Here is a 56,973-nt window from a genome sequence, read left to right as displayed (position 1 = left end):
CCAGCGCGGAACGTCGGTTGATGCGAAGCAGAACGGCTCGTCTCAAACGAGACCTTGGTCGAGCATCGCGTCGGCAACCTTGACGAAGCCCGCAATGTTGGCGCCGTTGACGTAGTTGCCGGGCGTGCCGTACTCCTCGGCGGTTTCACGGCACTGCTGGTGAATCGCCTTCATGATCTGCTTCAACCGGTGGTCGACTTCTTCGCGTGCCCACGAAAGCCGCAGCGCATCTTGAGACATCTCGAGTCCGGACACCGCAACGCCGCCGGCGTTTGCTGCTTTGCCGGGACCAAACAAGATTCCGGCCTCCACGAATTGGCGAACTGCGTCCGGAACCGTCGGCATGTTGGCGCCTTCGCACACAACACTTACGCCATTGCTCAGCAGATCGGCGGCGTCCTTGGCGCGTATCTCGTTCTGCGTTGCGCTCGGGAACGCGCAGTCGGCGGGAACGCTCCACAGGGGGTTGTGATCCGCCGTGGGGTCGGCGGCCGTGAACGTCGCGCCCTCGAAGTGCTCCGCGTATTCCTCGATCCGCCCGCGCCGCACGTTCTTGAGATCCATCACCCACTGCAGTTTGTCGATGTTGATCCCCGCAGGGTCGAAGATGAACCCGCCGGAATCCGACAGGGTTACAGGTTTAGCGCCCATGGCAATCAGCTTCTCGACGGTGAACTGAGCGACGTTGCCCGCGCCCGACACGAGGCACACCTTTCCCTCCAGCGCATCGTGGCGGGAGGTGAGCATCTCGTGCGCGAAGTACACCGAGCCGTACCCGGTGGCTTCCGGGCGGATCAACGAGCCGCCCCACTCCATCCCCTTGCCGGTGAGCACGCCGCTGAACTCATTGCGAATCCGCTTGTACTGACCAAACAAGTATCCGATCTCGCGCGACCCAACACCGATGTCGCCGGCAGGCACATCGGTGTTGGGTCCAATGTGGCGATACAGCTCCGTCATGAACGACTGGCAGAAGCGCATGACTTCCGAATCGCTCTTGCCCTTCGGGTCAAAGTCGGCGCCTCCTTTGCCTCCCCCCATCGGCAAGGTCGTGAGCGCGTTCTTAAAGACCTGTTCGAACGCAAGGAACTTCAATAGGCCTAGGTAGACGGTCGGATGGAACCGGAGCCCGCCCTTGTAGGGACCGATCGCGCTGCTCATCTCAACCCGGAAGCCGCGATTGACGTGAATCTCGCCGCCGTCGTCCGCCCAGGGAACTCGGAAGATGATCACTCGCTCGGGCTCTATCATTCGTTCCAGGATCTTGGCTTCCCGGTACTGGGGATGAGCCGCGATCACGGGCTCGACCGACCGCGCAACCTCGTGAACGGCTTGGTGGAATTCAGTTTCGCCCGGGTTGTTTGCGATCACGCTTTCCATGAGCAAATCCACGGGAGCACTCATGACCCTCACTTCCTGCCGATGGCATGCCGCATGCAGTGACGTTGGCAATGTACGCCTGTAATCACTGGATGCGTAGGGTCATGGGTCCAGGCCTTCGCGCCTCCGACCTCGAGCACATCAAGAAATGAGCCAAGGCAGGTCCTAGACGGCTGCGTCCGGAGCGGCCTCGGGGACCTCATGAGGTTCGAGAACCTCGCTGAAGCGCAAGAGCCGAGCGCGCCGATGAGGATGAGCACCAAGAGCCCGGACACATCAAGTCCAACCATGAGCTTCTCGTATGTCGAAAGCCGCTCCTTCAGGTACGCGAGGCTGAGGAATACGAAGCGATTGCGCGTCCGTCTCACGAGGGGCACGCAACACCCTGCCCGTCGATTTCGAATCAGGACTTCGCGAGCGCCGGTGCTACCATCCACTGCCGCCGGCGAGTCGAGGGTCGTGCCGGTGACGCGCGAAGCTTCGGTCGGAGAATGACATCGGGGGCGGGTCTTTCATGAATCGGCTGCGTTTCCTCCACGCGCTCGCGGTTTTGGCATTGGTCGTCACCGCATGCGGCACTCGTCTGCCCAACACCGCATTCAGCTTTCAGGCCGCCGGGGATAACCTGCAGCAACCCGGCGCGGAAGGCAACGGGTTCTCGTCGTGGAAAACCTCTCCGGATGCGCAATCAGCAGGTTCAACCGCAAACGGACCCTCACTCGGCAACGGCTCGACCGGCTTCGGCCCAGGGTCCGGCCCCACAACCGGTCCCGGCGAGGGGTCCTCACGCAACTTCGCATCCGACCGCGGCGTCACCGCGACGACGATCACCGTTGGAAACATCACGCCTGTCGGCGGGCCGCTCGGTCCGGAGATGTTCAGCGGGCCTTCTCACGGCGCGCGCGCTTACTTTCAAGCGTTGAACGCATCCGGCGGCGTGAACGGACGAACGATTAAGTTCCTCACCTGCGACGACCGCGAAGATCCCGAGGGAAACAAGGCCTGCGCGCGCAACTTGATCGACAAGGAGAAGGTCTTTGCCTTCGCCGCCAACAACACCGACGCTTACGCTGGCGCCGGGTTGGTGAACGCCGCCGGGGTCCCCGACGTCGGTGGGATTCCGGTCGCGACGGCGTACTACAAGTACCCGATGTTCTTCACTATCTATGGCGCCGCCGGATATCCGCGCGACGGGAAGAACGTCGGAGTGAAGGGAACGTTCTACGAAAGCGCCGCGCCGATGATTTGGTACAAGGAGCACTTAGACATCAAGAAGGCTGCGGTCCTCTTCTATGCCATTCCTGCATCCAAGACCCGTGCCGACATCGTGATCGAGATGCTCAAGAAATCGGGCATCGACGTCGTCTATACACCCAACAACGGTGCCGGAAAGGACCCCGCAAGTCCCTCTTGGGACACCGAGGTCATCAACATGCGCTCGGCCGGCGTCGAGGCCTTCTGGCAAGTGATCGATACAGCGGGATTCATGAACGTGTGCCAGTCGATGGATCGCTACGGCTTCCAAGTCAAAGCCGCGGTCGCTTCGGTGGCGAACTGGACGAGCCGCATCGGCAAAGACTTCAGTGCTCCGTGTCGCAACTCGATCTACGTGTACGGCAGTTCAGTGCCGTACACGATGACGAGCAATCCCGAGATCGCCAGGTTCCGCGCGGCGATGCGTCGATACGACCCGAACTTCGCGATGCAGCAGTGGGCGGTCGAAGGCTGGGCGGCCGCGCGCCTGTTGACCGAAGGTATCCGTTCGATGGGAGCCAACGTGACGCGCCAAGGACTAGTGAAGTGGCTGCGCGCGAGCGACGGATCTTGGACGGCGGACGTGATGACACCCGACGCGTTCCAGTGGGGAGCCGACCGCGCCGACTTCTCGAAACCCCGGCGCGGGTTCATCTCGGTCGCGCGCTGGCAGGACTCCGCCGGCGGGTGGGTAGCCCAAACCAATCCGTGGGCCCGCCTCGTCACGCACTGGTATCCGCACCCCATGGAAGACGACGGAACGTAACGTCATCGTGAACGAGGAGAGCAGATGGCACTGGAAACGACAACTCCCGAGAAGATCCTCGTGGTCTCTCCTCACTTCGATGACGCCGTTCTGTCTTGCGGCCAGCTCTTGGGGGCCCATTCGGGTTCGGCAGCCGTCGTGACCGTCTTCGGAGGTAAGCCTCCCGCATACCCCTCTCCGCCCACCGACTGGGACCTCTGGGGCGGCTTCGCCGAGGGTGACGACATCGTGGCGATGCGTCGGGTCGAGGACTTCAACGCGCTGGAAGTTCTCGGGACCTCGCAGCGGTACCTGGACTTCCTGGACTGGCAGTACGCGGACGATGATCGTCCCACCCTGGACGAGATCGTGCCGGCGATCGAGGCCGTCGTGCGCGAGATCGCTCCCGACCGCGTCTTCCTGCCGCTCGGCATCGGATCGAATGATCACGTCCTGACGTCGGAAGCCTGCCTCATCGTAACCGGCCGGCGGGATGGCCCGTGGAGCGTCTACGAGGATGCCCTCTACCGCAAGCAGTGCCCCGATCTCACAGCGGAGCGCCTCCTCCGGATGAGCTCCATCGGCGAGCCCGAGAGTATCGAACTGCCGGGCGCGCCCCTCGCGCTCAAGCGGAAATCCCTGGGGCAATACGTCTCACAGATGAAGGTGCTCGGCGGGTTGGTCGAGGACGACGCCTATGCGCCCGAGCGCTACTGGCGCTTCGGGTAGTAGTACGTCGGACTTCCCTCGCCGCCGGGGGCGTCTTCCGAGAGCGTGACGGGCGCCGCGTCCTACGTGGCCGGGTCCGACACGACGTCGGGAGCCCCATGAGATTCGGGAACCTCGCTGAAGCGTGAGAGTCCGAGCGCGCCGACAAGGATGAGTGAGATCGCGGCGACGCGCGCAACCGCGCGCCACGACGGCGGCAACCCTTCGGAAAACGCGGCAAATCCGGCAAGAATCGGCAGTACTCCGCCAAGACCCGAGAGGACAGGCACGACGTTGATTGCCTTCCCGCGTTGCAGCGCGCCCTGCAACATCATGTACGACGTGACGTTCGTCACGACGATTGCCGCTCCGTAGACGACGATCTGTGCCGTGCGCGGCGAGCCGGCAAACGACATCACGAACGCCTTCTGCACGACGGTCGCAAGTCCGGCGAGCGTGCCGGCAACCACAGCGATCCCGATCCCCCAGTCCGCGGTCTTGCGCGCGCGCGCGCTCACGCCGACGACGGAGAACGCGAGCACGAGCGCCACGGCGCAGAACAACGCGACAGGCCCGTTGGGAACCGGACGCACGACTTCCTCGGACCCCGAAAGGCTCAGACCGAGCACCAGAAGCCCCGACACGACGACACCGACCAGAAGCTTCTCCGTCGTGGAGAGCCGCTCCTTCAAGTACACGAGACTAAGGAAGACGAAGATGAGGATTCCCGAGTTCCACACCGGCATAACAACGGTCACGGGCGCCAGCGACAGTGTCACCATCAGCGCTGCAAACGATCCCACTTGCATCGAGGTTCCGAGCGCCCAGATCTTGCACCGGAACAACTCACGAAACATACCCAAGCCCATCCGCCATGTGATCGTCGGGACCTGATCGGCTCCGCGCTTGAGAAAGACCATGCCGGAATGCGTCATTGCCGTGCCCAGCAGGGCGACGAAGAACCCGATCTGCACGCGCACGATCAGGCCCTCACATCTACGAACTGCTTGCGCGCGGCGGATTCGCTCGCGGCGATCGCGACGCGAATCGACTCGCGCGCGTCCTCACCGGTCATGTCCGGGATCTTCCCTTGCAGGACGCAGTCCACGAAGTGCTCGACCTCTTCGCGGAACGAGATCTCGTAGTACTGGGGGAAGGGTCCGTGCTCAAGCTTCGGCCGGCGCCATTTCACCGGATACACCCAGATCCAGGTGCTCTTTGAGGTCTTTCGCGACATGTACATCACCGGTCGCGGCCACATGTGATTCTCCAGGATCGTTCCGTCGGTGCCGTAAACCTCCAGCGAATTCGTCTCGCCGCCGGCGACGCCCGACGTAACGACGATCTCGCCGACCGCGCCGCTCGCGAACTTCACGGTGACGAGCGCCGTGTCGTCGTAGTTCGGCGCAAGGTCGGTCACGACGAGCTTCTCCTTCACCGCGAACACCGACGCGATGTCGCCGAGCATCCACCGGAGCATCGCGAACTTGTGTACCGCCATGTCGAGCAGCACGCCCTCGTTGTTCGGCAACGTCCGCCAGTCCTCTGGATTCGGGTTAACGGTCAGCTCGCTTATCGCACCCTCGTATGCGCGCACGAGAAACACGCGACCGATCTCCCCGGAGTCGATGATCTCCTTCACCTTGCGGTTGGCGGGCAAGAAGAGATGGTTCTCGGCGACCATCAATGTGACTCCCGCCTCAGCCGCCGCACTGATGATCGCATCGGCGTCCTCGATACTCGTCGCGATCGGCTTCTCCAACAGGATGTGCTTGCCGGCGCGCGCAGCCTCAACTGCAAATCGCCTGTGCAAGTGGTGAGGAACACAGACGTCGATCGCGTCGATGTCGGCGCGCGCGAGCAGCGCCGCGTAGTCCGTGATCGCCAAGGTCCCGAGCTGCTCGGCGAGGTTCGCCACCTTCTCCTCGTCCGAGTCGCACACGGCGACGAGCTTCGCCTTGTCCCCCAGCATGTTGTACGAACTCGCGTGCAGCCAGCCGGCGAAACCCATGCCGACGACCCCGACTCTCAGTTGCTTCATCCTCGTCTCCCGCCGGCCTAACGCGAGAATATCTTGCGGTCCAAAGTGGTCAGTCTCTCGCATCGACCGTCCACGACCACGTAGGTGTCTTCCATTCCGATGAGCCGGTTCTTGTACGGCGGGTACAGGGCCCACGATTCCAAATCGAAGACCATTCCCTCCTCGAAGACCCACTCCCTGCGACCGGCGAGCATCGTGGGGAAGAAGTGCATCTCTTCGGTGTTGATCCCAACGCCGTGGCCCATCGTGAAGACCGGCACTTCCGACGGACGCTGGAAGTCCTTGGCTATGAGGTCCTCGATCTCGCCCGCCGTGACCCCCGTGCGGATCTCGTTCACGTACGCCTGCTGCAAGTCGGCCGTGTACGCGACGATGCTCTGAGCATCCGAGGGGATGTCCCCGATGCACGCGTGACGCGACACGTCGGAGACGTATCCGCCGTACATCGCGCCGGTGTCGAAGCGAGTCAACTCGCCCCTTTCGATTCGCCGTCCCGTCCCCGGCGCCTCCGGATCGCTGTCGCCGATACTCAGCGTGATGTGGTTGGTCCCGCTGCCGCCTTCCTGAAGCGTCGTGATCTTCGCGAGCTTCAGCATCTCTAAGTCCGACATGCCCTCGGTGAGGTTCTCGATCAGAGCGGCGATCGTCTTCTCCGCGATGCGTGTCGCCTCACGAATCCGCCGGATCTCCTCCGTGGTCTTAACCGCACGCAGCCGAAGCAAGACATCATCGATCACGACCAGTTCCGCGCTGGGGTAGGCCGCGCGCAAGGCCTCGACGACGTAGAAGGGCGCGCTGCTCTCGATCCCGATCCGCAGCTTCGATTGCGCACGCGCAGCCACTTTGGCCACGACCGCTTCGACTGCGGCGTCTCTAGTCAGCACCCCAGAGAAGTCCGAGATCCAGGTGAGCGTCGGATCAAACAGAATCCAGGACACGGCCGCATCGTCACCGTCGCGAGAGATCACGGTCATGGTCGGGTACTGGTTCGCAAGCACGAACAGAATCGGGTTGTGCTCGACATGACGGACAGGCAGACCGGACGTGTAGAAGACGTTCTCCGCGGAAGTCAGGACCATGACGTCGACCCCGTGCGCGCCCATCATCTCGTTCGCTCTCTGCTTACTGAAGCCGATGGGCTCCATGTGCGCCTCCTCAGAGAATCTTCAATGAAAGCAACCGTGCGCCTGCCTCACGAGGGGCGCACAGCACCCGACCCGTCGATTTCGAATCAGGACTTCGCGACCGCCGGTGCTACCATCCACTGCCGCCGGCGAGTCGAGGGTTGTGCCGGTGACGCGCGAAGCTTCGGTCGGAGAATAACATCGGGGGCGGGTCTTTCATGAATCGGCTGCGTTTCCTCCACGCGCTCGCGGTTTTGGCGCTGGTCGTCACCGCATGCGGCACTCGTCTGCCCGACACTGCATTCAACTTCCAGGCGACCGGGGACAGCCTGCAGCGGTCCGGGGCGGAAGGCAACGGGTTCTCGTCGTGGGAGACGTCTCCGGACGCGCAATCAACAGGTTCAACCGCGGACGGACCCGCACTCGGCGACGGATCGACCGGCTTCGGCCCGGGGTCCGGACCCACAACCGGTCCCGGCGAGGGGTCCTCACGCAACTTCGCATCCGACCGCGGCGTCACCGCGACGACGATCACCGTTGGAAACATCACGCCCGTCGGCGGGCCTTTGGGACCCGAGGCCTTCAGCGGACCTTCTCACGGCGCGCGCGCTTACTTTCAGGCGCTGAACGCATCCGGCGGCGTGAACGGACGAACGATCAAGTTCCTCACCTGCGACGACCGCGAGGATCCCGAGGGAAACAAGGCCTGCGCGCGCAACTTGATCGACAAGGAGAAGGTCTTTGCCTTCGCCGCCAACAACACCGACGCTTACGCTGGGGCGGGCCTACTCAACGCCGCCGGGGTCCCCGACGTCGGCGGGATTCCGGTCGCGACCGCGTATTACAAGTACCCGATGTTCTTCACTATCTATGGCGCCGCGGGGTATCCGCGCGACGGGAAGAGCGTCGGAGTGAAGGGGACGTTCTACGAGACCAATGCTCCGTACCTTTGGTACAAGCAGAATCTGGGAATCAAGAAGGCGGCGGTGCTCTTCTACGCGATCCCAGCGTCCTCAAACAGAGCGGCGATCGTGATCGACATGCTCACGAAATCGGGCATCGAAGTCGTCTATACGCCCAACAGCGGCGCCGGCAAAGACCCTGCAAGTCCGTCATGGGATACCGATGTCATCAACATGCAATCGGCGGGCGTGGAGGCTTTCTGGCAAGTGATCGACACCGCAGGGTTCATGAACGTGTGCCAGGCGATGGACCGCTACGGCTTCCAAGTCAAAGCCGCAATCGCTACCGTCGCGAACTGGACAAGCCGCATCGGCAAGGACTTCAGCGCTCCGTGTCGCAACTCGATCTACGTAGATGGGAACTCGGTTCCCTACACGATGACGAGCAACCCTGAGATCGCCAGGTTCCGCGCGGCGATGCGTCGATACGACCCGAACTTCGCGATGCAGCAGTGGGCGGTCGAAGGCTGGGCGGCCGCGCGCCTGTTGACCGAAGGTATCCGTTCGATGGGGGCCAACGTCACGCGCCAAGGACTCGTGAAGTGGCTGCGCGCGAGCGACGGATCTTGGACGGCGGACGTGATGACACCCGACGCGTTCCAATGGCGCGCGGACAGCACCAACTTCTCCAAACCACGGCGCCAGTTCATCTCGGTCGCGCGCTGGCAGGACTCCGCCGGAGGATGGGTGGCCCAAACCGGTCCGTGGGCTCGCTTCGTCACGCCCTGGTATTCGCACCCGATCGAGGACGACGGAACATAACAACGTCGCCCTCTAAGGCCTGAGCCTGCCGATCAGCGCAACAGAGAAGAAACCTGGCGCGCGGCCCGCAGGCCGCTCAGGTAGGCGGCTTCGACGGTGTCCGCGACCGGACGTGACTCCGTTGCGGACCCCGCCCAGAACAACGCTCCTGTAGTTGGCGCGGCGAGGTCTTGGCGGGCTCCAATCGCGCGGGGTGGCAGGAACGTGTAACCCCCGAGTGCGTTGGGGTCGGTCATCCAGTCCACGAACCGCCAGCCCCGCAAGGATGACCGAGGTCGCGATCCCGGGAACACCCGCACCAGGTCGTCGAGCACGATGTCGAGCGCCTTCTCGGCTCCGGCATCGGACAGCGCTTGGGCGCGCGGTCCGGTCGCGTAGGCACTAAGCGTGGGCGGGCCGTCGGTGCGAAACGACGTAGGCCAGTACAGCGTGACCGGGCCGGAACCGCAGACCACTTGCGACGCTCGCGTCGGCCAGAACGGATCTTCGAACGACAGAAGCACCTTGGCGACAGGCCCCGTTGCCAAACGGTTCAATGCGTCGCTCTTGGCTGCGGGCAGCCCGGGCTCGAACTCGATGTCGCCGCGCGTCAACACGCCGTGGGGCAGCGTCGAGACGGCGGCCCGCGCCGTCACCTTCGCCCCGTCGGCCGCGGTGATCTCCACGCCGTCCGGCGCCCAGGCGATGCGCCGTGCCCGGAACCCAAAGCGAATATCCAGGCCCGTCCCGATGTGCGCGGGAAGAAGGTCGTAGCCGCTGGTGACGCGGTGGTTGACGCCGCCCTCCAGATGCAGGATCCCGTCGGCACCCAGGCCCGCGACACCGACTTCGTCAACGCTGCCCGGGAGGTGAGCGGTCAGAGTGAGCTGCGCCAACTCTCGGGCTCGCCCCCGGTATCCCTTGCGGGCGATGAATTGGGCCGCGCTCTCGTCACGGTCGCCGATACGATGCAGAGACCACAGGATGTCGAAGGAACGCCAGACCCCTGGGTGAGCCAAGTGAAACGGCAACCAGCGGGTGGTCCCAGCGAGATTGAACCACGACCACACGTAGGGCGCCGGCTCGGTGACCAGCCCGGCGGCCCGCACGTCCTGCCAGGTCGCCGCGCGGTTGCCGTGGATGAACTCCGCGCCGGCCTCAACGGGATACCCGGTGAGGTCCCGAACCGTGTGAACCCGCCCGCCGACCCGATCGCCCGCCTCGACGACAACCACTTTGAGCCCGCCCTGGGCCAACGCCCGGGCTGCAGCGACACCGGCCACGCCGGCGCCCATAACGACGACATCAGCACGGACCGGTTCAGCCATGTGCGACTTCTCCTTTGAGGACGTCCGGATCGCAGGGGAATCTACCTCAACTTCTTCGGACATCGGACAACCTCTCTCCTTCGATCAACGGGGAACTCGCGAGCAAGACCACGCCCGCGAGCGCCAGTGCAACGAGCGCCACCTCGACCGGCACAGCGCCGCCGCCACGGACGTGCTCGCCGAACATCGCCACGCCGAGCAGGGCGGCAGTCGTGGGTTGGAGGCTGCTGGTGCCCGGCAGCGCGGCGGCCAGGTGCGAGGCGTGATAGGCGCTTTGCTGAAGCAAGAACGCCACGGGACTGATCACGAGCCAGGCCCACAGGCCCCAGTGGCCGAGCAACGCGCCAACGCCAAGGTCGCCGACGATCCGGCTGACGAGTTTGATCAGGGCGTCGGAACACCCAAACGCGAGCCCCGCGAGGAGGGCGAGCGTGAGGGCTCGACGAGAGGCCCCCATCCGCGACGCGGCCATCACGCCGATGATGACCACGACCGCCACGCCCCCCAGAGGGACCGACCACGGCACGAACTGAGACGCGCTGTCGGACGCCGTCGGCGCGGCCACCACCAAGAACCCACCGACGCCGACGACAGTCGCGGCGGCACCGAACCACTCCCGGCGGCCCAGCGAAAGGCCGCTGTGGCGGACGGACGCGAGCAGCGCGAAGAGAACTTGAGTGGCAAGTAGCGGCTCGACGACCACCAGGCGGCCGGTGGCGATGGCCGCGGCCTGGAGCCCGAAACCGCCGAGAGTGATGGCGACGCCGATGAGCCACCGTCGGCGCCGTAACAGCCGCAGCACAAGTCGTGGATCCATCACCGCATGGGGTTCCTCCTGGCGCGCGGCCACCTGTTGGTGCGAAGCTCCAACCCCGACGACGACCGCAGCGACGAGCGCGATGAAGACCGGGATCATCGGCGACTCCGCGACCGATGGCCTTTACCGCAGACCGTCATACCCGGCGATCGATCCACTCGATGATCCGAGGGAACACCTCGGTCGGTGACGACTTTGCCGCGACCAGATCGTCATGGCCGTAGTCGACCGAGAACCCGGTCGACCGGCCGGCTTCGACGAAGGTCTTGTCGGTGCTCCCCATCGCGTCGAAGGCGCGGCGCACAGCGGGCAAAGGACGCTGGAGGTCCCGGGTCGCCGCCCACATCATCAGTGGCACGCGGACCTCGTCCAGGCGATCGGCCCAGATGGTCGCGTGATCCATGCTGCGCATCGTGTCGTTAGCGACCCAGTCGGTGAATTGATCGGCCAGGCGCGTCGACTCGTTCGGGACTCCGTGTCGCAAGTAACGAGCGGGCACGATCGGATCGACGTTGGCGGGAACGAAGCTCGACTCGAGCTGACCGGACCGCAACAGGGCAAGGATCGGTCCGGCGTGGTGCGCGCCGGCACGGAACAGCACCCGCCCGCGGCGTCGCGCCTTCGGGGCGGCGGTGACCCCGGGCACCTTGGCGTCGGCGGGAGTCCGGACCGGTGAACCGAAGGTAACCGCGCCGGCGACCTCGACCGTGCTCGAAATCGACGCGGCGTAGATGGCCTGGCCGCTCATCTCCAGCCCGAGCCAGAACACAGTGTCGCACCGCGATCGCTCGCGGGCGGTCGAAGTAGCAGCGGGTAGGTCGTGGAACACGAAGTCGTCGAAGCTCCAGTGCAGGTCTCGTGCGGGTCCGGAGGCCGGCCAGCTCCGGCCCCGGCCGCGCAGGTCGAGCGCGTAGAAGTCGTAGCCTGCAGCGGCCGCATACCGGGCCAAGCTTGCCGAAGGCGCCAGGTCCCATATGAGGCTCGAACCCGCGAATCCGTGACCGGCAACGATCACCCCCTTGGGAGTCCCGACTGCCTGATATCGGGCCATCGAGAGTCGCCATCCGTCACTGGTAACGGCGACAACCCGCTCCGTCTGACCGGTCGCGTACGCCAGCGATCGGTAGAAACGCCCGACCCTCACTGCGCCTGCCGCGGCCGCTCCGGACGCGAGCGCCGAGCCGAATCGTCGAGTCTTGCTCAAGGTGTTCTGCCTGATCCTGCGGACCAACTGCGCCGAGCCTCAGCGCCGACGTTGCGCACCAAGCCGCGGCGATAGACGGAAGGCGCAATGGCTCGGGTAACGATCCCAACGCCCAGCCAGTGCGGCAATGTTTGCTCGAACCGGTTCCGCTCGATCGCGCGCACGACCGCGCGCGCCACGCGAGTCGGAGGCAAAGGCCGCGGGAAGCGCCGCTGGAAGGGCACCCCGCGCGCCTCGGTGAAGGACGTGGCGACCGGACCTGGATTGACGAGGGAAACCTGCACACCGAGCGGGCCGAACTCGGCGGCCAACGCTTCGCTGAACCCCACGACGGCGAACTTGGAGCCTGAGTAGGCCGACTCGAACGGAGCCCCGAGCCGGCCGGCAATCGACGCCACGTTCACGATGTGGCCGCGCCCTCGCTCGAGCATTGATCGGGCCACCAGACGCGTGGCTTCGACCGTCCCGAAGTAGTTGACTCGCATGAGTCGCTCGAACACCTCGGGATCGGCCTCGACGAAGGACTCGTAGGCGCCGATCCCGGCGTTGTTGACCAGCACGTCCACCGGGCCGAACTCGCCCACCACCGCGTCCACCGCGGCTCGCAACGAATCCGGGTCGCAAACGTCGCCCACTGCGGCCAGGGCTCGATCCCCGAGCGCACTCACCACCGCATCCAGACCAACCCGGTCGCGGGCGACGAGCCCGACCCGAGCCCCGCGCACGTACAGCGCCCGGGCGACCTCGCGACCGATCCCTCGGGAGGCACCGGTCACGATACAAACCGCACCTTCGAGCCTCATCAGACTGGGTCCGCCGGATCGCGTTTGGCCACCGCATCTCCCCTCATCGACGTTCCTTGCGGATCGTATCCACTTCGTGCTCCAAGTACGCAACACGTCGACGGACGCGCACTTCGCTTTCGAATCGGGATATTGCGCACGCCGCTGCTACCATCCGCTGCCACCGGCGAGCCGAGGGCTGTGCCGGTAGCGCGGGAAGATCCGGGTCGGAGAAATGACATCGGGGGCGAGTCTTTCATGAATAGGCGGCGTTTCCTCCTCACTCTCACGGTCCTGACACTCGTCGCCACCGCATGCGGCACGCGGCTGTCCGACACCGCATTCAACTTCCAGGCGGCCGGGGAGAACCCGCAGCGGGCCGGTGCCGGAGGCGACGAGTTCTCGTCGTGGGAAACGTCTCCGGACACGCAATCAACAGGTTCAACTGCAAACGGACCCACACTCGGCAACGGATCGACCGGCTTCGGTCCGGGGTCCGGACCCACAACCGCTCCCGGCGAGGGGTCCTTTCTTAACTTCGCATCCGACCGCGGCGTCACTGCAACAACGATCACCGTTGGGAACATCACGCCGGTCGGCGGACCTCTCGGACCCGAGATGTTCAGTGGGCCTTCTCACGGCGCGCGCGCATTCTTTCAATCGTTGAACGAATCCGGTGGCGTGAATGGACGAACGATCAGGTTCCTCACCTGCGACGACCGCGAGGACCCCGAGGCGAACAAGGCCTGCGCGCGCAACTTCATCGAGAAGGAGAAGGTGTTCGCCCTCGTCGCCAACAACACCGATGCGTACGCCGGTGCGGGGCTGGTGAACGCGGCCGGGGTCCCCGACGTCGGCGGAATCCCGGTGGGGAGCGCGTACTACAAGTACCCGATGTTCTTCTCGGCCTACGGCGCCGCGGGGTACCCACGCGACGGGAAGCGCGTCGGCGTAAACGGCACGTTCTATGAGAACAACGCGCCGCATGTTTGGTTCAAACAGCACCTGGGCATCAAGAAGGCTGCGGTCCTCTTCTACGCGATCCCGGCTTCCTCGAACCGGGCGGCGGTCGTGATCGAGATGCTCGAGAAGTCGGGCATCGAAGTCGTCTACACGCCCAACGGCGGCGCGGGCAAGGACCCCGCAAGCCCATCCTGGGACACCGACATCATCAACATGCGCTCAGCGGGCGTTGAGGCCTTCTGGCAAGTGATCGACACTGCCGGGTTCATGAACGTGTGCCAAGCGATGGACCGCTACGGCTTCGAGGTCAAGGCGGCAGTCGCCTCGGTCGCGAACTGGACGAGCGCTATCGGCAAGGACTTCAGCGCCCCGTGTCGCAACTCGATCTACGTCAACGGCAACTCCGTGCCGTACACGATGACGAGCAATCCGGAGATCGCGAAGTTCCGCGCCGCGATGCGTCGCTACGACCCGAACTTCACGATGCAGCAGTGGGCCGTCGAAGGGTGGGCGGCCGCGCGTTTCCTCACCGAAGGCATCCGTTCGATGGGGGCCAACGTCACGCGCAAGGGACTCGTGCAATGGCTGCGCGCGAGCGAAGGAGCAACGACGGCGGACCTTATGACTCCCGAGGCGTACCGGTGGCGGGTGAACAGCACCAACTTCACGAAACCCGTGGAACAGCTCATCTCAGTCGCGCGCTGGCTGGACTCCGGCGGCGGATGGGTGGCGCAAACCAGCCCATTCGCCCGTTTCATCACACACTGGTATCCGCACCCCATGGAGGACGACGGGACATGACCACTTCACCTCTTGAGCACGCCGGCAGGACACGGGCATCCCCCGTCGAATCGTTAGGTGACGAACGCTTCGTTTATTGTGGTTGAGTCGTTGACCAAATAGAGATATGTCACGATCCCGCGAGTTCTCGGAGACGGTCGCCCGCTCAAGCGGGCGGCTTGGGAAGGCGTGCGTCCTGGCGGGTGCGGTCCTTGCGGTCACGGCCGCGGTAATCCCCCCGTCGGCACGAGCCGCGAGCCCGCCGGCAGCCTTCGACGGACGAGGCTTCGCGACGGCAATTGAACTGAGCGTGAACACCAAGCCGGCGATGGTCTTCTCGGAGATCATCCGCCTGTCGTCGCCGTTCAGCGACAGTCGGCTGACGTCCGGTGGCGCCTCTGCCGCGCGCGCCGCCGGGATGTACCCGGGAACCTTGGTGACGCAAGGACCCGCTTTCATCAACGCACAGGTTCTTTCAATGATCACCGGCCCCTTCTGCTCGGCAGGTTTTCCGTGCGAGTTCCTGCCGGCGATTCCCACGTACCCGCTGATGGCCGACGCGCAGTATCCGTCGAATCCCGATGCCAAAGCGCCCGTCGAGGGACAAGAAGTCGTGGCGGGCCCGCTGTCGTTCCGCGTCCTCGACATGCGCGCGCACGCCGGCTCCGAAGAGGCTTCCAGCGCAGCGGTGATCGGCGACCTCGCGTTGCTCTCCCCCGGCGCGGAAGCGTCGGATGGAGTCAACCCGTCGGATGCGCTGATCTACGTCCGTCACCTGCAGTCGTTCACGACCCAGACGATCGACACGGACGGCGCGCTTTCGGTCGAGGCGACCGTTCGCATGTCGGGGGTTTCGCTGTTCGGCGACGTCGTCCGAATCAGTTCGATTGAATCGAACTCGTTCGCTCGCTCCAACGGGGACAAGCTCGTCGAGAAGAATGCGCAGGTTACGCTGGGTAACGTTACGGCTTCAGGACAAGCAGCCGAGATCACGAATCAGGGAGTGACCGCGGCAGGGGATCCGATCGGCGCGCTGCGGGGTCCGGTGGCGACGCTGTTCGAGGCGACGGGACAGAGCATTCGCCTCATAGATGCCACGAATCAGCGAGTCGACGGTACGGTCTCGTCGGACGCGACCGGGCTGCTCGTTCACTGGGAGTTGAACGGATCGCAGGTTCCGGCAGGGACCACGCTTGTTGGAGACATCGTTCTTGGGCTCACGAGCGCATCGGCCTACGCAACGACGGCCGAGCCGACGGTGCCGGTCATTAAGGATCCCCTCTCCGACCCGATTCCACGCATCGAGCAGCCAATCGAGTCCGCGTGGAACCCGCCGGTCACTGCGGCGTGGACTCCGGCCCCGTCAACCCAGGCTTCAGCGCCGGGGACGTCTCCGGACGTGATGCAGAGCCGGCCGATGGCGATGGAGTTCCTCGGTGGAATCGCCGCGAGTCGCATCTCGATGCTATACATCGCGTGTTCGCTTGCCGCGATCGGCTTGGCGCTGATGTCCCGCAAGGGCCCGCTGCGGGTCACGCCGCGCAGATCCGCGGACGGCGATCACCGCAACGTCTCCGGCCTATGACCAACGCGATCCGGAGACGCACGTGACCTTGTGCACGGGCGTCTCATCGACGAGCCGGGAATCGACGAAACAAAGGAGAGGCGGCGCGTGAAACCAGAGAACGGCGACAGCACAACTCCCGCGGATGGCCAAGTTCCCGACCCCGCTCTCTTCTGGCGCTGGGCGGCGCGCGCGTCGCGTCCGGCCGTCGGATGGATTCTCATCGCCGTGGGGGTCCTCGCGCTCCTGCTTGGATATCTGGGCGTCTCGCGCCAGGCGCTGGTCGCCAAGCAGATCCCATATCTCGTATCCGGAGGGATACCGGGGATGGTGCTCGTTGCAATAGGCGCTTTCTTCGTCGCAACCGAGGATCTTCGGCGCGAACTCCAGCGCATCGAGGTTCTCGAAGAGAAAGTCGCCCAGTTGCACTCGGCTCTTCTCCGGCCGACAGGAGACCCGGCGCCGGAGATCGCCAGGAACGGAGACACCCCAACGGGTGAAACGCTCGTTGCGATTGCGCGCGGTTCGCACTACCACCGAGCCGACTGTCCGATGGCAAAGGGTAAGGCGGGCGCCGGCGCCGTGAGCGCCGCCGTCGTCGCGCGCCGCAAGCTCTCGCCGTGCCCTATGTGCGCGCCGGCCGGCGTCGAGGCCTAAGCGGCGGAGACGACCGCGCCTATGTTCTGGGCACAGCTCATCGTCGCCGGCGCAGCCTCCGGTGGAGTTCTCGCGCTCTCGGGCATGGGCATCGTTCTCACCTACAAGGCGACCGGAGTCTTCAACCTCGCGCACGGAGCCATCGGGGTGTTCGTCGCCTACACCCTTTACCAGCTCAATACCGGGTGGCACGTGCCGCTAGGGATCGCACTGGTCATCGCCGTGGGCATCGTGGGACCGGGGCTGGGGTTTGGGCTCGAGCGCGTCGTCTTTCGCCCGTTGCAGAGGTCGGGCGCAACCACGACGGAAAAGCTGGCCGCGAGTCTCGGCGTTCTCATCGTGCTCGTGGGCATCGTGTACGTGATCTGGACGGGCCAAACGCGTGTCGGCCCTCGCCTGTTCCCGGCGCACCCGTTCTCACTGGGCGGAGTTCGCCTGCCCTTCGACCGGCTCGCGGAACTGGGGCTGCTCGGCGCCACCTCCGCGGCGTTGTGGGCGTTCTTCCGATTCACCAAGCTCGGTCTGCGAATGCGCGCGGTGGTGGATCGCCCCGATCTCGCGGAACTCTCGTCGATCGACGTCAATCGTGTTGCCGGAATCGCGTGGGCGATGGGCGCGGGACTCTCCGGACTTGCTGGCGTCCTCATCGCCTCAGGGAGCCTTGACCCCTACAGGATGACGCTGTTCATGATCGCGACGTTCTCGATCGCCGTCGTCGCCCGGCTGACGAGTCTGCCGATGGCTGCCGCATCCGGCGTCTTGCTCATCGGCATCGGGCGCGCGCTCATCGAACAAGTCGAGCTTGCCTCGACGAGCGTCGTCGGTTCGATCTACCAATCACTCGTCGCGGGACTTCCGGCGGTCGTTCTGTTCGCCGCGCTGCTCCTGTACCGGCGGCTCGACGTTCTCGGCGAAAAGGCGGAGAAGCAGCAACGCGCAGCGTCGGCGCGACGCGCAAGTCCCGCGCGGTCGGCGCGCGCAACGATATCGATAGCAGCGGCCCTGATCATCCTGCCCGCCGTCCTGGGAACCGGCGCGCTAGAACAGGCGCACCGCTTCCTGGCTTTCACGATCCTGTTCGCGTCCATCGTCGTGGTCACCGGATTCAGCGGCCAGATCACCCTCGGCCAGGCCGGCTTCGCCGGCATCGGCGCATGGGCGGCCGCGCGAATCGCGAACTCGCTCCATCCCCCGGCTCTCATCGCGATGCTCGGCGGAGGCGTCGTCGCAGTGCTGGCCGGACTCGCCGCGGGATACCCCGCACTTAGGCGACGGGGGATCTTCCTCGCGCTTACGACCTTGGCGCTCAATCTGGTGCTCTTCCAAGCGGTTCTCGCAAACACCACAATCGCGGGGGGATCGACCGGTCTGCAAGTCACGCGCCCGTCGATCTTCGGCCTCAACTTCGAGGGCCCCGTCGCCTTCTACTACTTCGAGCTGGTGCTCGTAGGTCTCGCATTCCTTCTCGCGCGCAACCTCCACAGCGGAGCGGTAGGTCGGGTTTTCGGCGCGATTCGCGATTCGGAGACCGGCGCGCGCGCGGTTGGAGTCGACCCGAGAACGCCCAAGCTTGTGATCTTCGCCGCGAGCGCGTTCATGGCGGGGATCGCCGGGGTCCTTCTCACTCAGCAGGCGCGAGTCTTCTCGGCGGACGGCCAGTTCTTCCCGCTGCAGAGTCTCTTCTGGTTCGCGGCCGTTGTCGTCGGCGGCGTTAACTCGCTTGGCGGCGCGCTCGTCGCGGGTTTCATATGGGTGATGCTCGACGTTCTCGTCGGAGCCGGCGGCGTCTCCCAACTCGTAATCGGAATCGCAGCACTTCTGATCGGGCGCATTCCCGGACGCAGTCTGCTCGGATTCGGTCGCATTCTTTTCGAGCGATGGGAGATGAAGCTCGCGCGCGCCGTCGACGATGCGCGGCGCCGGCCGCGTGCGCCCGAAGACACTGCGGATATGTACGTCCCGAGCGATCTTGCGATACGCGCGCTTCGCGGAGAGATTCCGGCGCGCGCCGGGTCACGACAGGGGGCCGGATCGTGAGCGTCCTGGAAGCGCGCGCCGTCTCGAAGCATTTCGGGGGAATCCGGGCTGTAAATGATGTGTCGATCGCCGTGGAAGCCGGGGCGATCGCATCACTCATCGGACCGAACGGCGCCGGCAAGACGACGCTCTTCGACTGCCTCACCGGTCTGACCGAACCCGACGGCGGGCACGTCATGCTCGACGGAACCGACGTCACGCGCATGCCGACACACGATCGCGCGCGACGCGGGATGGGCCGGACATTCCAGCGCCTGGAGGTGTTCTCCGGCCTGACGGTTCGCGAAAACCTATCCGTTGCCGCCGAGGCAATGCGACGCGGCACCATCGTCCGCGAGATCTTCCGGTTGCGCCACACTGCGGATCCCGCCGTCGCAAGCCTGGTCGACCGAATCCTCGACGAGTTGGACATCGCATGGGCGGCGGATCGGGTGGCCGGAGACTTGCCGACGGGAGTCCTGCGCATCGTCGAGCTCGGGCGCGCGCTTTGCGCGCGCCCGCGCGTCATGCTGCTCGATGAAATCGCGAGCGGCCTGGATCCGGCGGAAACGCAGCACCTGGGCGGCATACTCCAGAGACTTGCGGAGTCCGGAATCGCAATCCTGCTCATCGAACACGACCTCGGACTCGTTTTGCGGATCTCCGGTGACATCACCGTCGTGGATCACGGAAACGTGATCGCGCGAGGAACTCCGTCCGAGATCGTGGCGAACGCCGCCGTGCGCGCGGCGTATCTCGGAAAGGGAGAAACAGCGTGACGGGATTCCTCGTCGCCAACGATCTGCGATCGGGGTACGGCCGGATCGAGGTGCTGCGCGGCGTGTCTCTCGCGGCGCCGGCCGGACGCGTCGTCGCCGTGCTCGGCCCCAACGGCGTCGGAAAGACGACGCTAATGCGCGTCCTTGCGGGAAGCCTTCCGGCCTGGAGCGGATCGATCGAACTGGACGGACAGCGCATCGACGGCCGTTCCGCATACGAGGTCGCGCGCGCGGGAGTGATGCTCATCCCCGAAGGCCGTGGGGTCTTCCCCGGACTCACCGTCGCGGAGAACATCGAGATCGCCGCGAACGGTCGCTCGCGCCCCGAGCGACTCGACGAGCTTTTCGCGATGTTCCCCCAACTCAATGACCGTCTCGCGCAAAAGGCCGGAACTCTGTCGGGCGGCGAGCAGCAAATGCTCGCGCTGAGCCGCGCGTTCCTCGGCGATCCGCACGTCCTGCTCGTCGACGAAATCTCGATGGGCCTAGCGCCCAACGCGGTCGAGATGCTGTTCGGCGCGCTGGCACACCTGAAAGAACGCGGCTGCACGATCGTGCTCGTCGAGCAGTACCTGGGCTACGCGCTGCGCCTCGCCGACATCGTCTACGTGATCGCCAAGGGCCGCGTCACCTTCGTCGGAGAACCGTCCGAAATCACTGAAGAGGGCGTGCTGGTGGGAGACTCCACCTGACAAGCTCGTCCGCGTGCGCGGCGAGGATGTCGTCCAGCAGCGCCGACGCGCGATCCACGTCGCCGACGAGCGGATGACTCGTGAGCGCGGTGAGCGCGGTGTCTCGCGATCCGGTGAGCGCGGCATCAATCGTGAGCCGCTCGTAGCTCTTGACTGCGCGCATCAACCCAAGGCAGTGCTCGGGCAGCGGATCCTGAGCAATCGGCGTCGCGCCGCTCGCATCGACCCGGCACGGAACTTCCACAACCGCGTCGTTCGGGAATCCTTCAAGGGCGGCCGCGTTCGGCACGTCGAGCACCTGCACGTCACCCCGATTCTCGATTACGGAGCTAACGAACGCGACCGCGGCGGCCGAGTACCCCGATCCACCACGCTGCGCGAGTTCCGGCGGTAGCTCCGTCAGTTCCGGATCGCCGAAACGCTCGAGCGTCGCGCGCTCCAACTCGACAACCTCGTCGGCGCGCGTGCGCGCCTCCGCCTGCTGCGCCTCGAGCATGCGCGCCGGCGAGTAGTAGAAGCGCAGGTACGGGTTCGGCAGCAGACCGAGCGCATCGACGACGCTGCGTGAGATGTCGCCGCCCTGCGGCCACGTCGAAAGGAACTCGGGAAGACGATCCTCGCCGTCCACTCGTACCGAACGTATCCACGACAAGTGATTTAGGCCGAAGGACTCGACATCGACCGCCCGCTCGTGAATCGCGCGAAACGCATCCTCAAAGCTCTTGGGAATGCTGCACAGGCCGATGCAGCGCACGCCCGCGCGCCCCGCTGCTTCGGCGACGAGACCCGCAGGATTGGTGAAGTTCACCAGGAATGCTTCGGGCGCCAGCGCGCGGATCCGCTCGGCGATCTCGACGATAACCGGAACCGTACGCAACGCCATCGCGAAGCCGCCTGCTCCGGTAGTCTCCTGGCCGATGAAACCGTGGCGCAACGCGATGGTCTCGTCCTTCACGCGCGCAGCGGATCCCCCCACACGAATCTGAGTCAGGACGAACGACGCTCCGTCGAGGGCGGAGTCCAAGTCGCACGTAAGGTGCGTCCGCACAGCCGATCCTTGATGCGCGAACATCCGATCGACGAATCCCCCGACGACGCCGAGGCGCCCCTCATCGATGTCGTGGAGAACGACCGTCCCGACTCCCGGGGTCTTCGCAAGCTCAAGGACTAACTCCGGCGTGTAAGTGCTTCCGCCGCCGATGATGGCGATCTTCACGCCGCCCGCTTCAGCGCGCGCCGACATGTTCCCCCCATCGGTTTCGTAGGTCGTCCGGCCTGACGGGGACGCCCGCAGCTCGCAGTGCGGCGACAAGCGCTCCGACGACCGGCTCGGTGTCCAGGATTCGAAGAACCGCGCGCGGCACGATCCGGTGAAGCTCGTCATCAAGACTCGTCAGAAGGGCCGAACCTACCGGCATTCCGCCGACACCCGCGGCCATGCGAACCATCCCGCCCATCGCGACCACCTCCGGTGCGCCGCGGTCGAGACCAAGCCGCCGCAACGCAATGCCGGCCGACAGTCCCATCTCTACCCCGGCGCGGGCCACAAGGGCACGGCACACAGCGTCGCCGTCCTCGGCGGCCTCCATGACGAGACGGGCGATGACCAGAGGCTCCGGCGCGCGGTACACCGCCGCGGCTCGGTACAGATCATCCATGCCGCCAAAGTCGCCCGCCGAGCAGATGCGGTCGCCGAGAATCGACGGAGGCTCGCGGCCCTCCCAGGACCGGATCGCCAGACGAAGTCCTTCCGTCCCGAGCGTTGCCATGCCCCCGAAATCGCCGGTGTGCCACCCGACACCGCCGACGAAAACCGTCGTCCCGCTTTCGTCCCGGGCAGCGGCGTTCGCACCAAACCCCGCTACGACAACACCACCCCAACCCGCCGAGGATCCCGCGTGCAAACCCAAAAGCGAGTCGTTCTCGATGTCGACGCGCCCGTAGGCCTCACCCATCGCCAAGAGCAGTTCCGCGCGATCCTCCGGGAAGTCCACGCCCGCGGCGCCCACGTGGGTCGAGACGATGGTCGCAGACGGCATCTGTGCGAGCGCCTCGCGCGCCGCAACGTCGACGGCCGCGCGAAACCCCGAGGCGCCTACGACCTGCCGGTTCCCCCCAGGGCCTCGGCCGGCTCCGAGCACTGCGCCTCCCAAGTCCGCGACTGCGGCAAGGGTCTTGGAACCTCCGACGTCGACGCCGAGCACAACCCTCGTGGACGGGCTCGACATCACGTTCCGTCGTCCTCAATCGGGTGCGGATACCACGGCGTCTCGTAGCCGTCGAACGGGTTGGTTTGCGCCACCCATCCGCCGGCCGAGTCCTGCCAGCGCGCGACGGAGAAGTAGTTGCGACGTTGCTTCGAAAAGTCAACGCTGTCGGCACGCCACTGGGTCCAGTCAGGCGTCATGACGTCGTCCGGGAATCCCCTGCCCCTTCGGTCCCTCAAGAAGCGGATGAGCCCTTGACGGGTGACATTGGGCCCCATCGAACGGATACCTTCGGTCAAAAGGCGCGCGGCCGCCCAGCCCTCCACCGCCCACTGTTGCATCGGGAAGTTCGGGTCGTATCGGCGCATCGCGGCGCGGAACCTGGCGATCTCGGGATGGCTCGTCATCGTGTAGGGAACTGAGTTCGCATCGGCGTAGATCGAGTTGCGACACGGAGCGCTGAAGTCCCTGCCGATGCGACTCGTCCAGTTCGCGACGGAGGCAATCGCAGCTTTGACTTGGAAACCGTAGCGGTCCATCGCCTGGCACACGTTCATGATCCCTGCCGTGTCGATCACTTGCCAGAAAGCCTCGACGCCCGCCGATTGCATGTTGATGACATCGGTATCCCAGGAGGGACTCGCGGGGTCTTTGCCGGCACCACCGTTGGGCGTATAGACGACTTCGATGCCCGATTTCGTGAGCATGTCGATCACGATCGCCGCTCTGTTCGAGGAGGCTGGGATCGCGTAGAAGAGCACCGCCGCCTTCTTGATTCCCAAGTGTTTCCGGTACCAGAGGAAAGGCGCGTTGTTCTCGTAGAAGGTGCCCTTCACTCCTACGTTCTTCCCGTCGCGCGGGTACCCGCCGGCTCCGTAGATAGTGAAAAGCATGGGGTACTTGTAGTACGCGGTCGCGATCGGAATCCCGCCGACGTCGGGGACTCCGGCGGCGTTCACCAACCCGGCTCCGGCGTAAGCGTCGGTGTTGTTGGCGGCGAAGGCAAAGACCTTCTCCTTGTCGATCAAGTTGCGCGCGCAGGCCTTGTTTCCCTCGGGGTCTTCGCGGTCGTCGCAGGTGAGGAACTTAATCGTTCGTCCGTTCACGCCGCCGGATGCGTTCAACGCCTGAAAGTAAGCGCGCGCGCCGTGAGAAGGCCCGCTGAAGGCCTCGGGTCCCAAAGGCCCGCCGACGGGCGTGATGTTTCCAACGGTGATCGTCGTCGCGGTGACGCCGCGGTCGGATGCGAAGTTCTTCGCCGACCCCGTCCCCCCTCCGCCGCCGCCGGTCGACACCGGCCCGCCCGAACCGGAAGCACCGGAACCCGAAGAGGTGCCCCCGTCCGAGTCCGTTCCTGGAAGTCCCAATCCCCCCGACGCCGTCCCACCGTCCGCCGACCCCGCCCCGAGCCCAGTCGGGTCTGATGAGTACGCGTTGCCCGCGGCACGAAGGAACTCGCCGTCCGGCAAGCGCGTCCCGCATGCGGAAACGACGACGGCCAGCGCCGCGAGTGATGCGAGAAACCCCGATCTCTTCATGATCCCTCCACCGAGTTCTCGAGCGCGCCGATGGAGTCGATCTCGACTCGAACAGTGTCGCCGGGCTTCAGAAACACCGGCGGCGTGCGTGCGAACCCAACCCCCGGAGGCGTACCGGTCGCAATCACGTCGCCGGGTTCGAGCGTAATCCCCTGCGAAATGAAGCTCACCAGTTCGGCGACAGAGAACACCATCTGCTCTGTCGAAGAGTTCTGTAGAACCTCGCCGTTCAGCACGCACCGGATGCCGAGCCGCTGCGGGTCGGGGATCTCATCGCGCGTGACGATCCAAGGTCCGATCGGACAGAACGTGTCGAGGCTCTTACCGCGCGCCCACTGACCGTCCGCGAATTGCAGGTCGCGCGCCGAGACATCGTTCACGCACGTGTATCCGAGAACATGCGACAACGCGTCCTGAGTCGAGACCGCGCACGCCTTGCTCCCGATCACGACGCCGAGTTCGGCTTCGTAGTCGACCTGGGTTGCGAACGAGGGGATGCGGATTGCATCTCCCGGCCCGATCACCGAGGTCGTGAACTTGGCGAACAGGATCGGTGACTCGGGAATCGGCTGCCCCGATTCCTTGGCGTGGTCGCGATAGTTGAGCCCAACGCACACGATCTTCCCCGGAGACGCGACCGGCGCGAGCAGGCGTACGTCCTCAACGCGCGCGACCACATCGCCGGGATCGGGGTGAAGAACAGACTCCCCCGCATCACGTATGCGACCGTCCTCGACGATCCCGGCGCGAACCCTCCCGCCGTACTCGAACCTGACCAGCTTCACGCGTGCTCCCCGCTCATCTTTCAGCCTTTACCGAGCGGTCCATCCGCAATCGGCAAGAAGGTCGGACCCGGTTACAAACGACGCGCCGTCGCCGGCGAGGAATCCGATTGCGGCCGCGATCTCCGCGGGGTCCGCCCAGCGCCCGAACGCCTGCTCACCTTCGCGCTCCTTGCGCATCTCCGGGACCGAAACGCCGTGACGCAACGCCTCGCCCTCGACGTCGCTGCGCAGCATCGGCGTGTCAACAGATCCGGGGCTGAGCGAGTTCACACGAATCCCCGACGGCGCCAACTCCCACGCGAGTGCGCGCGTAAACGAGAGCAGCGCTCCCTTCGTTGCGCCGTACACCGCGTGATTCACCTGTCCTACATGACCCGAGACCGACGCGACGTTGACGATCGCCGGCGCGCGCGCTTCGGCAAGCAGTGGTATGAACTCCCGGCACATCAGCATCGTCCCGCCCACGTTGATGTCCACGACGCGCCGGTAGTCCTCCCACGTCGTCTCGACGAGCGGCTTCACCAGGACGACGCCGGCGTTGTTGACCAGAACGTCCACGCTGCCGAACTGCTCGCGCGTCCACCGCGCCAGCTCGACAACGTCGGCCTCCACGGAAACGTCGCAGCGGTGGAACCGGACGTCACCCGAGATCGCCTTCAGTTCCTCGCTCTCGTTCGCGATGTCGGTCGCTACGACCCGCGCGCCCTCGCGCTCGGCAAACCAGCGCACCGCAGCCGCGCCGATCCCCTGCGCGGCCCCGCTGACAACCACAACTCTTCCCGCGTTCTTCTCCATCGTCACTCCATCACTCATGCGACCTACACACCCAGAATCGCGCGCGCCTGCGCGACGGTAGCGACCGGCCTGCCGAGGAACTCGGACAGCTGCGCCGCCTCCGCAACGAGCTTCGACGCCGTCGCGCGCTCCCCCTTCCGGTCGAAGGGCCAATCCTCGGTTCCAATGCGGATGTGGTCGCCTTGCTGGATCGCGGCCGTATGCACCTGGCGCTGGCCTTCGCCCATCACGCTCACGATCACCGCACATCCCTCCGGCATGAGGCGTCGCCGATAGGAGTACTCCTCGACGGTCGGCGGGGACCACGTGCCACCCGGCCACCCTAGGAAGAACGTCGTTATATACGGGGCGTCGAGCACGCCCTTGTCGCGCACGTACTCGAGGTTCCAAACCGATCCGGAGTGCCACACTTCGAACTCCGGCTTGATGCCGTGCTCGCGGCAGCGAAGGGCGTAATCCACCGACTCCTCGCGCGTGTGCAATACATGATTGTCGAGCCCGGGAAACGCCTCGTCGTGGTGTCCGAGCATGATCGAGATCATCTCGGACTTCTGCCGAAACACGTCGGCCCGCTCGTCGGCCGTCAGCGTGGACATCCCGCTCTGCACGATGATGTCGCAGTTCGCGCGAATGCCCTCGATGACCTCGTTCCACGCGCCCTCGGCGTGTATGTGGACGACGGTTGCGCCGGCCTCGCGGCAACGCACGGTCTCGGCCACGAGGGCATCGACGTCCAGCGGATCGGTGGGCTTGTAGTCGTCCGACGGCCAGAGCCAACTCGCCGGCGTTGCTGCGGTAATGATCAGCGGATCCATTCCTACTCCTTCGTCTTCTTGGTCTTGGCCTACATTGAGAGTTCGGCGCCGCCAGCCGCAACCGAAGCGTACGCGCGCTCGGCGACTCGCAGTGCGTACGCGCCGTCGGCAGGATCCACTCCGTGCGGCCTGCCCGCCGCGAGCGCTTCCGCGAAATCGCGCACTCCTGCGGCGACCGAGTTGAACTTCCACAACGCGACGTCGCGGTGGGCATCGAGCGTCACGCCCTCGACATCGGTGCCGCCTCGGTAGTGAATAGCCGTCGGGTTCGCAAGCTGATCGACGACGACGCTGCCCTTGCTTCCGTAGACCTCGAGTCGCTCGGTCCACGGGATCTCGGCAGTGAAGGTGTACTCAGTCGTGTAAAGGCCGCCGCCGACGAGCCGGCCCGAGACGATCGCGTGGTCTTCGACCTCGCTCACCGGGACCAGTTGCGCCGCGGTCGCGCGCACCGTCTCGACGCCGCCGAAGAGCCAGCGCAGCAAGTAGAACGAATGCGCGCCGGAGTCCAGGATGGCGCCCCCCATCGTCTGGCTCTTGCGCCCCTTCCAGGACGAAGTGTCGCTAAGGCGTTCGACCTCGCTCCCGGCGATGAAGGTCCGCACGAGCCGGATGTCCCCCAGCGCGCCCTCTTCGAGCAAGCGCGCGACGGAAAGATAGGCCCCTTCAAACCGCGTGTTTTCGGCGAGCGCGAGCGTGACGCCACTCGCGCGCGCCAGGGCGATCAGTTCCTCGGCGTCTGCGGAGGTCGGGGCGAGAGGCTTCTCCAGGATGACGTGCTTGCCGGCCTGCAGAGCCGCGCGCGCAATCTCAACGTGCAGGTGATGAGGAACCGTGATGTCCACCGCATCCACCGTTGGATCGGCGAGCAACTCCCGGTAGTCGGTGTACGCGGTCGCGCCCCAGCGCGCCGCCCTCTGCGTCGCGCGTTCTTGGTCGAGGTCGCACGTGGCCTTGATCTTGACGATCTCGCCGGACTGGTCGTACGCGTTCTCGTGGAACCAGGAGATGAGTCCCAGTCCGATCATCCCGATACCGATCACGGTTGCTCCCTTGCGTTCGCCGATGTCCGACCGCGAGGCCGGCCGTTCACCCCACCTGGTGGATTTCGCGCGGAAGTTGCGACAGACGCCGCGCGCCGGTGGGGCCGACGTGATACGTCTCTTCGTTTCCAATCACCACGACTTGCTCGGTGATCGTGTACAACTCGATCGCGAGCACCATGTTCTCCCGGATAACCGCATCCGCGCGGTTGTCGATCCAGTCCTCCTCGAGCTCGAGCCCGATGTTGTGGCCGACGTGATTCAGCCACTGGTGCCCGAGGATGTCCCGGTCGATCATGATCTGCCGCCCGTGCTCGAACAAATCCGCGTAGGTCATGCCCGGCGTGATCGCCCCGCCGATGTCATCGACGACGCCGACCATCGCCTCGTAGCGCGTCGAGATCGCTTCGGGGATTTCGCCCGCGTGCACGTAGCGCCGGTTGTCCGAGCAATACCCGTCGACGGTCGCTCCTACGTCCAAGGTGACGAGGGTATCCGGCTCCAGGATGTCGTCGTAGGCAATCTCGGGGTTGCGGTTTCCAAACCCGATAGTCACGTGACTGACCGCCGTTCCGCCTCGCTCAGCAACGCGCCGCTTGGCCTCCTGCACCAGGTCCGCCCGGTTCATGCCCACACGCACGACCTCGAAGAGGTCGGCCACCGCCGCCTCCGCGATCGCAAGGCCACGAGTGAGCACCTCAACTTCCTCTGCCGACTTCACCAGACGTAGATCGAGCACAAGATCGTCCACAAGCTCGAGGCGCGCGGCCGCAAGGCTCTCCTGTTCGAGAAGCTTCAGCACAAAGTAAGGACACGTTGATTCGATGCCGAGCCGAAGTCCGGATCCGAGTTGGTCGCGCGCGATAGTGCGCACCGCTTCCCCTGCGGCCGAGAGATCCTCGTACCTCACGATCTCGTCGACGCCGAATGTCAGCCCCATCGTCGAGAAACCCCAACAGAGCAATGTGACGGCACCGGACACATCGACGTAAGCGAACGCAGGAAGGCGGTTCTTCAAGTTGAACAAGACTGGGTTTCCGGCACCCGGGACGCACGGGTATCCCGTCGCGTAGTAGACGCTTTCGGGGTTCGTCAGGAGCATCCCGCCAAGGCCTCGCTCGCTCAGGCGCGCGGCAGCCTGCATAGGGTCGAACCCCTTCGACCGCAGGTGGGTTGACTCGGTGGAAACGGTCACGAAGTCCTCCTTGGACACACTTGGAGTTCCTCGTACTTGTATCAGTTCAGGAAACGGCCGCCAAAAGCGGGCTTCTTTCCCACCCGATTCGAAACGCCTTCGGCACTCAGGTCCCTGATATGCGTTGAGAGCCGAATGCCCCGTTCACGCGCTCTGACTGCCTGCGATGACGCCGACGAGCCTTTCGGCCTATTGCGCCTCGGACGGGCAGGTGCGATAAGGAAAGCCCGCGATCGAAAGAGGCCAACAAGATGAGAACTGCCCGAATCGCGATCTTCTTCTTGGCGCTACCGCTCTTTGGAATGCCCGCGCGCGCTGAAGCCGCCGAGCCTGCACGGCGATACATCGTCGTGCTCTCGCCCTCGACAAACCCCGGTGAAATCGCTCGCGAGCACGCCGGCGCCGTCGGTGCCCAAGTTCGGTTCGTCTACCGCCACGCGCTCAAGGGATACGCCGCAACGATGTCTCCGACGGCAGCAAAGAGGCTTTCCCGAGACCAACGGGTGCGCTACATAGAACCGGATTACACGGCGACGATCCTGGGGAGTCAGACCAACCCCACTTGGGGGCTCAATCGCATCGATCAGCGCGACCTTCCTCTTGATCAGGCCTACACCTACGGCGCCACCGGAGTGGGCGTACACGCCTACGTGATCGACACAGGCATCCGCACGACCCACGCGGACTTCGGCGGGCGCGCGTCCTACGGCACGGACGCCGTCGGTGGCAAAGGGAGCGGAAGCGACTGCAACGGGCACGGAACGCATGTCGCCGGAACGATCGGCGGCGCGACGTACGGAGTAGCCAAGCAGGTTTCGCTGGTCGCAGTGCGCGTGCTCAACTGCCGGGGAAGCGGCACCTACTCGCAAGTCATCGCCGGGATCGACTGGGTAACCGGCAACGCGATCCACCCGGCCGTCGCGAACATGAGCCTCGGCGGGCCGGTCTCAACTGCGCTCGACGACGCCGTTCGATCCTCAATCGCCTCCGGCGTGACCTACGCGATCGCTGCGGGCAATGGGAACTCGTCAGGGATCGCTCAGGATGCCTGCACCGCCTCGCCCGCTCGCGTCGCCCAGGCGCTGACAGTCAGCGCGACCAACACCGCCGACGGTAAAGCATCGTGGGCCAACTTCGGCACATGCGTGGACTTGTTCGCTCCCGGCGTGAGCATCACTTCAAGCTGGGGCTCGAGCGACACCGCGACGAACACGATCAGCGGCACCTCGATGGCGACCCCCCACGTTGCCGGCACCGCAGCTTTGTACTTGCAGACAAACCCGAGCGCCGCCGCGATCACCGTCGCCGACGCAATCACCTCGAACGCTTCAGCGGGCAAGGTCTCCAACCCGGGCAGCGGAACGCCGAACCTGTTGGACTACACCGGGTTCATATCGGGGGGAGGCTCAACGAACCAACCGCCGACCGCGTCATTCACCGCGGGTTGCTCGGTGCTTGACTGCACCTTCACCGACACCAGCACCGACCCCGACGGGGGCGCCATCGCCTCGTGGAGTTGGGCGTTCGGGGACGGCGGCACTTCGACCCTGCAGAACCCGTCCCACACCTACGCGACCTCCGGCACATACCAGGTGAGCCTCACCGTCACCGACAGCGGCAGCGCCGCGAGTGCGCCCGTCACCCAGCAAGTCACAGTCTCCGCGGAAGCCGGCACGATCACGCTCTCGGTCGTCGGATCGACCAACAAGGGCGGCGTGTCCCGGGCCTCACTCACATGGAGCGGAGCCACCGGCGCGAACGTTGACGTTCACCGTAACGGCGCCTTCTTGACCACAACATCCAACAGCGGCTCCTACGTGGACAACCTCGGCAAGAGGGTGGCCGGCACGTTCACCTACGAGGTATGCGACGCCGGTACCTCAAACTGCTCCACCCCGGTCGGCGTCACCTTCTAGCCGAAGCTCTCAATCCGCCGGCCGGCCATTGACGGCGTCCCGGCCCCTCGCTAGCGTGGGACTAGTAGTGGGACTTACCCAGAGGACTCGGCATGGCGCGAACACACGTCGTGATGGCTGACGAAGTTCTCGAAGCAATCGACGAGGTCGTCGGCGAACGAGGCAGGAGCCGCTTTCTTGAAGAGGCCGCCCGAGAGAAACTCGCGCGCGCCGAACTGGAAAGGGCTTTGCGGTCTACCAAGGGGATCGCCGGGGGCAACGAATACGCCCACTGGCGCGATCGCTCAACCGCCGCGACCTGGGTTCGGGAGGGCAGAAAGACCGAGCGAATGCGTTGACGCGGTTCCTGCTGGACACCACCGTCTTGATCGATCATCTGCGTGGAGACGACTACGTTGCGGCCTCGTTGTTGTCACTGCTGCAGCGCGGCCATGCACTCTGCATCTCCTGCGTGAACGTCGCTGAAATCGAACAGGGCATCCGGTCGAAGGAAAGGCGAACTGCGAGGGCGTTGCTGGATCGCCTCGAGTTCCTTCCGACGACCAAGGAAGCAGCCCAGCGAGCCGGCAAGTATCAGGCCGACTGGACCCGACGAGGTAGGACCGTGCACATGGCCGATGCCCTTGTGGCAGGGACCGCGAGCGCGCATGGTGCCGTGTTGGTCACCGACAACGTCGCAGACTTCCCCATGCGCGACATCCGTGTCGTCCGGACCGCCGGACTCAAGAAGTTCGAATAACGCAACTATCGCGGCAACCCCGCGCGCCGTTAACCGGCGCGACGGCGTGCGACGCGCTCGGGTTGCGAGCGGCGACCGACGTGGGCCGGACGGCCTCCCGGACCTTGGCGACGGCCCTGCGGCGAGTTACGACGTTGCCCTCCACGCTCCTCGCGCACAAAACCGTGCTCGACCGAGAACTCCTTTTCGAGGCGCAAGCGCGAGGCCATGCGGCCCACATCGACACGCTCGTGCGGAGCGACGAACGTGATGCTGATACCCGTGGCGCCCGCGCGGCCGGTACGACCCACGCGGTGAACGAAGCTCTTGTCGTCGGTCGGCGCATCGAAGTTCACGACCTGCGCGACGTTGCGTACGTCGATTCCGCGCGCGGCCACATCGGTGGCAACCAGCGCCGCGACCCTGCCCGACGCGAACGACGCCAGCGCGCTCTCGCGTTGGGACTGGCTCTTGTTGCCGTGCATCGCAGCTGCCCTGATGCCATGAGCCGAGAGACTCTTCGCGAGCCGGTCCGCGCCGTGCTTGGTGCGCACGAAGACCAGCGTCGATCCGGCGCCCTTCTTCAGCAGCAAAGACGCAAGCTTGTCCACCTTCTGCTCCCCACCGACGGCGACGAAACGATGTTCGACGTCCTGCGCAGCCGGCGGTGCGTCGATCTCGTGCGACACCGGCTGGTGCGTGTAGCGGCGAGCGATCCGGCCGACTTCGCCGTCGAGCGTCGCGGAGAAGAGCATTGTCTGGCGCTCGGAGCGAATCCGCTCGACGAGCTTCTCGACCTGCGGGGCGAAACCCATGTCGAGCATGTGGTCGGCTTCATCCAGCACCAGGATCGTGATGCCGCCCAAGGACACCATGCGTCGGTTGACCAGATCCTCCAAGCGCCCAGGCGTCGCGACCAAGATGTTCGCCTTCGCCACAGCGCGCTGCTGCTCGCGGATAGAAACGCCCCCGTACACCACCGCAACCCGCAAGTTCTTCGCCGAGGCAATGTCGCGCAGTTCGTTGGCAACCTGCGATGCGAGTTCGCGGGTCGGAGTCAGGATCAGCGCGGAGGGAGATGCGGCATTACGATCCACGCGCTCAACGATCGGGATGGCGAACGCAAGCGTCTTGCCCGAGCCCGTACGCGAACGAACGAGAACGTCACGGCCGGCAATCGCATCGGGAAGGACGCGCGCCTGCACCTCGAACGGCTCGGCAATTCCGCGTTTTTCAAGGGTGCGCGCAACCCCATTGGACACGCCAAGATCGGTGAAAGATTTGGACATAGCTCAACTCCTGTAACGGCATACCGTGCCGCGTTCGGGAGACTCAAAGGCCTACCCGAAGCTAGAAGGAGCGAAGGGAAAGCGTGCGAACCTCATCAGTCGAATGATCCGACCGTCTGAGTAGAGTACAGCATCCGCGGCTGGTGCGTCGTAGCGGTCGACGGCAAGCCGACGACCGCTACGATCGGGCAAACTGATCCTGCCGGATCAACTCGCAACATCGTCCCGGGTCTCGCGAACGACGCGGCCCTGTTCTTGACCATCCTGGGTTATCGTCTCTTCGCGGCGACTGGCCGACCGGCTGCGACGGCCGAATGGCGCAAAGCTGCTCCAAAACAACATCGACGACAGGAATCCGATACCGCCGGCAATCATGAGAATGACGCCGGCAGTGTGGATGTCAAAGCCCTGTTGGTTGACCGGACCCGTGAGCGCGTAACGCAAGATCGCGCCGACGGCCCCGATGAAGATGCTGATGCCGATGCCCATCTCACTTCTCCTTTTCGCCCGGCGAAAGCGTTTCCGCTACCTTCTCGAGCTTGTCGCGAACGACATCGACCGCGTCGTCGGCCTTCTGCTTGGTACTGCCGGCACGCTCGTCGCGCTTCCCGTCTCTCTTCAGCTTCTCGTCGCCGACAAGCGCGCCGATCGTCTGCTTGATGCGGCCTTTCACTTTGTCCGCATTACCGCCCATATCGACAGCTCCTTTTCTCTCAGCGGTGTTCTATCGGTGGAAACACCGGCTCTTCTGCCAGCGTGACCACCGCGCGTTACGGCAACGTCACGGTCAAACCGGGCGCGCAGACTCGGAAAGCAGGCGGGGGCAGCGTAAAATTAAATGCTGGAAGTGAAGGAGAGGAGGAGAAAACGATGAGTTCGGGCATCGACTCCGCCTCGGCTGGGGCTCCGGCCCCGGTGCGTCTTGGTCTCCTCGGGGGCTTTCGTCTGAGCATCGAAGCGGAAGATGTCGCTTTGCCAATGGACGCCCAGCGGCTGGTCTGCTTCCTCGCTCTCCACAATCGGCCGCTGCTACGGACGTTTGTCGGCGGCTCACCATGGGGGGAATCAACGGAACACCGCGCCGGAGGCAGCCTCCGTTCAGCGCTGTGGCGGATCCACCACCCCGCGTATCCGCTGATCGCTCTCACGAGCGATCACGTCCGGTTGTCACCAACGGTAGCCATCGATCTGCGAGAAGGTGAAGCACTGGCCCACAGGGTGCTGGACCCACTGCAGGACTTTGACGACGCAGTCGCCGCAAACGAGGACGTACTGTCCGCCGATCTCCTCCCCGACTGGACCGAGGATTGGGTGCTGATAGAACGTGAGCGATACCACCAGCTTCGCTTGCGCGCGCTGGAGGCCTTGTGCAGGCGACTGTGCTCGAAAGGGCGATTCGGCCAGGCCGTGCAAGCCGGCATCGCGGCGGTATCGGGGGACCCTTGCGCGAGAGCGCCCGGCGCGCGCTCATCGAAGCGCACCTCGCGGAGCGCAACGTCGCCTCAGCACTCCGCGAGTACGAGGCATTCAGCCAACTCCTTCACAACGAGTTGGGGCTCGACCCCTCCGACGACTTGCGCGCATTGATCGAGGGCTTGGGCTAAGCGGGACCGGTTGGACGACGAATTGGAGCCCACAAGGCCCGGTAACAACACCGTAACGGAATCCAACGAGGATGAGTGCATGAAGACTCCATCCTCCGACCGCACCGGGCTCCTGATCGTGCGCTTATGGACCGAACCAACCGCTCACGAAGGACTCCGGGCGCGGATCACGCAAACGCTCGACTCGTCGGAACCCGAGCAAGCCATGGCTACAGCGGCCACCCCCGAGGACATCTACGCCCTCGTCCGGACATGGGTGGAAGCGTTCATCAATCCGAACTGAATGAGCCGACCGTAACGCCGGCGTGACGCGACGCGACGACGCTGAATGAGACAGTCGACTTTTCGAAGATAGGAGGACGTCATGGTGTTCCTTTTGGTACTGGCTCTCGTGTTGTTCATGCTCGGTCTCTTCACTGCGAAGATCCTGTGGTGGGCGGCGCTGATCATCGCAGTGGTGTGGCTCGTCGGAATGATCCGCCCGAGTAGCCGCATCTTCCATTAGCGGTTGTTTCCCTCACGACACACGCGACAGCAGGGCGCTGCCGAACCTCGTGCAGCTTCCCTGCCGGGTCATCCACCGAACTCGGATTCTCCAGCGGCCGGTCCGCAGCAGTTCAGATGCTTGGCCGCTCCGCAAGGCGGACCCCGAGCCGGATCTAGGTGAGGTCGCGTGGTGCCGACAAACAGACGCGACCGACCACAGAGCGACCTGTCGGTGAAGATGAAGTTCGGGGTAGTCGCTTTGGCGACCGCAGTTGCTCTGCTGGTAGGCGCCGTGGCAGCCTTGGCCGACCCGCTTCCCTTTGATCTCGCCCAAGTACCTCCCTTTCTGGACGCAGGAGCCGCCTTGGGCTCCACATCTGGAACCGGATCGACCGCAGGGTATTCCGGCACCGGGGCGTGCGCCGGCGAAACCGCCCCGGAGGGATACCCTCACGCCGCCATCTACAAGGGATCAGCCTCCGGCGTTCCTGCGCTGCTTGAGCTGACCGTAAACGACGATGAAAACGGCCCGCTGTCCCTCTGCGAAGTGGCGATCTACCGAGCCAAGGCGAACGACGTTTCCTTTGTCGACCCATTCGATGCGGCCCAGCGTTCGGCTCTTCTTTTCGGTCGCACCACCGAATGCTCTGAAGCTTCGACCTGCTCGCTGAGCAAATGGCTGGCGGCGGGGGAAGCCTTCTACGTGGTCCTGTGGTCTGCTGTCCCACCTCCTGATTCGACACCAGAGACCGAGACGCCTCCGCCGAGCGATGCCGCCTTTTCATATGCCGCATCAGTCCGACACAAGACCGCCCTGGCTATCGGACTCAGCGGACATCGCATCAAGGACTTGTGCGCTCAGTACCACGAGGTCGTCTACGGCCGCTACCTAACGGTGCGAGCCGACACCTCTCCCAACGCTACGGGGAGCGTGCGGTTCGAACTAAAAGCCTGGGACGGAGACAGTTGGAATCCCGCCGGCAGCTCGACTCGTACTCTGAGCAACGGCAACGCCTCGATCAGATACAAGGCCGGCGCTTCCGGGAAACGGTTGATAACCGCGAAGTTCCTGGGCAATGCCGTCGGGCTCCCGGCTACCTCTGCGACCATGAGGATCCTGTATGTGACTCCTCCTTGGACGCGCTATTCAGATGGAGGTCTCCGTTTGAAGGTGCCGTATTACCGTCAGCAGCGGAGGCTTTCGTGCGAAGGAGCAGCACTGAGGATGGCGCACAACTACTTCCATCCCGGCCGGATCGATTACGACACCTCCGTCTACAAAATCACCGGTATCGATCCGCGCCGTCCCGCCCGCAACGGCGGCTGCAATCCGGACCGAGCCTTCTGCGGAAACGTGGATGGCCTGATGATGAAAGACGGCTACGGGGTTCATTACCGACCGATCGCCCTGGCAGCCACCTCCTACGATAAGTGCCGGCCGGGCATTGCCCTTCGAACGTATTCCTATGCCACCCTGGCCGGCTATCTCGACAACGGTTACCCGGTGGTCGTGTGGGGGGCCCACAAAGGATCGACCGGAATCCACAAGTACAACTGGAGGGCCTGGGACGGCAGCTACGTGACCGCCTACAGCGTTGAACATACCTGGACGGTCGTGGGCTTCCGAGGCAAGCCCGGCAGCCCAACCCATTTCATCGTGGCCGACCCTTCCAAAAGCTCCAGTGGTGGGGTCAAGACGGTTACAACTTCCCAATACTACGCCTTCACCAAGTACTTCAAGACGGCCGTCGTCGTGCGTGGTTGATTCACGTCAACTGTCCGGACGAGTCCGCGGCTCCCCGTGACGCTCTCGTGACGAGTTGCTTGCAAGGTGAGCGACAGATGACGGACCATATCTGGAACATCCGCATCCCGGACGCCGGAGCGACGGGCATGGAGTTTGCGCGCGGTCGACTGGCCCCGACCCAGCACCTGATTGCGCACGCGCTCCCTGAAACCGTCGACGTTGAGGTGAGATCCGAGGATGGAGTCCTGATCGCTGCCGGTCACGGTCTGACTCAAAAGAAGGCGACGCCGATGGACCGCTTGTCGCTCGTCGGAGACGCCGTGGAACGCGTCAACGGCTGGCCCGGCCCGGAGGACCTCGGCAAGCCGGTCATTCTCTGCGGCGGAGAAGTCGGAATCCTACGCACATGGTGGAACGCCGACGACGGAAGTGAATGGCGCTGGACGATCGAACTTCACAACGCCCGCTAAAACGCGCCTCCGGATGGAGCCCAACGCGACTCAGGAATCGCTGCAGCACTTCCCGTCAGACGATTCTGAGCGATGCTCCGCAGCCGTTCGCTTTCCGTCACAGCACATCTGCTCCTCCGGCGCGCTCTCCTCGGCTTGGGGGGATCCAGGGGGATTCTGCAGTTCCTTCGCCGTCTCCTCGTTCTTCGCCGTGTCCTCGTTCAACATGCCACTCTCCTCCTCAAGTAAAGGATGCGGATAGCCTTCCTACGCGACACGAACCGCAATTGTGTTCGCCATTGAACTCAGTGGAGTCGCGGACGTGACGCTCGATTGCGCCGCCTCCGGCATGCGTTCCGTCTTCGATCGAGCGCTCGGAGCAAGCCAATCCTCCGCCCAGGCACTGAAATGCAACGCGGCTGATACCGCCACGAAGAAGACGACTGCCACCAGTGCGGGAATCATGTTGCCGTTCGCAGTCCAAGCACGAAGGAAACCCGACCAAGCGTCTCGCTCCCGCGAATGACTCTTAGCATTGCATGATCAACTCGCAACGTCGTCCCGGGTCTCGCGAACAACGCGGCCCTGTTCGCGACCATCCTGGGTGATCGTCTCCTCGCGGCGGCTGGCCGACCGGCTGCGACTGCCGAATGGCGCAAAGCTGCTCCAGAACAACATCGACGACACGAGGCCGATCGCGCCGGCAATCATAAGAATGACGCCGGCGGTGTGGACGTCAAAGCCCTGTTGGTTGGCCGGACCCGTGAGCGCATAACGCAAGATCGCGCCGACGGCCCCGATGAAGATGCTGATGCCAATGCCCATCTCACTCCTCCTTGCTTGTTCGACGTTTGTTCGACGAAGGCGGGTGCGCAACGCCGGAACCTCCAACTTCTGTCTGCGACAAGTGTTCTCACCGCGTGTTACTGCAGCGTCACGGCCGCACCTACCGACACGGGATGGACTCCACCAAGCTCCAGCCGAATGGTCGTCTTTGTCTGGCGGATTCAGCTCGGATCTCGATCTGTTAGTGCGGTGACGTTCCGGTAACGCCGGGCGGCAAGAATGCACTCCAGAACGGAGGTGAGATCATGTTGACAATCCTGCTGATTGTTGTGCTGGTTCTACTTCTGACCGGAGGCAGCTTCGGCTATCGCCGCTCGCGGCGATAGCGACTCCCGGCGCTAAGCCGACGGAACGAACGTGTGAGTGGCGAAGCGTCGACGCAGAGCCAGGCTCACGTAAACCAGGGTCACCAGAACGGGTACCTCGATGAGCGGACCGACGACGCCGGCCAGGGCTTGGCCCGACGTGACTCCGAATGTTGCGATGGCAACCGCGATGGCTAGCTCGAAGTTGTTACTGGCGGCCGTGAACGCGAGCGTGGTGGTGCGTTCGTAGCCGAGGCCGAGGGAGGCGCCGAGGGCGTAGGCGCCGCTCCACATGACTGCGAAGTAGACGAGCAGCGGCAGCGCGATGCGCGCGACATCGAGCGGGTTGCTGGTGATGGCCTCACCCTGCAGGGCGAAAAGCACGACCACCGTGAACAGCAGCCCGTAGATGGCGAAAGGCCCTATGCGAGGAATGAACTTCTCCTCGTACCACGTGCGCCCCTTGGCCTTTTCGCCGACGCGGCGAGAGAGAAACCCGGCCAACAGCGGGATGCCCAGAAAGATCAGCACGCTGCGGGCGATGTCCCAGGCCGATGCGTCGATGTGGCTCTGGTCCAACCCAAGCCAACCCGGCAGGACGTTCAGATAGAACCAGCCGAGCGCGGCAAACGCGAACACTTGGAACACCGAGTTGATGGCCACCAGCACAGCGGCGGCTTCGCGATCGCCGCAGGCGAGGTCATTCCAGATGATGACCATAGCGATGCACCGAGCGAGTCCCACGATGATCAGCCCCGTGCGGTACGCGGGCAGATCGGACAGGAAGATCCACGCCAGGGTGAACATAAGTGCCGGCCCAAGCACCCAATTGAGCAGCATCGAGCCGGCCAGCAGGCGCTTGTCGCCGGTGACGGAACCGAGGTGGTCGTAGCGGACCTTCGCCAGCACCGGGTACATCATCACGAGCAGCCCGATCGCGATGGGCATACTGATCCCGTCCACTTGCACGGCCTGCAACACGTCTCTGAGGCCGGGGATGCCGCGGCCCAGAACCAGTCCCACGAGCATGGCAAGGCCGATCCACACCGGCAGGAACCGATCAAGCGTGGAGAGCTTGCCGACCACAACGTCGGCCGGCTTGGTGGGAACGCTCATAACGCGGTCATGCCGACACCGGGTCACCCAACGCCCTGAACATCCGCGCCGGGTCACCAGCCCAGTCCTGAGTCAACGGCTCGCGCGGCGGCGGAGTGAAGCCGGACGTCGTCTCCGCGATGAGCAGACCCTGATTCGACATGCGTCCATTCTTGCGCGCTCCCCCAACCATTCACAACCAATGCACGCTCCGAGGTCGTGGTCCACATTCCATAGCTTCAAAAGACCTGGGTGTGGACGAGCGGCCTGCAGGCGCAGGAACCGGATGGACGTTGTGGATCCGCCGTGTGGCGGAGTTCAACGCAAAGTCGTCAGGACGCCCCAATGGTCGCTCGGCCACAAACCGTCGACCGGCGCATTCATGAAGCGCTCCGACTCGACAGGCTGCAGCGCCGAGCCCCCGCGAAGCCAGACGTAGTCGATCCGTTCCGTCACGGTCGGCCCCGTCGCGGTGAGTTGCTGATCGACGGTCGAGCCCTCATCGGCGCGGAGGGTCGAGTAGGTATCGAGCCACGAACGATCGACGAGCGCGGCGTAGGCGGCACTGGAAGACACAGCGTTGCAGTCGCACACAATGACGGCGCTTCGGTCGCGCAGCGAGCGGTCGCTCGCCCATCTCGCCAAGTCCGCGTGTTGGTCGACGTTGCCGGACGTATGCGCGGCCACGACGGACAGGGGTCCCCGCGGCGTACTCACCTCCGCCCACACCGCAGCCCGCGGCTCGAGCGCGAGGTCGAGCGCGCAGACTGGGTCCTGCGCCGGCAAGCACTCACCCGTGAGACGACCCACTACATCCTCACCGGGAAGGCGATGGGCGGCCGCCCGCAGGATCGGCCACCGGCTCAGCACCGCAGCGCCCTCGTACCACTCGTTCTCGTGCGAGTTGTAGTGCGCCGCAAGTTGATCCGATAGCGGGTCGCCGCCTCCCGGCCGCGTGTCGGGCACGCCTGGAGCGTGCGGCTCGGTGCGGAACCAGCACCAATACCAGGTCTGCTCCGTCACCCTCGCCAACTCCGCCGACAGCCGCTGGATCACTCGACCGTGATTCGTCGACTCGCTGACCTCCTGCAGACCCACGACGTCGACTCCACTGTCCGCCAGCTCCTGTACCTGGATCTCCAATCGCCGCTCGAGCGTCTGGTCGCCCTCGTCGGTGAGACCGTGCAGCACGTTGAATGAGGCGACACGAAGCTGATATTCAGCGTCCTCCCGAACCGGGCCGGCCGGAAGGCCACCGTCGGCCCGGTCGCACAACGGCGTCGGCTCCAGCCCCAGGCCGCGCGCGAATGCGAACGGCGTGAGAAGCAACAGCGCCGAGGCGACGGCCAACCACACACGGGACATATCCATCCCTTTCTCCGCGCGCCGGCCGGATCCTCTTGAGCGCGCGGTTCTCGTATGGACGAGGCGTCACATGTGGCGCTCACTTCAGGCGAGCACCAACGCCGCGCGCGCCCAATGCGGCGCCCCTTGTGTCCGGCGTGCGTCGCTACGCGGACTTCCTGTGGCAGAAGGACCCGACCATCATCGGCGGCGACCACAACGTCCCGTGGCGTGGTCCAAGCATCGACTTCCTCGCCACGTACTGGATGCTCCGGTACTACAGCGAGGTCGAGGTGGCGGAAACGGAGACCTCACTTCCCGCCTGGGCAGGGCCGCGCTACCGGTAGCGGCCGGTCGGCTCAATCACGCCTGCGACACAGGGGTCAAGGCAGCGCGCGGCTGACTACTGCGCGTATCGCTTCGACTACTTCGTCCGGGCGATCGCGAAGTTGCAGCCAAGTCACGTGGATCACCGTCCAGCCAAGCACGGTGAGCGCATTGCGGCGCGCGCGATCGTGATCCCACTGCTGCCGGCTCGAATGCCACTGGAACCCATCGGCCTCGATCGCTACTCGGTGCTCGACATATGCGAAATCGAGTACCGCTAGTCCGGCGCGCGTCCGGATCTTGTGCTGGATGGCCGGCGGCGGAAAGCCCGCTCCGCGAAGGACCCGCAGCAGCCGTGTCTCAAACACGCTCTGGGGCACTTTGCGCGAAGCGTGGCGCGCGCCGACGAGATCCGCGAGCACGCCGCTTCCTCGGCGGCCTCGGCAGCCGGTCTCCTGAATCCGTCGCCGCAGTCGTGCAACCGTCACCAGCTTCCGGTGAAGAGCGTCGTCGAGCGCTTCCTCGAGAACCCCGGCAGGCGCCACTCCCGCGATATCGATCAACGTGCGCGCCACGGTGGTAACCGGGATACCGTCGATCTTCGTCACGTCGGCGCGCGCCAGAGGCATTGGTCGATGAACGATGTGGCCGCGCGCGCGCCAGCGCGCGCGCGGCACACTTAACTCAATGCTGCCGGGAGCGAAGCCCGGAAACCCCCACAGTGCGGCCGCCGCACAGTGAGAAACCACGGCGCCTTCTCCCCAGGCCAGGCACGCGGCCAGAAGGGACTGCCGCCACGTTGCCGGCGCCCCCGCGAGTCGATACACGCCGGGAAATAGGCGATCCCACACACCCGAGATCAGCCGGCGGTCGATCGTCTTTCGAGCGGCACCGCACGCCAACGCCTGCGCTCGCGTAAACACGCCGTGCTGCGCGGCAGCAAGCCGGGCAACCCTTCGAGCAGCCGAATTTCGTATGGACGAGGCGTCACATGTGGCGCTCACTCAATACGAGTAACAGCGCGCGCGACCGAGTGCGCCCCCGCACGGCCGTATCGCGACGATCAGCCGGATCTTGTCTCAGTGAACGGAACTACTCAGCCGTGGCCGACTCCTTCTTGCCGAACGGCGCCGTGACGCCCATGAGGACACCCAGCACCGCGAGCGCGACCGGAATGACCGCGACGGTGAGCGTCCCAGGCGCGATCACCTTGAAGATCATCAAGTCGACCATGAGGAACAGGCCGGTCAACAAGCCGGCGACGAACCCACGCACGGGATGGCCGCGCCGTTTCATGGTTTCCCCTTCCCTGCAGAGATGAGCATCGCGCCGAACGCGACCGTCAACGCGAGGCTCGCGAACCCCACGGGGCCGGCACCGCCGTCAAGAGTGACCTCGACGGAGCCGCTGCACATTCCCTCCTTGGCGACATGCGTGCCGAAGACCTTGATCTTCCCGCCGGGAACCCAAGAAGGGATCTCGTAGTGCTTCACGCCGCTCGACCCCTGCGTGTTGCGCAAGTTCTCCGAGGCCCACTTACCGACGGCGGGCTTGATGAAGCCGAAGTCGATTCCGACGCTTCCATGATGATCATGGCTGATCGGCGTCGTGCTGCCGCTCCATGCGGCGTTCCCCTCTTTCGGGAGTGTCACCGCAACGTCCTTGGCGTCGATCTCATACTTCTTGCCGTCGGACGACGTGATCGTCGCGTGTCCCTTGCATCCGACCGTGTTGGTCGTGAAGGACGCAAGCGCCGGCATCGACAGCGCGAGAATCACCCCCGGCACCCCGACCAGAACGGCGGTCGGGCGCAACTTCTGCTTCCATCTATGCATCGAGCGGACCTCCCTTGGAGACGTCCAGCAAATCGCGTCCACGCTACGACCGAGGGTGGATCAAATCAATGACTCAAGGATGTGCACTCGCGTCGCCAACCGCGCGAGTAGGCTGATTCAAAGACCCGGACCTCCACGGAGGGAACTCATGGCACACACCACGATCAGGGACGCCACCGGACAAGTAGAGGTTCAGACCGGAGCCGTCGTCTCCAAGGTCGTCCACCGCGACGACAACATCGACGTGACCGTCTTCGGATTCGATGCGGGCGAGGGCCTCACGGAACACACCGCCGCGCGCCCGGCGATCGTCCAGGTCCTGGCCGGACGGCTCCGGTTCACCGTCGAAGGAGAAGAGGTCGAGATGGTTCCCGGCACCTGGGTCCACATGGAGCCCGGCGCCGCGCATTCGTTGAAGGCCGTGGAGCCGTCAACCATGCTCCTCACCATGTTGCCGCCCTCCCGGAGCACCCCCTCCTCCTGATTCACCGATGTCCGAGCCGCCACACCCTTCACAAGGGCGCGGCACTTATGATAATATCGTCAATTGATAGAACTGTACTAAGGGAGCACGTAGTGAATCCGCAGGTCAACAGGCCTATTTCCGAGATCAAGGCTGAGCTGTTCAAGGCGCTCGCCCATCCGGCCCGCATCCGTACGCTCGAGCTTCTTGCGGAACGGCCGCGCTCCGTGGCGGAGCTTCTGCTCGAGACCGGGCTCGAAGCGTCGCATCTGTCCCAGCAACTCGCCGTGCTTCGACGCGCCGGATTGGTGAACGCGCACCGCGAAGGTTCGTCGTCGGTCTACGAGATATGCGACCCGCAGCTCGTCGACGTGCTCGCGGCTGCGAAGCGCGTCCTCATCAACTCACTTTCGAGCACGTACGACTTGCTCGAAGATCTGCGCGCGGCACGTCTTTGACGTCTCGAGTACGCAGACTGCTTCCAAGCCCCGGCGACTACGCAGGGTTTGCGCGGCATTGGCGAAACGATGCCGTCGCCGGCATCACCGTCGGAGTCGTTGCGCTTCCGCTTGCGCTCGCGTTCGGAGTGACCACCGGACTCGGCGCGCGCGCAGGACTGATCACCGCGATCATTGCCGGTCTTGTTGCGGGGCTCTTTGGAGGATCAAACGTTCAAGTATCCGGGCCGACCGGCGCGATGACGGTCGTCCTGGTTCCGGTCGTTATGCGATTCGGTGCCGACGCTGTGTTCGTGGTCGGCATCCTCGCCGGGATACTGATCGTCACCGCGGCGGTGACGGGGCTCGGCCGGTATCTAGCGTTCATCCCTTGGCCGGTGGTCGAAGGCTTCACCGTCGGGATCGCAACGATCATCTTCTTGCAGCAAGTACCCGCGGCCCTCGGCGTGATGAATCCGCCGCGAGGCAACACCGCCGCCGTCGCGCTCCGTGTCGTCGGTTCGTCCTTCAAGAACGGCAACGCTGCGGCAGCAATTCTCCTCGCCGTAGTTGTCGTCGTCATGGTGGTCGCGAATCGAATTCGGCACACCTTGCCAAGCTCGCTCATTGCGGTCGCCGCCGCAACGATCGTGGCGAAGCTGGCACACTTCGACGTGGCGCGCATCGGCACGCTGCCGCACTCGCTGCCGATACCGACGATCCCATCGTTTCACGGCGCAAGCAGTCTCCTGGGTCCCGCGCTCGCCGTCGCCGCCCTTGCGGCGCTCGAAAGCCTGCTATCGGCGAAGGTCGCGGATGGACTCGCCGACCTTCCTCGGCACGATCCCGACCGCGAACTCTTCGGCCAGGGACTCGCGAATCTTGTTTCGCCGTTGTTCGGCGGCATGCCGGCAACCGGCGCGATCGCGCGCACGGCGGTGAACGTGCGCGCCGGCGCGCGCACGCGCGCGGCAGCCATGTTCCACTCCCTCGTGCTCGTGCTCGTCGTGCTGTTCGCCGGAGGGTTGGTATCCCAGATCCCGCTCGCAGCCCTCGCCGGCGTGTTGATGGTCACCGCCGTCCACATGATCGAGCCTCTCAACGTGCGCGCGGTTGTGCGCGCCACGCGCTCCGACGCGATCGTTCTAGTCCTCACGGCGATAACGACGATCGCCTTCGATCTGATCTTCGCGGTCGAGGTCGGCATCGTCTCGGCATCCCTGCTTGCGCTTCGCAACATCGCGCGCACGAGCAGTGCCAGCATCGAGTCGTTCGACACGCCGCCCGAAGTCGACGGCGAAACCGAGGCGGCGCTCCTGCACGAACACATCGTCACGTACCGCATCGACGGGGCTTTGTTCTTCGGTGCCGCGCAGCGGTTCCTGACCGAGTTGAGCGCCGTGAGCGACGTTAAGGTCGTGATCCTGCGCCTGCCTCAGATGCAGATGCTCGATGCAACCGGCGCACACGCGCTCGGCGAGATCGTCACCAACCTGGAACGGCGCAAGATCACGGTACTGCTGAAAGGTCCGCGCGCCGCGCACATCCGGGTCATGGGTGCGGTAGGGGTCTTCGATCGACTGGCGTCGGAGGCGCACACGTTCTCAGCACTGGACGACGCCGTTCGTCACGCGCGCCTGCACGTAAGCCGGACACTGCACCCGCCCGCATCGCTCGTAGACGTGTTGTCGGGTGCAGACGTCATGGATTCGGCTGCCATGCGGGAAGATACGAGCTTGGGTCGGGTCAGATAAGCAGATAGACCTAACGAACCGCCTCTTTTCGTAGCGCCCACGGACAATAGGCACCGCCCCCTCTGGCGGGGGCCGCATGGCCCTCACGGTCCGGCAGAATGCGGTGCAGAGTCGCGACCACGGGAGGCATCGAACCGAGAATCCCACAGCGCATCCCCAGAAGGTCGCCGACCCTAAGCGCTGTACCAATGACCTACCCGTGCAACGAGGGAGAGTGCCCCATGCTTCGCAGGCTAGCCGCACTTGCCGCCATGTCCGCCCTGGTGTTGGTGCTCAGTGCTTCTCCGAGTCTGGCAAGTCCCGTGCGCCACGCCTCCTACCCGGCCACGGAGATCGCGGGCATGGACGGCCCAATCACCTGCGGCCCCACGTCGTACACCTTCACATCCGGAAGATTCTCCTTCGTGTTCCGCGATCTATCCGTCGGCGCACACATCAACCTCATCAACGTTCGGGCAAGGGATGGGGCAGGCGCCGCCTACAGAGTCGTCGGAGCGGAGACCTACTCCGACCCGACGCGGTTGGTGGGCAAGATCAGGTTCATCAGTCAAGGCGGCGGAGTCGCCGACAGTATCGACATCGTGGGGCACTTGAGCCCCAACGGCAGATTCCACTTCTTCGATTTCGGAACCTGCAGTTTCTAATTGACGCCGCTCGTGAGCGTGGTCCCGAGGGCAACAGTCCTCATCGATGTGGAAAGACCGTCGCAGCCCTAGTACTCGTGCGCTCCTACGGACCCATCATGCGCCAACCGGGGCGGCTCGCCCCGGTCCTGCCGAGGTTTCGGAACCTGCTGGGAGTATCGTTTCAGGCATGCTGAGAGCATTCACGCACGCACTCGAGGGAGACTGGCGCGCGCTCACCGACCTCACGAAGATCTCCGAGTCCCTAGAGGCGGGACTGCTCGTTTGGGCCGACGCCGACGTCGACCTGATCACGCGACAAGACATCGAGATGATCGCAACCGAACTCGGCCTGCATCCGCTTGCGGTTGAAGATGCGTTCAACGCCCGCCAGCGCCCGAAGTTCGAGTCATACGAGCACCATCTCTTCGTCGTCATGCACCAACTCGATATCGTCAGAGAGCAACTCGAGTCCCGGCAGATCGCCTGCTTCGCTGCCAAAGGCTTCGTCCTGACTCTGCACGCCGGCGCTTCGCGAATCGTCGATCTGGCCATGAAGCGGCGCTGGGGACAACTGCGAGATCACGCACACGGCTCTTCGTGGATCATGCACTCGCTGCTCGACACTCTGGTTGACGACTATCAAGCCTTGGCCGACGACATCGAACTGGAGGTCGAGCGACTTGAGGACGAGTTGCTGGGGAATCCCACGGCTTCGTCCGGCGCGCGCGTCTACTCGATCAAGCAGCGCCTGTCGCGACTTCGCCGGTATGCGTTTCCGGGCAGCCGCGCGCTGACCGAGTTCCTTGCCCGGGCCGACACACAAGTGGAGACGAAGGAGACGGCGAACTACTTCCGAGACGTGCTCGACCACATCATGCGGATCACCGATCAAGTTCGGAACGTGGACGACCTTCTCGACGCACTCCTCGAGCTCCGACGAACCGAGCAGTCCAACGCACTTAACGATGTCACAAAACGCCTGACAGGCTGGGCGGCGATTATCGCCGTCCCGACCTTCATTGCGAGCGTCTACGGGATGAACTTCGACCTCATCCCGAGTTCAGGCGGACGCGCCGGCTTCCTCTTCTCAGTCGGGCTGATGGCGGCGTCTGCCGCAGCCCTCTACGTCTATTTCCGGCGGCGCAAATTCATCTAAGAACGCCCGCTGGTTCGCTACTCCGACACGCAGCGGATCGCTTGGTAACCGTCGCACGCCGGACCGATCGCGGTAATGCCCGGCGGCGCCCCCACCACGGGAAGCGTGATGCGCGTCGGCTGTGTCGGCGAGAAGTGCAGCGTGTTCAGCGTGACCGGCGAATCCCCGGGCGTATACGAGTACTGCGAGTCCACAGCCGGCGGCGCCATCAGCTTGACGAGCAGCGTGTGACCCGGACGGAAGATGTGCGCAACCGGGAAGACCTCTACGAGGTACTGCTTGATCTCGCCCGGCGTGACGAAAGTCTGGCTCGAGTACGGCCGCATCGGACGGTACATGAAGGGCCCGCCCACGACCGGATCGATGCCGAAGTAGTCAGAATGGCCGGCGTCGATCGCATCAAAGCTCGCACGCTGCATTCCGCGCTGAAGGACGAGCATGTTGGTTCCACCGGGGAACTCGTCGATCACCTGAACGAACATGTCCGTGTCGATCCCGGTCGTCGACAGGAACAGGTTCGCGGTGATCGGCCCGTCGATAACGAGCGGCGCACCTTCCGGAACCGTGTAGCGGAACTCGAGTTCGTCAGGAGCATGCCGCGTGGTAGCCGGCGGTCCGGGGTTCTGTCCGGTGTCGCCTTGCACTTCAAAACTCCACGACTGCCGCTTTGTGCCGGACAGGTAGCTCGCGCTTCCCGCCGCCGTCGCCGCCGTCGTTGACAGAGTGCCCGACCCGGTCGTTGCGTCCACACCGTTCACAAAGAACGGCGTCCACGCCGTGTCCTCGCGCGGGAACGACGTGGAGTCCTTCGTTTCGTCGGTCGTGTTGTCGGTCTTCAACTCGAAGAGCGTCCGCACGCTGACTGGTGTCGCTCCCGGATCGAAACCGATTTCCTCGTAGTAGTTGTTGCCGTCGGGGATGCCCATCCAGTGGTCGATCCACGCCTTGCGGTCTTTCCAGACCTGCTCCGGAGCGACGTTGGTGCCGTGGTTTCCGTTCGTCATCAGCAGCCGCTTTGGAAGACCCGCGGGGATCTGCTCCCAGAAGTGCTCGAAGCGCGGGCCGGTCTGCTCATCCTGGAACGTGCCCGTTGCCATGTACGGGCGGTTGATCTTGCTCACCAGCGTGATGAGCGAGCGCGCGCGGAACCACTCGCTGTCTGTCTGCCCGAGGCCGTGCACAAGCGGGTCGTCGAGCACATTGCGGCGATGCGTCGCCATGTTCGCCGCGCACTGTTGCGCGAGGGCGGGCCGGTCGCGCAGGTTGCGCACGAGGCCTTGCGCGCTCGCCCCGGCGACGTCGTACGCGTTCCGCAGGCCGAGGTTCCACTCCGGTGGGAACAACCCGTTGAAGATCCCGCCCGGATACGTGATGCCGCGGTAGAGGTCGTCGATCAAGCCGGACAGCGAGGACACCACGAGGGACGGCGGCTGCGTCTCCGCGATAAAGGTCGCCGTGATGCCGCTGTAGGAGTGACCGATCAGCCCGACCTTTCCGTTCGACTTCCACGACGGGTGCTGCGCGTCGCGGACGATGTAGTCCTCGATCAACTCGTAGCCGTCGAGCGCGCTGCGGCTGGAGAACAGATCGAACTCGCCGCCGGAGCACCCTGTGCCGCGGACCGAGGCGTGGATCACGAAGTAATCGTCGTGGTAGTGCGTGCCCATCGCGATTGCGTCGCTATCTTCAGCAAGCGGCGGTTCCGGTGGGTTGCCGTAGTCGCCGTTCTCGCCGTACCAGTCGCGCAGTTGCCCGGTCGTGGTGCGCCCGGTGCAGTGCGGGTACCCATCCGGATCGAAAGTGATGCCTTGGGAGCCGTTCTCGTACCCGGCCATCTCAAGGATCGCCGGGTAGCTCTTCGAAGGGTCATAGTTGTTGGGGTAGCACGTCGTGAACGCGATCGAGGTGCCGTCGCTCACCGAATAGAAGTCGGTCGGACCGCCCTGCATACCGTCGAGAGGGTTCTGGTCCTCTGCGGACGCTACTTGGATGCCGAGTCCCGCGGCGAGAATCGAAATCGCACAGAGCGCGCGGCGCGCGCGAGTTGCTTTGAGCATTGTGGTCAGCCTCCTCTTGCTGCAGCGTCCTAGGGCGCACCCTCGTTCACGATCGGCGCGTAGGGCCTGCACGGTTGGTTGCGCAGGCTCGGACACGGCGGCAGCGGTGTCGGCGCCTTGAAGCCCGGAACGACCGGCAACACCAAGGCTGACGGTTGAGACGGCGAATACGCGATCGAGACCTCCGGCGTTCCGCTCGGCACCGTCCGACCGAATGACCAGACGGGCTGCGCGCCGTTGGGAGCAGCGATGGTCACACGGATGCGCGACCCCGCGCGGTACATGTGGCCCTGGTAGTACAGCGGGATAGCAACCGGAACGAAACTGCCGCTCGGCATGGGCATGACGTCCGAAGCCAGGAAGGTCGGGATCGGAGAGAGCAACGTGCCCGGCCGCTTGAACAGGTTGTTGGAATCGGTCGAGAGCTTGCGCTCGCTCGCGCGCATGTAGCCGTTCTGAACGAACGTCTCGTTGCCGTCCGGGCGGACCTCGCTGATCGTTGCCTGAAGGTCCACGTCGTCGGTCGACGACTTCACTTGAACGTACACCGCGCCGGCGCCGAGGACGGTGGTGTCAACTGCCAGAGGCTCCGACACGTACGAAACGGCCGTTCCCGCGGAATTCGGCTTCCAGTTCCACTTCCACTGTGACGCGTTACCCCACAGGCCTCCGCCACCGGTACCGCCCGTGTAGTTGGTCAAAGGCAGTGCACTCGCGTCGGAGGTGTACTGGTCGGCGCCCGCGCTCACCGGGAGCCGGTCCGAGAGCGAACCGTCCGGTCCGAAGTACCAAGTCTGTGCGGCAGTTCCGGGGACGGGGAACGTAGAGAAGGACCGCTCGAACCCGGGATAGGGATCCCCCGGGATAGCGCTTCCCGTCGGCGAGGTACCGGCGCCGTTGTCGAACAGCACGCGCACCGGCGGCAACTTCTCGAACGCGGCAAGCGCCATTTCATACGTGGGCATCATCTGGATGGGATCCGGCGGCAACGTGACCACGTCGTCCTGAGGAAGCCCCATGGCCGCCTGGAAGACGACCGGTGCGGCTGCCCGGACGACTGCCTGGTTGACGATCGGTGCCCTGTTGGCAACGTACAACTCCAGGAAGTCGTACCAGCGGTTGTACGTCTCCGGGTCCAGCGAGTCGATGTGAGCGCCGTTGGTGAAGGTGAACCACTTCTTGTCCGTGCCGGTGAAGTTCGCGAAGAGCTCCGGGCAGTGACCACCGGTCTGCTCGTCCTGCCACTGGCAGGCCATGAACGTCGGCACATTGATCTTGTGGACGAAGGTCACCGGATCCAGCGGGTCGGCGACCGGCGGGTTGTAAAGAGTGTTGGCCTCGATCTTGGCCATCAGGTCGGTCGCCTCGCCGTGCAACACCTGGTTCGCAGCGCACGTCGCGTCGCCGGCGGCAATCTGTGTGTTTGCCCAACCCTGCCCGTCCGGCGCGGGCCGTGCTTCCTTCTGGCGCTCTTGCGCCCAGGAAACGGCAAAGCCGGTGTTGAGGATGCCTCCGGGAAGCAGCGTCGTCGCCGTGGCGTCGATAACCGACATCGGAGAGATCGCGGCAAGGTGGGGAGGGTTGTTCTGCGCGGTGAACAACTGGCTGATGCCGCCGTACGAGATGCCCATCATGCCGACCTTGTTGCCGAGCACCCACGGCTGGTTGGCGATCGTCTCGATCACGTCGTATCCGTCCAGGCCCTGCAGCGGCTCGAAGAAGTCGAAGGCGCCGCCCGAGCAACCCGTCCCGCGCATGTTCACGTCCACGACCGCGTAACCCATGAGATTCGCGAGGATTGCAATGCCACTGTGCGGTCCCGCGGGATCGGCATACCCGTATCCCGAATACTCGATCAGCGTTGGGTACGGCGGAAGGTAGTCGGGTCCGTTCGGGAGCGAGGTTCCCGCCGGTACGCCGGGGAAGCCCGCCGGGCTTGTAGGCGGATGCACGGTGAGGGCGAGTTGCGTCCCGTCCCGGGTGGTGAGGTAGGAGTAGCCGTTGTCCGAGATGGGCTGCTGGTAAATGCTCGGATCCCAGGGTGCCGGGTCAGTGTTATGCACCGTGAGCGGGTCCGACAGAGTCCCATCGGAGTCCAGGCGCGCGCGGTACCCGGTACCGGGCGGAACGTCGCGGAACAGGAGCCCACCCAGCGGGTTGGCATTCTGCGTGTAGAGGACCTCCCCGTCGGGAGTGATGAGCGACATCTGCGCGCCGGGCTCGAGACCGGTGACGTACACCTGCTCGACACTTCCGGCCGCATTGAAGCCGGCCGACGACGCGCCCGCGCCTGCCAACGAACTGATGACAAGCAGGGCGCTCAAACCAATCGCCACCGCGCGCGCCGTGCGCGCGCCCACAGAACTCTTCCTCACCCGTGCGCCATCCAACATCCCGCAGCCCCCTCCACCGGCCCCGCGCAACGCACGAGACCACATCACCGACTCTCAGGACGCAGGTTCGACGCGATTCCTCCATATCCTTTTTGTCCCGCCAGGTGCGACGCGTCTAAGGACCGGCAAGAAGACCGATCGATCCTCCAAAGCGTCTCGACCAGGCTCATCAGCGCTTGACGTCATTCGGCGGTGATGTACAAGATATACATCATGCGTCGAACCCAGATCTACCTCGAAGACGATCAAGACACGCGACTGTCGCGACGCGCGGCGAGTTCGGGCGTGACCAAGTCCACGCTGATCCGCGAAGCGATCGATTCCTTCTTGGACGCGCCCTCGGACGAGTCCACCCGCCTAGCCCGCTTCCGCGCTGCGCTGGATGACGTCGTGGCATCTCCGGTCGATTCACTGCCGGATGGCCGTTCGTACGTCGAATCCATCCGCGCCGGCGACGTACGACGACAGGATGAGATCGAGCGGCGCCGCCGATGAGCGTGCTGTTCGACACTTCTGTCGTCATCGATCTACTGCGGGGCTTCGCGCCCGCGATCGCCTACGCGCGAGGATTGAACGAGCCGCCTACGTGCTCTGAAGTCACGCGCGTTGAGGTGCTTCGGGGCATGCGCAGCGCCGAAAGGACCGTGACCGAGCGGTTGTTCGGATCCTTCCGCTGGGCGGACGTCGATGAGCCTGTCGCACGTCGCGCAGGAGAACTCGGACGCAAGTGGAGACGAAGCCATCCGGGCATCGCCACTGCCGACCTCGTCATCGCCGCCACCGCTGAGGAGCTTGGGCTCGCGCTGGGGACCCTCAACACGAAGCACTTCCCAATGTTCGCCGGCCTGCGTCAACCTTATCGGACGTAGGCGGTCACGAGACAGGGACCACATCGCCTCCGACAACTTCGGCTCCGCAAGATCAACCTCGATCGAACTGAATGCTTCCGGCGGCAATGCACCCTCAGAGTAAGTACCGAGTATGGCTTGACTGCCGATGACGAGGGCCTCCGTGGTTTCGGCGATTTGGCACGCTGCCCGCAGGACATGCTCGAGTTAGCGGCGGCGCATGCCTAGGCGGCCCGCGTCGCCTGGTGGAAGGCCTCCAGCGCCTTGCACCTCTCAGTCTGGGACAGCACTCCGGCGAACGGGCTGTTCTGCCGCAGCTCCAAAGCGCTCGGTGATTTCGAAACGAGGAAATCCATGAGGGAGGTGAGCGGTCCGTCCAGCAACGTTTGCCACGCGTCGAATTGGGCTTGCACGCGACCCCGGGTATGCACCTCACGAAGGCGCCCTAGATTTCGTCGCGCCTGGCCGAGCACCCGTGACGGATTGAGCGCGAGTTTCCCCGCAACTGCGCGGTGTAGCCACAAGCTCCGCTCCTGATCAGGCGACAGTTCCAGCGACCGTTCCTGGATTGCTTCTACAGCGCGGCGCGAAACCCGACGATGCGCCCCCACCTTCTGATAGCTCAGCCGCCCGCTGGTGCAGAGATCGACGACGTGCTGCCGAGACGTCCCCAGCAGCTTGGCCGCCTGCCCGGTTGTCAGCAGGTCGTCAACCGTGGTGTATCCAGTGCGAGGCATGGCTGCATGGTATTCCATAAACACCAAAAACGCAACCACAGGGAACCGGGCAGCCCTTTGCAGCACGCGTGCCTCGGCACCGGAGGTCCCGCCTGCACGTTGACTTTCCCACATCGGTTGTAGAGAACTCCATTCATGCAGCAGAAGTTGGCGTTTACGTGTGCCCTGATCAAACGGACCCCGCTGCTGATCTTGGATGAGCCGACATTAGGTCTCGATGTCGAAGGGGCTCTTCGTGGTCCTGAGTGGACGACTCTCAAACCATGCGTTTCGGGAGGGCTTGCAGGACTTCCACCAGGGGAAACTGGCCGATTGAAGCGTTCCGATCCGTCCCCCCTGAACAGGCAGAGACGGTGTTCCGCGCAACTGAGCGGACGGAGTTCGAACCACCGTCTTCACCCCTGACGTGAATGATCACGGGGGTGCCCTCGACGCGCGGGATCGCACCGGGGTCGATCGTTGCGCCGCCTCAGATCCTGCCGGGCCTAGGAACGCGGAAGCTCGGTCACCGGATGTGTCGGAGTGAAGTCACGGTTGGACGGTGCGCCAACCTCAATTGCCTGAATCCGAGTAGGTCCCCCCGGCGAGTCGGCCGCCCAGAACAGGACCGCGCCGGTCCCCAAATCGAGGCACTGCTCGACGGTTCCCTGCGCGTACGAAGGTGACCACGTCGCGCAGACGGCCGACCTTCCTGCAATGGTCTTTCGACCCTTCGAGACGAACCCAGGGAGCGTCTTGAGGTTCTTGAACGCATCCAACCCCTGCGAGAAGAGGCCGAGCCCGGCGCCCAGGGCGCTCGACACCCCTTCCATCTCCGGCATCCTCCCCCCCTCGAGCGTCTTCGCCGCCGGCTCCGTCGCGTAGTAGCTGACGTTCTCGAGCGCGTCGTCGGTGCTGCGGCGCACGAACTCCGCGAGGCGCTCGATCTCCTTCGTCTTGAGCAGGAACGAGATGAGGAGTCAAGAGGAAAGCAGGGTGAGGGGTGGAGACTTTCAGTTGGCCACCAGTGGAGGCTTTCACTTGGCCGTTGACAAGCGGCCGGAACAAAAGGCTGAACAAAAGGCTGAACAAAAGGCTGGTCGTGGCCCAGGACGGACGTATCTCAAACGGGACAAACCGCAGGCTGCGTCGTCATCCGGAACATAGATTGCGAACCCGGCGTGAATTGCGCGCGCGGCCGTGCTGATCTACATCAAGTTGTCGCCCAGAAGGTGCTTTGTCGACCACCCCAACTAGGCCGTTCCGAAGAACCATGGGCTCGCGTACGCGCACGCGCCCCCGTTGTCGAAGGGCGCACGCGCAAGAGGATGGTTGGGGCGCTCCGGATCGATGATCCGAAGGAACATCCACGCGCCGTTCGGCTGCGCCGTGAACGTGACCGGCAGGTCACCGGACGGGACGGTGACCGGAATCACGTCCAACAGGCGCGGTCCGTCACTCCCGGGACCAACGACCTCCACCAACAGCGACTTGCCGGCCCAGTCGGGCCCCCGATCGATGTCGAGCGCGATGCTGACCGGGTCCGATCCCGAAGGCAACGAGGAGCCCATCGGTACGCCGTTCGCGGTGGCGTCGAGCCGCAGCGCGGCCTCGACGGTCGCGAAGCTGCGCTTGGACTGAATGGCACGCCGCACCCCTTCGCGGCTGACCTCGTCGACCCACAGTCCTCCGCGGCCCTTCCCGAGTTGGCCGTAGGTCCCGGAGTGCTCGTCGCTGACGCCGGTGAATCCCACGCGCCACCCGGCGTTGAGGCAGGCGTTGAAGGGATTCGGCAACCCCTTGTCGGCGCCGTACCAGAAGTAATCCGGATCACTGTTGATCGGGTTGAAGGCCTCCATCAAGACGATGTGTTGCGCGGCGCCCGCGTGATATGTGAACGCCCCGAAGTTGCCGAAGTACCCAGGGTGATTGAAGCTCGCGAGTGCATCGTTCCCGCCCCCGAACGGCAGGCTCCCCGGCTCCGAGGATAGCCAGTCATAGAACGGCGTGATCAGAGCGGTGTCGGGCGCGCTCTCAAACTGGTCGGTGATGGGCTGCAACGGTGGGAACACCCGATCCATCTCCGAGATCTCGCGTGCGGTGACGAGCGCGCCCTCGTGCGCGGGATCAGTGAAGTCCTTGCCGAACCAAACATTGATGTGACCGACGGTCGGCGTGCTGTATTCGAACCCGCGGAACGAAACGAAGGAGCCGGGCTCATACGCGCTGTCGGCGATTGCGGCCATCGCTCGCCAATCGCTCTCATTGATGCCCGTGACGAAGCGACAGTCGCCCTCGTGCCAGTCGGAACAGGTGACCTCGCCGTGGTTCTTGCCCGAGACCGCGTGTTCGGTCATACACGCGACGTCGATGCCGGCCGCGCGGATCTGATGCAGCGCGCGCCCAGGGGTTCCCTGCGCGTCGCCGGAGATGAGACTGTGGTTGTGCAGGTCCGTGTGCACGACGATGAGGGATCCACCGAGCCGCGATAGGCGGGATGCGCCGGTCGCGTCCGAAAGTCCGCCAAGGGTCGATGCAAGAGACGGGCGCATCGCCAACCCACCGGTCAGCACGGCGAGCGCCTTCAGAAATCCGCGTCGCTCCATGCCCGGTTTGTTTCGAGGGTTGCCGTCGGATACCTGCCGCGATGCGAGGGTTTTTCGGTCCGGCAGACGCATGTTGGCGGCTGCCTCATGCCGCGCATCCGGTCGCGCGCAGATCACTGGACTGCGCCCGCCCCGAGGATCCCGGCACGGAGATGTTGCACTTCGAATGAAAGTAGATGGACAGCCTGTTCGCGACCGGCATTTCCGCAATGATGTACGGCACGTTCCCACCGTAGACCGGATCACCCGACTCCGCGGCCTTGACGGGGTCCCAGAACCCTTGGCTGAGGTTGTGCCGGTCGGCCGAGTCGTCGAAGACCGACGCGGTGAGACGCCCGTAGGCATCCTGCGCCGTCGCCGGATCGTCGGCGCCCTTGAGGTATCGGTCGAGCCACGCGATGGTGTAGTAGACGGCGACGGTCTCGCCGTAGCGGTTGCCCGAGGGTTCGCCGGGCACGAAATCGAGGTGGGCGGTAGCCCGAAGCGCGATCTTCATGCTGTCAACGCCGGCCGCGCTTACGATCTCGTATTCCCGGCCACGCCCTCCCGGCCCGAGTGGATCCGGCGCCTCCCGGTACGGCTCAGGCTGGCACACCGGATTCGCTTGGCAGGCGTAGTCGGTGATGAAGAACAGCGTCGGAGGTATCGTCAAATGTTGTGGAACGCGTAGCGTGAATCACGCGGCGTCCTTCCCCTTCGTTGCTTCTCGTTCAACCAACTTGCCGTTCACGAACTTCGCGCCTGCACGCACGAGCGCAACCAGATGAGGTGCGTTGACCTTTCTCCATCTCCCTTCCGCGGCCTCGAGCAGCTTGAACACCATCGCCATCCCCGCCTCGCGCGACCCCGGTCCCTTCGTCACGTTGGTCCGTGCACGCACGGGAGCGAACGTCGACTCGATCGCGTTGGACGTCCGCAGGTGGATCCAATGCTCGGCGGGGAAGTCGTAGAACGCGAGCAGGTTCTCCCGGTCCTTGGTGATCTTGGCGACGGCCTTGGGCCACTTCGCGAAGTCCTCGATGAACCGGTCCATCGCCTTGG

The 56,973-nt window shown here is 64.6% G+C and carries 57 protein-coding genes and 2 pseudogenes; 26 read left to right on the top strand and 33 right to left on the bottom strand.

Annotation, left to right across the window (positions count from 1 at the left end; genetic code table 11):
- Positions 1–42: 42 nt before the first annotated feature.
- Positions 43–1,404 (bottom strand): NADP-specific glutamate dehydrogenase, encoded by a 1,362-nt coding sequence (gdhA, locus tag WDA27_02465; protein ID MFA5889810.1) that lies wholly within the window; start codon positions 1,402–1,404, stop codon positions 43–45.
- A gap of 490 nt (positions 1,405–1,894) precedes the next feature.
- Between gdhA and WDA27_02460 the strand changes: the two genes are divergently transcribed.
- Entirely contained in the window at positions 1,895–3,400 is a 1,506-nt protein-coding gene (locus WDA27_02460; GenBank protein ID MFA5889809.1) for an ABC transporter substrate-binding protein, read from the top strand.
- A 24-nt stretch (positions 3,401–3,424) separates the two neighbouring features.
- The gene (locus WDA27_02455; GenBank protein ID MFA5889808.1) at positions 3,425–4,108 is read left to right on the top strand and encodes a PIG-L family deacetylase; all 684 of its coding nucleotides are present in this window, start codon (positions 3,425–3,427) and stop codon (positions 4,106–4,108) included.
- Positions 4,109–4,170: 62 nt separating this feature from the next.
- On the opposite strand, the gene WDA27_02450 is transcribed toward WDA27_02455, so the two are convergent.
- From WDA27_02450 to WDA27_02440, 3 genes are read right to left on the bottom strand one after another with little or no spacing between them, the layout of a single operon-like run.
- Positions 4,171–5,067: a hypothetical protein gene (locus WDA27_02450; protein ID MFA5889807.1), complete on the bottom strand. Its 897-nt coding sequence runs from the start codon at positions 5,065–5,067 to the stop codon at positions 4,171–4,173.
- 2 nt (positions 5,068–5,069) lie between these two features.
- Positions 5,070–6,128 carry a Gfo/Idh/MocA family oxidoreductase gene (locus WDA27_02445; protein MFA5889806.1) on the bottom strand — a complete coding sequence of 353 codons (1,059 nt, stop codon included), beginning with the start codon at positions 6,126–6,128 and terminating at the stop codon, positions 5,070–5,072.
- 17 nt (positions 6,129–6,145) lie between these two features.
- Complete coding sequence (locus WDA27_02440; protein ID MFA5889805.1) at positions 6,146–7,273, bottom strand: Xaa-Pro peptidase family protein; 1,128 nt, start codon at positions 7,271–7,273, stop codon at positions 6,146–6,148.
- A 197-nt stretch (positions 7,274–7,470) separates the two neighbouring features.
- Between WDA27_02440 and WDA27_02435 the strand changes: the two genes are divergently transcribed.
- Positions 7,471–8,976 carry an ABC transporter substrate-binding protein gene (locus WDA27_02435; GenBank protein ID MFA5889804.1) on the top strand — a complete coding sequence of 502 codons (1,506 nt, stop codon included), beginning with the start codon at positions 7,471–7,473 and terminating at the stop codon, positions 8,974–8,976.
- Between the two features lie 32 nt (positions 8,977–9,008).
- Here WDA27_02435 and WDA27_02430 read toward each other — a convergent pair whose 3' ends face one another.
- The 4 genes from WDA27_02430 to WDA27_02415 are packed head-to-tail and all read right to left on the bottom strand — an operon-like array spanning position 9,009 to position 13,080.
- Positions 9,009–10,283 carry an NAD(P)/FAD-dependent oxidoreductase gene (locus WDA27_02430; protein MFA5889803.1) on the bottom strand — a complete coding sequence of 425 codons (1,275 nt, stop codon included), beginning with the start codon at positions 10,281–10,283 and terminating at the stop codon, positions 9,009–9,011.
- A gap of 46 nt (positions 10,284–10,329) precedes the next feature.
- Positions 10,330–11,199, bottom strand: coding sequence for a DMT family transporter (locus tag WDA27_02425; protein MFA5889802.1), 870 nt, complete (start codon positions 11,197–11,199; stop codon positions 10,330–10,332).
- Between the two features lie 37 nt (positions 11,200–11,236).
- Entirely contained in the window at positions 11,237–12,304 is a 1,068-nt protein-coding gene (locus WDA27_02420) for an alpha/beta fold hydrolase (GenBank protein MFA5889801.1), read from the bottom strand.
- Positions 12,301–13,080, bottom strand: coding sequence for an SDR family NAD(P)-dependent oxidoreductase (locus WDA27_02415; protein ID MFA5889800.1), 780 nt, complete (start codon positions 13,078–13,080; stop codon positions 12,301–12,303). Before WDA27_02415 ends, WDA27_02420 begins: the two co-directional genes overlap by 4 nt.
- 264 nt (positions 13,081–13,344) lie before the next feature.
- Between WDA27_02415 and WDA27_02410 the strand changes: the two genes are divergently transcribed.
- From WDA27_02410 to WDA27_02385, 6 genes are all read left to right on the top strand, one after another.
- Entirely contained in the window at positions 13,345–14,850 is a 1,506-nt protein-coding gene (locus WDA27_02410; protein ID MFA5889799.1) for an ABC transporter substrate-binding protein, read from the top strand.
- A 106-nt stretch (positions 14,851–14,956) separates the two neighbouring features.
- Positions 14,957–16,414, top strand: coding sequence for a hypothetical protein (locus WDA27_02405; GenBank protein ID MFA5889798.1), 1,458 nt, complete (start codon positions 14,957–14,959; stop codon positions 16,412–16,414).
- Positions 16,415–16,501: 87 nt separating this feature from the next.
- Positions 16,502–17,050 (top strand): hypothetical protein, encoded by a 549-nt coding sequence (locus tag WDA27_02400; GenBank protein ID MFA5889797.1) that lies wholly within the window; start codon positions 16,502–16,504, stop codon positions 17,048–17,050.
- A gap of 21 nt (positions 17,051–17,071) precedes the next feature.
- A complete protein-coding gene (locus WDA27_02395) occupies positions 17,072–19,087 on the top strand; it encodes an ABC transporter permease (GenBank protein MFA5889796.1) in 2,016 nt (671 codons plus the stop codon).
- Positions 19,084–19,845, top strand: a complete 762-nt coding sequence (locus tag WDA27_02390) for an ABC transporter ATP-binding protein (protein ID MFA5889795.1) — start codon at positions 19,084–19,086, stop codon at positions 19,843–19,845. The genes WDA27_02395 and WDA27_02390 overlap by 4 nt, the downstream gene beginning before the upstream one ends.
- On the top strand, positions 19,842–20,537 hold the full coding sequence (locus tag WDA27_02385; protein ID MFA5889794.1) for an ABC transporter ATP-binding protein: 696 nt from the start codon (positions 19,842–19,844) through the stop codon (positions 20,535–20,537). The genes WDA27_02390 and WDA27_02385 overlap by 4 nt, the downstream gene beginning before the upstream one ends.
- Here WDA27_02385 and WDA27_02380 read toward each other — a convergent pair.
- The 8 genes from WDA27_02380 to WDA27_02345 are packed head-to-tail and all read right to left on the bottom strand — an operon-like array spanning position 20,500 to position 28,915.
- Positions 20,500–21,780, bottom strand: a complete 1,281-nt coding sequence (locus tag WDA27_02380) for a 6-phospho-beta-glucosidase (protein ID MFA5889793.1) — start codon at positions 21,778–21,780, stop codon at positions 20,500–20,502. The genes WDA27_02385 and WDA27_02380 overlap by 38 nt on opposite strands.
- Positions 21,764–22,765 (bottom strand): BadF/BadG/BcrA/BcrD ATPase family protein, encoded by a 1,002-nt coding sequence (locus WDA27_02375; GenBank protein MFA5889792.1) that lies wholly within the window; start codon positions 22,763–22,765, stop codon positions 21,764–21,766. The genes WDA27_02380 and WDA27_02375 overlap by 17 nt, the downstream gene beginning before the upstream one ends.
- Positions 22,765–24,282 (bottom strand): ABC transporter substrate-binding protein, encoded by a 1,518-nt coding sequence (locus WDA27_02370; protein ID MFA5889791.1) that lies wholly within the window; start codon positions 24,280–24,282, stop codon positions 22,765–22,767. Before WDA27_02370 ends, WDA27_02375 begins: the two co-directional genes overlap by 1 nt.
- Positions 24,279–25,067 (bottom strand): fumarylacetoacetate hydrolase family protein, encoded by a 789-nt coding sequence (locus WDA27_02365; GenBank protein ID MFA5889790.1) that lies wholly within the window; start codon positions 25,065–25,067, stop codon positions 24,279–24,281. Before WDA27_02365 ends, WDA27_02370 begins: the two co-directional genes overlap by 4 nt.
- A gap of 27 nt (positions 25,068–25,094) precedes the next feature.
- Positions 25,095–25,880, bottom strand: a complete 786-nt coding sequence (locus tag WDA27_02360) for an SDR family oxidoreductase (GenBank protein ID MFA5889789.1) — start codon at positions 25,878–25,880, stop codon at positions 25,095–25,097.
- Positions 25,881–25,885: 5 nt separating this feature from the next.
- Complete coding sequence (locus WDA27_02355; protein ID MFA5889788.1) at positions 25,886–26,677, bottom strand: 3-keto-5-aminohexanoate cleavage protein; 792 nt, start codon at positions 26,675–26,677, stop codon at positions 25,886–25,888.
- A 29-nt stretch (positions 26,678–26,706) separates the two neighbouring features.
- Entirely contained in the window at positions 26,707–27,720 is a 1,014-nt protein-coding gene (locus WDA27_02350) for a Gfo/Idh/MocA family oxidoreductase (GenBank protein MFA5889787.1), read from the bottom strand.
- 46 nt (positions 27,721–27,766) lie between these two features.
- Positions 27,767–28,915 carry a Xaa-Pro peptidase family protein gene (locus tag WDA27_02345; protein MFA5889786.1) on the bottom strand — a complete coding sequence of 383 codons (1,149 nt, stop codon included), beginning with the start codon at positions 28,913–28,915 and terminating at the stop codon, positions 27,767–27,769.
- Between the two features lie 251 nt (positions 28,916–29,166).
- Here WDA27_02345 and WDA27_02340 point away from each other — a divergent pair, with 251 nt between their 5' ends.
- The 3 genes from WDA27_02340 (at position 29,167) to WDA27_02330 (ending at position 31,570) form a co-directional block, all read left to right on the top strand.
- Complete coding sequence (locus tag WDA27_02340) at positions 29,167–30,831, top strand: S8 family serine peptidase (protein MFA5889785.1); 1,665 nt, start codon at positions 29,167–29,169, stop codon at positions 30,829–30,831.
- A gap of 92 nt (positions 30,832–30,923) precedes the next feature.
- Positions 30,924–31,169 (top strand): hypothetical protein, encoded by a 246-nt coding sequence (locus tag WDA27_02335; GenBank protein ID MFA5889784.1) that lies wholly within the window; start codon positions 30,924–30,926, stop codon positions 31,167–31,169.
- The gene (locus WDA27_02330; GenBank protein ID MFA5889783.1) at positions 31,166–31,570 is read left to right on the top strand and encodes a type II toxin-antitoxin system VapC family toxin; all 405 of its coding nucleotides are present in this window, start codon (positions 31,166–31,168) and stop codon (positions 31,568–31,570) included. Before WDA27_02335 ends, WDA27_02330 begins: the two co-directional genes overlap by 4 nt.
- Positions 31,571–31,599: 29 nt before the next feature.
- Here WDA27_02330 and WDA27_02325 read toward each other — a convergent pair whose 3' ends face one another.
- The 3 genes from WDA27_02325 to WDA27_02315 form a co-directional block, all read right to left on the bottom strand.
- Positions 31,600–32,838 carry a DEAD/DEAH box helicase gene (locus tag WDA27_02325; protein ID MFA5889782.1) on the bottom strand — a complete coding sequence of 413 codons (1,239 nt, stop codon included), beginning with the start codon at positions 32,836–32,838 and terminating at the stop codon, positions 31,600–31,602.
- Positions 32,839–33,045: 207 nt separating this feature from the next.
- The gene (locus WDA27_02320; protein ID MFA5889781.1) at positions 33,046–33,327 is read right to left on the bottom strand and encodes a hypothetical protein; all 282 of its coding nucleotides are present in this window, start codon (positions 33,325–33,327) and stop codon (positions 33,046–33,048) included.
- 1 nt (position 33,328) lies between these two features.
- Positions 33,329–33,532, bottom strand: coding sequence for a CsbD family protein (locus tag WDA27_02315; GenBank protein MFA5889780.1), 204 nt, complete (start codon positions 33,530–33,532; stop codon positions 33,329–33,331).
- A gap of 748 nt (positions 33,533–34,280) precedes the next feature.
- Here WDA27_02315 and WDA27_02310 point away from each other — a divergent pair.
- The 5 genes from WDA27_02310 to WDA27_02290 all read left to right on the top strand — a co-directional run bounded on the left by WDA27_02310 (position 34,281) and on the right by WDA27_02290 (position 37,145).
- On the top strand, positions 34,281–34,442 hold the full coding sequence (locus tag WDA27_02310; protein ID MFA5889779.1) for a BTAD domain-containing putative transcriptional regulator: 162 nt from the start codon (positions 34,281–34,283) through the stop codon (positions 34,440–34,442).
- Positions 34,443–34,521: 79 nt separating this feature from the next.
- A complete protein-coding gene (locus WDA27_02305; protein MFA5889778.1) occupies positions 34,522–34,725 on the top strand; it encodes a hypothetical protein in 204 nt (67 codons plus the stop codon).
- A gap of 81 nt (positions 34,726–34,806) precedes the next feature.
- The gene (locus tag WDA27_02300; protein MFA5889777.1) at positions 34,807–34,947 is read left to right on the top strand and encodes a hydrophobic protein; all 141 of its coding nucleotides are present in this window, start codon (positions 34,807–34,809) and stop codon (positions 34,945–34,947) included.
- Positions 34,948–35,118: 171 nt separating this feature from the next.
- Positions 35,119–36,693: a C39 family peptidase gene (locus WDA27_02295; protein ID MFA5889776.1), complete on the top strand. Its 1,575-nt coding sequence runs from the start codon at positions 35,119–35,121 to the stop codon at positions 36,691–36,693.
- Positions 36,694–36,770: 77 nt separating this feature from the next.
- Positions 36,771–37,145, top strand: a complete 375-nt coding sequence (locus WDA27_02290; GenBank protein MFA5889775.1) for a hypothetical protein — start codon at positions 36,771–36,773, stop codon at positions 37,143–37,145.
- A 522-nt stretch (positions 37,146–37,667) separates the two neighbouring features.
- Here the strand turns inward: WDA27_02290 and WDA27_02285 are convergent.
- The 4 genes and pseudogenes from WDA27_02285 to WDA27_02270 form a co-directional block, all read right to left on the bottom strand.
- A complete protein-coding gene (locus tag WDA27_02285) occupies positions 37,668–37,949 on the bottom strand; it encodes a hypothetical protein (protein ID MFA5889774.1) in 282 nt (93 codons plus the stop codon).
- Between the two features lie 359 nt (positions 37,950–38,308).
- Positions 38,309–39,391: an ACR3 family arsenite efflux transporter gene (gene arsB / locus WDA27_02280; protein MFA5889773.1), complete on the bottom strand. Its 1,083-nt coding sequence runs from the start codon at positions 39,389–39,391 to the stop codon at positions 38,309–38,311.
- 16 nt (positions 39,392–39,407) lie between these two features.
- Positions 39,408–39,533, bottom strand: a pseudogene (locus tag WDA27_02275) (transcriptional regulator).
- A gap of 155 nt (positions 39,534–39,688) precedes the next feature.
- Complete coding sequence (locus WDA27_02270) at positions 39,689–40,741, bottom strand: endonuclease/exonuclease/phosphatase family protein (protein ID MFA5889772.1); 1,053 nt, start codon at positions 40,739–40,741, stop codon at positions 39,689–39,691.
- Positions 40,742–40,863: 122 nt separating this feature from the next.
- On the opposite strand from WDA27_02270, the gene WDA27_02265 reads away from it, so the two are divergent.
- A complete protein-coding gene (locus WDA27_02265; protein ID MFA5889771.1) occupies positions 40,864–41,061 on the top strand; it encodes a hypothetical protein in 198 nt (65 codons plus the stop codon).
- Between the two features lie 36 nt (positions 41,062–41,097).
- Here WDA27_02265 and WDA27_02260 read toward each other — a convergent pair whose 3' ends face one another.
- The 3 genes from WDA27_02260 to WDA27_02250 form a co-directional block, all read right to left on the bottom strand.
- Positions 41,098–42,045: a type IV toxin-antitoxin system AbiEi family antitoxin domain-containing protein gene (locus WDA27_02260; protein ID MFA5889770.1), complete on the bottom strand. Its 948-nt coding sequence runs from the start codon at positions 42,043–42,045 to the stop codon at positions 41,098–41,100.
- Positions 42,046–42,133: 88 nt separating this feature from the next.
- Positions 42,134–42,337 (bottom strand): hypothetical protein, encoded by a 204-nt coding sequence (locus WDA27_02255; protein MFA5889769.1) that lies wholly within the window; start codon positions 42,335–42,337, stop codon positions 42,134–42,136.
- Positions 42,334–42,876: a hypothetical protein gene (locus WDA27_02250; protein ID MFA5889768.1), complete on the bottom strand. Its 543-nt coding sequence runs from the start codon at positions 42,874–42,876 to the stop codon at positions 42,334–42,336. Before WDA27_02250 ends, WDA27_02255 begins: the two co-directional genes overlap by 4 nt.
- A 148-nt stretch (positions 42,877–43,024) precedes the next feature.
- Here WDA27_02250 and WDA27_02245 point away from each other — a divergent pair, with 148 nt between their 5' ends.
- From WDA27_02245 to WDA27_02225, 5 genes are all read left to right on the top strand, one after another.
- Positions 43,025–43,360 (top strand): cupin domain-containing protein, encoded by a 336-nt coding sequence (locus WDA27_02245; protein ID MFA5889767.1) that lies wholly within the window; start codon positions 43,025–43,027, stop codon positions 43,358–43,360.
- 92 nt (positions 43,361–43,452) lie between these two features.
- Positions 43,453–43,797 (top strand): metalloregulator ArsR/SmtB family transcription factor, encoded by a 345-nt coding sequence (locus WDA27_02240; protein MFA5889766.1) that lies wholly within the window; start codon positions 43,453–43,455, stop codon positions 43,795–43,797.
- On the top strand, positions 43,794–45,530 hold the full coding sequence (locus WDA27_02235; GenBank protein ID MFA5889765.1) for a SulP family inorganic anion transporter: 1,737 nt from the start codon (positions 43,794–43,796) through the stop codon (positions 45,528–45,530). Before WDA27_02240 ends, WDA27_02235 begins: the two co-directional genes overlap by 4 nt.
- 221 nt (positions 45,531–45,751) lie before the next feature.
- Complete coding sequence (locus WDA27_02230) at positions 45,752–46,174, top strand: hypothetical protein (GenBank protein ID MFA5889764.1); 423 nt, start codon at positions 45,752–45,754, stop codon at positions 46,172–46,174.
- A 169-nt stretch (positions 46,175–46,343) separates the two neighbouring features.
- A complete protein-coding gene (locus tag WDA27_02225; GenBank protein MFA5889763.1) occupies positions 46,344–47,312 on the top strand; it encodes a magnesium transporter CorA family protein in 969 nt (322 codons plus the stop codon).
- A gap of 17 nt (positions 47,313–47,329) precedes the next feature.
- Here WDA27_02225 and WDA27_02220 read toward each other — a convergent pair whose 3' ends face one another.
- Positions 47,330–49,369, bottom strand: coding sequence for a CocE/NonD family hydrolase (locus tag WDA27_02220; GenBank protein MFA5889762.1), 2,040 nt, complete (start codon positions 49,367–49,369; stop codon positions 47,330–47,332).
- Between the two features lie 29 nt (positions 49,370–49,398).
- Positions 49,399–51,744: a CocE/NonD family hydrolase gene (locus WDA27_02215; protein MFA5889761.1), complete on the bottom strand. Its 2,346-nt coding sequence runs from the start codon at positions 51,742–51,744 to the stop codon at positions 49,399–49,401.
- Between the two features lie 231 nt (positions 51,745–51,975).
- Here WDA27_02215 and WDA27_02210 point away from each other — a divergent pair, with 231 nt between their 5' ends.
- Both WDA27_02210 and WDA27_02205 read left to right on the top strand, forming a co-directional pair.
- Positions 51,976–52,257 carry a CopG family transcriptional regulator gene (locus WDA27_02210; protein ID MFA5889760.1) on the top strand — a complete coding sequence of 94 codons (282 nt, stop codon included), beginning with the start codon at positions 51,976–51,978 and terminating at the stop codon, positions 52,255–52,257.
- Positions 52,254–52,631, top strand: a complete 378-nt coding sequence (locus tag WDA27_02205; protein ID MFA5889759.1) for a type II toxin-antitoxin system VapC family toxin — start codon at positions 52,254–52,256, stop codon at positions 52,629–52,631. Before WDA27_02210 ends, WDA27_02205 begins: the two co-directional genes overlap by 4 nt.
- A gap of 203 nt (positions 52,632–52,834) precedes the next feature.
- On the opposite strand, the gene WDA27_02200 is transcribed toward WDA27_02205, so the two are convergent.
- Positions 52,835–53,347: a helix-turn-helix domain-containing protein gene (locus tag WDA27_02200; protein ID MFA5889758.1), complete on the bottom strand. Its 513-nt coding sequence runs from the start codon at positions 53,345–53,347 to the stop codon at positions 52,835–52,837.
- 135 nt (positions 53,348–53,482) lie between these two features.
- Here WDA27_02200 and WDA27_02195 point away from each other — a divergent pair.
- Positions 53,483–53,578 (top strand): annotated as a pseudogene (locus WDA27_02195) (ABC transporter ATP-binding protein).
- A 254-nt stretch (positions 53,579–53,832) separates the two neighbouring features.
- Here the strand turns inward: WDA27_02195 and WDA27_02190 are convergent.
- From WDA27_02190 to WDA27_02175, 4 genes are all read right to left on the bottom strand, one after another.
- A complete protein-coding gene (locus WDA27_02190; protein ID MFA5889757.1) occupies positions 53,833–54,252 on the bottom strand; it encodes a hypothetical protein in 420 nt (139 codons plus the stop codon).
- A 327-nt stretch (positions 54,253–54,579) separates the two neighbouring features.
- Positions 54,580–55,932, bottom strand: coding sequence for a DUF3604 domain-containing protein (locus WDA27_02185; protein MFA5889756.1), 1,353 nt, complete (start codon positions 55,930–55,932; stop codon positions 54,580–54,582).
- Positions 55,933–56,017: 85 nt separating this feature from the next.
- Positions 56,018–56,584: a hypothetical protein gene (locus WDA27_02180; GenBank protein MFA5889755.1), complete on the bottom strand. Its 567-nt coding sequence runs from the start codon at positions 56,582–56,584 to the stop codon at positions 56,018–56,020.
- Between the two features lie 24 nt (positions 56,585–56,608).
- Positions 56,609–56,973, bottom strand: a 365-nt coding sequence (locus WDA27_02175) for a transposase (GenBank protein MFA5889754.1), incomplete at its 5' end; no start/stop codon positions are given.

The organism is Actinomycetota bacterium (assembly GCA_041658565.1).
In the GTDB taxonomy this organism is placed as follows: domain Bacteria; phylum Actinomycetota; class AC-67; order AC-67; family AC-67; genus JBAZZY01.
The sequence above is the reverse complement of the archived record's forward strand: the minus strand, read 5'-3'. Positions and strand labels throughout refer to the sequence as shown.

Excerpts from the sequence above, each read along its gene's own strand:
- WDA27_02335 (MFA5889784.1), top strand. The coding sequence starts at position 30,924 with ATGGCGCGAACACACGTCGTGATGGCTGACGAAGTTCTCGAAGCAATC.
- WDA27_02200 (MFA5889758.1), bottom strand. The coding sequence starts at position 53,347 with ATGCCTCGCACTGGATACACCACGGTTGACGACCTGCTGACAACCGGG.
- WDA27_02285 (MFA5889774.1), bottom strand. The coding sequence starts at position 37,949 with ATGGGCATTGGCATCAGCATCTTCATCGGGGCCGTCGGCGCGATCTTG.
- WDA27_02460 (MFA5889809.1), top strand. The coding sequence starts at position 1,895 with ATGAATCGGCTGCGTTTCCTCCACGCGCTCGCGGTTTTGGCATTGGTC.
- WDA27_02340 (MFA5889785.1), top strand. The coding sequence starts at position 29,167 with ATGAGAACTGCCCGAATCGCGATCTTCTTCTTGGCGCTACCGCTCTTT.
- WDA27_02220 (MFA5889762.1), bottom strand. The coding sequence starts at position 49,369 with ATGCTCAAAGCAACTCGCGCGCGCCGCGCGCTCTGTGCGATTTCGATT.
- arsB (MFA5889773.1), bottom strand. The coding sequence starts at position 39,391 with ATGAGCGTTCCCACCAAGCCGGCCGACGTTGTGGTCGGCAAGCTCTCC.
- WDA27_02225 (MFA5889763.1), top strand. The coding sequence starts at position 46,344 with ATGCTGAGAGCATTCACGCACGCACTCGAGGGAGACTGGCGCGCGCTC.
- WDA27_02270 (MFA5889772.1), bottom strand. The coding sequence starts at position 40,741 with ATGGATATGTCCCGTGTGTGGTTGGCCGTCGCCTCGGCGCTGTTGCTT.
- WDA27_02300 (MFA5889777.1), top strand. The coding sequence starts at position 34,807 with ATGGTGTTCCTTTTGGTACTGGCTCTCGTGTTGTTCATGCTCGGTCTC.
- WDA27_02425 (MFA5889802.1), bottom strand. The coding sequence starts at position 11,199 with ATGATCCCGGTCTTCATCGCGCTCGTCGCTGCGGTCGTCGTCGGGGTT.
- gdhA (MFA5889810.1), bottom strand. The coding sequence starts at position 1,404 with ATGAGTGCTCCCGTGGATTTGCTCATGGAAAGCGTGATCGCAAACAAC.
- WDA27_02185 (MFA5889756.1), bottom strand. The coding sequence starts at position 55,932 with ATGGAGCGACGCGGATTTCTGAAGGCGCTCGCCGTGCTGACCGGTGGG.
- WDA27_02360 (MFA5889789.1), bottom strand. The coding sequence starts at position 25,880 with ATGAGTGATGGAGTGACGATGGAGAAGAACGCGGGAAGAGTTGTGGTT.
- WDA27_02205 (MFA5889759.1), top strand. The coding sequence starts at position 52,254 with ATGAGCGTGCTGTTCGACACTTCTGTCGTCATCGATCTACTGCGGGGC.
- WDA27_02370 (MFA5889791.1), bottom strand. The coding sequence starts at position 24,282 with ATGAAGAGATCGGGGTTTCTCGCATCACTCGCGGCGCTGGCCGTCGTC.
- WDA27_02305 (MFA5889778.1), top strand. The coding sequence starts at position 34,522 with ATGAAGACTCCATCCTCCGACCGCACCGGGCTCCTGATCGTGCGCTTA.
- WDA27_02445 (MFA5889806.1), bottom strand. The coding sequence starts at position 6,128 with ATGAAGCAACTGAGAGTCGGGGTCGTCGGCATGGGTTTCGCCGGCTGG.
- WDA27_02405 (MFA5889798.1), top strand. The coding sequence starts at position 14,957 with ATGTCACGATCCCGCGAGTTCTCGGAGACGGTCGCCCGCTCAAGCGGG.
- WDA27_02320 (MFA5889781.1), bottom strand. The coding sequence starts at position 33,327 with ATGGGCATCGGCATCAGCATCTTCATCGGGGCCGTCGGCGCGATCTTG.
- WDA27_02210 (MFA5889760.1), top strand. The coding sequence starts at position 51,976 with ATGCGTCGAACCCAGATCTACCTCGAAGACGATCAAGACACGCGACTG.
- WDA27_02230 (MFA5889764.1), top strand. The coding sequence starts at position 45,752 with ATGCTTCGCAGGCTAGCCGCACTTGCCGCCATGTCCGCCCTGGTGTTG.
- WDA27_02255 (MFA5889769.1), bottom strand. The coding sequence starts at position 42,337 with ATGAAACGGCGCGGCCATCCCGTGCGTGGGTTCGTCGCCGGCTTGTTG.
- WDA27_02290 (MFA5889775.1), top strand. The coding sequence starts at position 36,771 with ATGACGGACCATATCTGGAACATCCGCATCCCGGACGCCGGAGCGACG.
- WDA27_02315 (MFA5889780.1), bottom strand. The coding sequence starts at position 33,532 with ATGGGCGGTAATGCGGACAAAGTGAAAGGCCGCATCAAGCAGACGATC.
- WDA27_02355 (MFA5889788.1), bottom strand. The coding sequence starts at position 26,677 with ATGGATCCGCTGATCATTACCGCAGCAACGCCGGCGAGTTGGCTCTGG.
- WDA27_02375 (MFA5889792.1), bottom strand. The coding sequence starts at position 22,765 with ATGTCGAGCCCGTCCACGAGGGTTGTGCTCGGCGTCGACGTCGGAGGT.
- WDA27_02250 (MFA5889768.1), bottom strand. The coding sequence starts at position 42,876 with ATGCATAGATGGAAGCAGAAGTTGCGCCCGACCGCCGTTCTGGTCGGG.
- WDA27_02410 (MFA5889799.1), top strand. The coding sequence starts at position 13,345 with ATGAATAGGCGGCGTTTCCTCCTCACTCTCACGGTCCTGACACTCGTC.
- WDA27_02440 (MFA5889805.1), bottom strand. The coding sequence starts at position 7,273 with ATGGAGCCCATCGGCTTCAGTAAGCAGAGAGCGAACGAGATGATGGGC.
- WDA27_02430 (MFA5889803.1), bottom strand. The coding sequence starts at position 10,283 with ATGGCTGAACCGGTCCGTGCTGATGTCGTCGTTATGGGCGCCGGCGTG.
- WDA27_02395 (MFA5889796.1), top strand. The coding sequence starts at position 17,072 with ATGTTCTGGGCACAGCTCATCGTCGCCGGCGCAGCCTCCGGTGGAGTT.
- WDA27_02455 (MFA5889808.1), top strand. The coding sequence starts at position 3,425 with ATGGCACTGGAAACGACAACTCCCGAGAAGATCCTCGTGGTCTCTCCT.
- WDA27_02325 (MFA5889782.1), bottom strand. The coding sequence starts at position 32,838 with ATGTCCAAATCTTTCACCGATCTTGGCGTGTCCAATGGGGTTGCGCGC.
- WDA27_02380 (MFA5889793.1), bottom strand. The coding sequence starts at position 21,780 with ATGTCGGCGCGCGCTGAAGCGGGCGGCGTGAAGATCGCCATCATCGGC.
- WDA27_02245 (MFA5889767.1), top strand. The coding sequence starts at position 43,025 with ATGGCACACACCACGATCAGGGACGCCACCGGACAAGTAGAGGTTCAG.
- WDA27_02435 (MFA5889804.1), top strand. The coding sequence starts at position 7,471 with ATGAATCGGCTGCGTTTCCTCCACGCGCTCGCGGTTTTGGCGCTGGTC.